At 67.4% G+C, this 55,808-nt stretch carries 55 protein-coding genes (1 of these 55 running past the window's edge); 26 read left to right on the top strand and 29 right to left on the bottom strand.

The window, feature by feature from the left end; genetic code table 11:
* From PSK12I2_RS0113805 to pilG, 6 genes are all read right to left on the bottom strand, one after another.
* Positions 1-3,637 (bottom strand): Hpt domain-containing protein (locus PSK12I2_RS0113805; protein ID WP_027598873.1); only part of this gene is annotated, 3,637 nt, incomplete at its 3' end.
* A gap of 11 nt (positions 3,638-3,648) precedes the next feature.
* Positions 3,649-4,497: a protein-glutamate O-methyltransferase CheR gene (locus tag PSK12I2_RS0113810; protein ID WP_084222099.1), complete on the bottom strand. Its 849-nt coding sequence runs from the start codon at positions 4,495-4,497 to the stop codon at positions 3,649-3,651.
* A 61-nt stretch (positions 4,498-4,558) separates the two neighbouring features.
* Entirely contained in the window at positions 4,559-6,589 is a 2,031-nt protein-coding gene (locus PSK12I2_RS0113815) for a methyl-accepting chemotaxis protein (protein WP_027598875.1), read from the bottom strand.
* A 161-nt stretch (positions 6,590-6,750) separates the two neighbouring features.
* Complete coding sequence (locus PSK12I2_RS0113820; RefSeq protein ID WP_007161681.1) at positions 6,751-7,287, bottom strand: chemotaxis protein CheW; 537 nt, start codon at positions 7,285-7,287, stop codon at positions 6,751-6,753.
* Between the two features lie 49 nt (positions 7,288-7,336).
* A complete protein-coding gene (gene pilH, locus PSK12I2_RS0113825) occupies positions 7,337-7,702 on the bottom strand; it encodes a twitching motility response regulator PilH (RefSeq protein ID WP_007161680.1) in 366 nt (121 codons plus the stop codon).
* Positions 7,703-7,742: 40 nt separating this feature from the next.
* The gene (gene pilG, locus PSK12I2_RS0113830; protein ID WP_007161679.1) at positions 7,743-8,150 is read right to left on the bottom strand and encodes a twitching motility response regulator PilG; all 408 of its coding nucleotides are present in this window, start codon (positions 8,148-8,150) and stop codon (positions 7,743-7,745) included.
* A 220-nt stretch (positions 8,151-8,370) separates the two neighbouring features.
* Between pilG and gshB the strand changes: the two genes are divergently transcribed.
* The 7 genes from gshB to PSK12I2_RS0113865 all read left to right on the top strand — a co-directional run bounded on the left by gshB (position 8,371) and on the right by PSK12I2_RS0113865 (position 14,177).
* Positions 8,371-9,321: a glutathione synthase gene (gshB, locus tag PSK12I2_RS0113835; protein WP_027598876.1), complete on the top strand. Its 951-nt coding sequence runs from the start codon at positions 8,371-8,373 to the stop codon at positions 9,319-9,321.
* A gap of 103 nt (positions 9,322-9,424) precedes the next feature.
* The gene (locus PSK12I2_RS0113840; RefSeq protein WP_027598877.1) at positions 9,425-10,303 is read left to right on the top strand and encodes an energy transducer TonB; all 879 of its coding nucleotides are present in this window, start codon (positions 9,425-9,427) and stop codon (positions 10,301-10,303) included.
* 55 nt (positions 10,304-10,358) lie between these two features.
* Positions 10,359-10,928: a YqgE/AlgH family protein gene (locus PSK12I2_RS0113845; protein WP_027598878.1), complete on the top strand. Its 570-nt coding sequence runs from the start codon at positions 10,359-10,361 to the stop codon at positions 10,926-10,928.
* The gene (gene ruvX / locus PSK12I2_RS0113850) at positions 10,925-11,377 is read left to right on the top strand and encodes a Holliday junction resolvase RuvX (RefSeq protein ID WP_027598879.1); all 453 of its coding nucleotides are present in this window, start codon (positions 10,925-10,927) and stop codon (positions 11,375-11,377) included. The genes PSK12I2_RS0113845 and ruvX overlap by 4 nt, the downstream gene beginning before the upstream one ends.
* Before the next feature lie 2 nt (positions 11,378-11,379).
* Positions 11,380-11,889 (top strand): bifunctional pyr operon transcriptional regulator/uracil phosphoribosyltransferase PyrR, encoded by a 510-nt coding sequence (pyrR, locus tag PSK12I2_RS0113855; RefSeq protein ID WP_027598880.1) that lies wholly within the window; start codon positions 11,380-11,382, stop codon positions 11,887-11,889.
* A gap of 15 nt (positions 11,890-11,904) precedes the next feature.
* On the top strand, positions 11,905-12,903 hold the full coding sequence (locus PSK12I2_RS0113860) for an aspartate carbamoyltransferase catalytic subunit (RefSeq protein WP_007161673.1): 999 nt from the start codon (positions 11,905-11,907) through the stop codon (positions 12,901-12,903).
* Entirely contained in the window at positions 12,900-14,177 is a 1,278-nt protein-coding gene (locus PSK12I2_RS0113865) for a dihydroorotase (RefSeq protein WP_027598881.1), read from the top strand. The genes PSK12I2_RS0113860 and PSK12I2_RS0113865 overlap by 4 nt, the downstream gene beginning before the upstream one ends.
* A 50-nt stretch (positions 14,178-14,227) precedes the next feature.
* Here the strand turns inward: PSK12I2_RS0113865 and PSK12I2_RS0113870 are convergent, their stop codons facing one another.
* On the bottom strand, positions 14,228-14,632 hold the full coding sequence (locus tag PSK12I2_RS0113870; protein WP_007161671.1) for a TM2 domain-containing protein: 405 nt from the start codon (positions 14,630-14,632) through the stop codon (positions 14,228-14,230).
* A gap of 281 nt (positions 14,633-14,913) precedes the next feature.
* Here PSK12I2_RS0113870 and PSK12I2_RS23965 point away from each other — a divergent pair, with 281 nt between their 5' ends.
* The 3 genes from PSK12I2_RS23965 to PSK12I2_RS0113885 all read left to right on the top strand — a co-directional run bounded on the left by PSK12I2_RS23965 (position 14,914) and on the right by PSK12I2_RS0113885 (position 18,414).
* Positions 14,914-15,621, top strand: coding sequence for a C40 family peptidase (locus PSK12I2_RS23965; protein WP_037007725.1), 708 nt, complete (start codon positions 14,914-14,916; stop codon positions 15,619-15,621).
* Between the two features lie 132 nt (positions 15,622-15,753).
* The gene (locus PSK12I2_RS0113880) at positions 15,754-16,965 is read left to right on the top strand and encodes a putative DNA modification/repair radical SAM protein (RefSeq protein WP_027598882.1); all 1,212 of its coding nucleotides are present in this window, start codon (positions 15,754-15,756) and stop codon (positions 16,963-16,965) included.
* Complete coding sequence (locus tag PSK12I2_RS0113885) at positions 16,966-18,414, top strand: UdgX family uracil-DNA binding protein (RefSeq protein ID WP_027598883.1); 1,449 nt, start codon at positions 16,966-16,968, stop codon at positions 18,412-18,414.
* Here the strand turns inward: PSK12I2_RS0113885 and PSK12I2_RS0113890 are convergent.
* Positions 18,411-19,553: a PilT/PilU family type 4a pilus ATPase gene (locus tag PSK12I2_RS0113890; protein WP_007161667.1), complete on the bottom strand. Its 1,143-nt coding sequence runs from the start codon at positions 19,551-19,553 to the stop codon at positions 18,411-18,413. The two genes, PSK12I2_RS0113885 and PSK12I2_RS0113890, sit on opposite strands and share 4 nt — an antisense overlap.
* Complete coding sequence (pilT, locus tag PSK12I2_RS0113895) at positions 19,553-20,587, bottom strand: type IV pilus twitching motility protein PilT (RefSeq protein WP_007161666.1); 1,035 nt, start codon at positions 20,585-20,587, stop codon at positions 19,553-19,555. The genes PSK12I2_RS0113890 and pilT overlap by 1 nt, the downstream gene beginning before the upstream one ends.
* Before the next feature lie 126 nt (positions 20,588-20,713).
* Here pilT and PSK12I2_RS0113900 point away from each other — a divergent pair, with 126 nt between their 5' ends.
* The 9 genes from PSK12I2_RS0113900 to PSK12I2_RS0113940 all read left to right on the top strand — a co-directional run bounded on the left by PSK12I2_RS0113900 (position 20,714) and on the right by PSK12I2_RS0113940 (position 28,956).
* Positions 20,714-21,409 (top strand): YggS family pyridoxal phosphate-dependent enzyme, encoded by a 696-nt coding sequence (locus PSK12I2_RS0113900; RefSeq protein WP_027598884.1) that lies wholly within the window; start codon positions 20,714-20,716, stop codon positions 21,407-21,409.
* 9 nt (positions 21,410-21,418) lie between these two features.
* A complete protein-coding gene (gene proC, locus PSK12I2_RS0113905; RefSeq protein WP_027598885.1) occupies positions 21,419-22,237 on the top strand; it encodes a pyrroline-5-carboxylate reductase in 819 nt (272 codons plus the stop codon).
* A gap of 9 nt (positions 22,238-22,246) precedes the next feature.
* Entirely contained in the window at positions 22,247-22,840 is a 594-nt protein-coding gene (locus PSK12I2_RS0113910; RefSeq protein ID WP_007161663.1) for a YggT family protein, read from the top strand.
* 117 nt (positions 22,841-22,957) lie between these two features.
* A complete protein-coding gene (locus PSK12I2_RS0113915) occupies positions 22,958-24,916 on the top strand; it encodes a dynamin family protein (RefSeq protein WP_027598886.1) in 1,959 nt (652 codons plus the stop codon).
* A gap of 108 nt (positions 24,917-25,024) precedes the next feature.
* Positions 25,025-26,164, top strand: a complete 1,140-nt coding sequence (locus tag PSK12I2_RS0113920; protein ID WP_027598887.1) for a homoserine O-acetyltransferase — start codon at positions 25,025-25,027, stop codon at positions 26,162-26,164.
* Between the two features lie 5 nt (positions 26,165-26,169).
* Positions 26,170-26,790 carry a methionine biosynthesis protein MetW gene (metW, locus tag PSK12I2_RS0113925; RefSeq protein WP_007161660.1) on the top strand — a complete coding sequence of 207 codons (621 nt, stop codon included), beginning with the start codon at positions 26,170-26,172 and terminating at the stop codon, positions 26,788-26,790.
* An 83-nt stretch (positions 26,791-26,873) separates the two neighbouring features.
* On the top strand, positions 26,874-27,467 hold the full coding sequence (rdgB, locus tag PSK12I2_RS0113930; protein WP_027598888.1) for an RdgB/HAM1 family non-canonical purine NTP pyrophosphatase: 594 nt from the start codon (positions 26,874-26,876) through the stop codon (positions 27,465-27,467).
* Positions 27,464-28,615 carry a radical SAM family heme chaperone HemW gene (gene hemW, locus PSK12I2_RS0113935; RefSeq protein ID WP_027598889.1) on the top strand — a complete coding sequence of 384 codons (1,152 nt, stop codon included), beginning with the start codon at positions 27,464-27,466 and terminating at the stop codon, positions 28,613-28,615. Before rdgB ends, hemW begins: the two co-directional genes overlap by 4 nt.
* Before the next feature lie 14 nt (positions 28,616-28,629).
* Positions 28,630-28,956 (top strand): DUF3392 family protein, encoded by a 327-nt coding sequence (locus PSK12I2_RS0113940; RefSeq protein ID WP_007161657.1) that lies wholly within the window; start codon positions 28,630-28,632, stop codon positions 28,954-28,956.
* On the opposite strand, the gene PSK12I2_RS0113945 is transcribed toward PSK12I2_RS0113940, so the two are convergent.
* From PSK12I2_RS0113945 to PSK12I2_RS0113965, 5 genes are all read right to left on the bottom strand, one after another.
* Positions 28,953-30,686 carry a bifunctional diguanylate cyclase/phosphodiesterase gene (locus PSK12I2_RS0113945; protein ID WP_027598890.1) on the bottom strand — a complete coding sequence of 578 codons (1,734 nt, stop codon included), beginning with the start codon at positions 30,684-30,686 and terminating at the stop codon, positions 28,953-28,955. The genes PSK12I2_RS0113940 and PSK12I2_RS0113945 overlap by 4 nt on opposite strands.
* A gap of 169 nt (positions 30,687-30,855) precedes the next feature.
* The gene (gene trmB / locus PSK12I2_RS0113950; RefSeq protein WP_027598891.1) at positions 30,856-31,566 is read right to left on the bottom strand and encodes a tRNA (guanosine(46)-N7)-methyltransferase TrmB; all 711 of its coding nucleotides are present in this window, start codon (positions 31,564-31,566) and stop codon (positions 30,856-30,858) included.
* 68 nt (positions 31,567-31,634) lie between these two features.
* A complete protein-coding gene (locus PSK12I2_RS0113955) occupies positions 31,635-32,417 on the bottom strand; it encodes a thiazole synthase (protein ID WP_007161654.1) in 783 nt (260 codons plus the stop codon).
* 19 nt (positions 32,418-32,436) lie between these two features.
* Entirely contained in the window at positions 32,437-32,637 is a 201-nt protein-coding gene (gene thiS / locus PSK12I2_RS0113960) for a sulfur carrier protein ThiS (protein WP_007161653.1), read from the bottom strand.
* Positions 32,638-32,730: 93 nt separating this feature from the next.
* Entirely contained in the window at positions 32,731-33,108 is a 378-nt protein-coding gene (locus PSK12I2_RS0113965) for a DUF423 domain-containing protein (protein ID WP_027598892.1), read from the bottom strand.
* A 68-nt stretch (positions 33,109-33,176) separates the two neighbouring features.
* Here PSK12I2_RS0113965 and mtgA point away from each other — a divergent pair, with 68 nt between their 5' ends.
* On the top strand, positions 33,177-33,878 hold the full coding sequence (gene mtgA, locus PSK12I2_RS0113970) for a monofunctional biosynthetic peptidoglycan transglycosylase (protein ID WP_007161651.1): 702 nt from the start codon (positions 33,177-33,179) through the stop codon (positions 33,876-33,878).
* Positions 33,879-34,326: 448 nt separating this feature from the next.
* Here the strand turns inward: mtgA and rpoH are convergent, their stop codons facing one another.
* The 4 genes from rpoH to ftsY form a co-directional block, all read right to left on the bottom strand.
* Positions 34,327-35,181: an RNA polymerase sigma factor RpoH gene (rpoH, locus tag PSK12I2_RS0113980; RefSeq protein WP_007161649.1), complete on the bottom strand. Its 855-nt coding sequence runs from the start codon at positions 35,179-35,181 to the stop codon at positions 34,327-34,329.
* Between the two features lie 161 nt (positions 35,182-35,342).
* Entirely contained in the window at positions 35,343-36,353 is a 1,011-nt protein-coding gene (gene ftsX, locus PSK12I2_RS0113985; RefSeq protein WP_027598893.1) for a permease-like cell division protein FtsX, read from the bottom strand.
* On the bottom strand, positions 36,350-37,024 hold the full coding sequence (gene ftsE / locus PSK12I2_RS0113990) for a cell division ATP-binding protein FtsE (protein WP_007161647.1): 675 nt from the start codon (positions 37,022-37,024) through the stop codon (positions 36,350-36,352). Before ftsE ends, ftsX begins: the two co-directional genes overlap by 4 nt.
* Positions 37,021-38,463 carry a signal recognition particle-docking protein FtsY gene (gene ftsY / locus PSK12I2_RS0113995; RefSeq protein WP_027598894.1) on the bottom strand — a complete coding sequence of 481 codons (1,443 nt, stop codon included), beginning with the start codon at positions 38,461-38,463 and terminating at the stop codon, positions 37,021-37,023. The genes ftsE and ftsY overlap by 4 nt, the downstream gene beginning before the upstream one ends.
* Before the next feature lie 202 nt (positions 38,464-38,665).
* Here ftsY and PSK12I2_RS0114000 point away from each other — a divergent pair, with 202 nt between their 5' ends.
* From PSK12I2_RS0114000 to PSK12I2_RS0114025, 6 genes are all read left to right on the top strand, one after another.
* On the top strand, positions 38,666-40,027 hold the full coding sequence (locus PSK12I2_RS0114000; protein ID WP_027598895.1) for a pitrilysin family protein: 1,362 nt from the start codon (positions 38,666-38,668) through the stop codon (positions 40,025-40,027).
* Positions 40,024-41,463 (top strand): pitrilysin family protein, encoded by a 1,440-nt coding sequence (locus PSK12I2_RS0114005; RefSeq protein ID WP_027598896.1) that lies wholly within the window; start codon positions 40,024-40,026, stop codon positions 41,461-41,463. Before PSK12I2_RS0114000 ends, PSK12I2_RS0114005 begins: the two co-directional genes overlap by 4 nt.
* A gap of 1 nt (position 41,464) precedes the next feature.
* A complete protein-coding gene (gene rsmD, locus PSK12I2_RS0114010; protein WP_027598897.1) occupies positions 41,465-42,034 on the top strand; it encodes a 16S rRNA (guanine(966)-N(2))-methyltransferase RsmD in 570 nt (189 codons plus the stop codon).
* On the top strand, positions 42,031-43,035 hold the full coding sequence (locus tag PSK12I2_RS0114015; RefSeq protein ID WP_027598898.1) for a hydrolase: 1,005 nt from the start codon (positions 42,031-42,033) through the stop codon (positions 43,033-43,035). Before rsmD ends, PSK12I2_RS0114015 begins: the two co-directional genes overlap by 4 nt.
* Before the next feature lie 100 nt (positions 43,036-43,135).
* Entirely contained in the window at positions 43,136-43,621 is a 486-nt protein-coding gene (coaD, locus tag PSK12I2_RS0114020; RefSeq protein WP_007161641.1) for a pantetheine-phosphate adenylyltransferase, read from the top strand.
* Positions 43,622-43,720: 99 nt separating this feature from the next.
* The gene (locus tag PSK12I2_RS0114025) at positions 43,721-43,972 is read left to right on the top strand and encodes a YfhL family 4Fe-4S dicluster ferredoxin (RefSeq protein WP_007161640.1); all 252 of its coding nucleotides are present in this window, start codon (positions 43,721-43,723) and stop codon (positions 43,970-43,972) included.
* 23 nt (positions 43,973-43,995) lie between these two features.
* On the opposite strand, the gene PSK12I2_RS0114030 is transcribed toward PSK12I2_RS0114025, so the two are convergent.
* From PSK12I2_RS0114030 to gltB, 11 genes are all read right to left on the bottom strand, one after another.
* Positions 43,996-44,352 carry a hypothetical protein gene (locus PSK12I2_RS0114030; protein WP_027598899.1) on the bottom strand — a complete coding sequence of 119 codons (357 nt, stop codon included), beginning with the start codon at positions 44,350-44,352 and terminating at the stop codon, positions 43,996-43,998.
* An 85-nt stretch (positions 44,353-44,437) separates the two neighbouring features.
* Positions 44,438-45,250, bottom strand: a complete 813-nt coding sequence (lgt, locus tag PSK12I2_RS0114035; RefSeq protein ID WP_027598900.1) for a prolipoprotein diacylglyceryl transferase — start codon at positions 45,248-45,250, stop codon at positions 44,438-44,440.
* 19 nt (positions 45,251-45,269) lie between these two features.
* Positions 45,270-46,052 (bottom strand): sulfite exporter TauE/SafE family protein, encoded by a 783-nt coding sequence (locus PSK12I2_RS0114040; protein WP_027598901.1) that lies wholly within the window; start codon positions 46,050-46,052, stop codon positions 45,270-45,272.
* Between the two features lie 76 nt (positions 46,053-46,128).
* On the bottom strand, positions 46,129-48,408 hold the full coding sequence (gene ptsP / locus PSK12I2_RS0114045; RefSeq protein ID WP_007161636.1) for a phosphoenolpyruvate--protein phosphotransferase: 2,280 nt from the start codon (positions 48,406-48,408) through the stop codon (positions 46,129-46,131).
* A gap of 111 nt (positions 48,409-48,519) precedes the next feature.
* On the bottom strand, positions 48,520-48,993 hold the full coding sequence (locus PSK12I2_RS0114050) for an RNA pyrophosphohydrolase (protein ID WP_007161635.1): 474 nt from the start codon (positions 48,991-48,993) through the stop codon (positions 48,520-48,522).
* Positions 48,994-49,184: 191 nt separating this feature from the next.
* Positions 49,185-50,726 carry an MFS transporter gene (locus PSK12I2_RS0114055; RefSeq protein WP_171991261.1) on the bottom strand — a complete coding sequence of 514 codons (1,542 nt, stop codon included), beginning with the start codon at positions 50,724-50,726 and terminating at the stop codon, positions 49,185-49,187.
* A gap of 92 nt (positions 50,727-50,818) precedes the next feature.
* The gene (locus PSK12I2_RS0114060) at positions 50,819-51,832 is read right to left on the bottom strand and encodes an Ldh family oxidoreductase (protein WP_027598903.1); all 1,014 of its coding nucleotides are present in this window, start codon (positions 51,830-51,832) and stop codon (positions 50,819-50,821) included.
* Between the two features lie 92 nt (positions 51,833-51,924).
* Positions 51,925-52,992, bottom strand: a complete 1,068-nt coding sequence (gene hemE, locus PSK12I2_RS0114065; protein WP_027598904.1) for a uroporphyrinogen decarboxylase — start codon at positions 52,990-52,992, stop codon at positions 51,925-51,927.
* 96 nt (positions 52,993-53,088) lie between these two features.
* Entirely contained in the window at positions 53,089-53,529 is a 441-nt protein-coding gene (gene cynS / locus PSK12I2_RS0114070) for a cyanase (RefSeq protein ID WP_027598905.1), read from the bottom strand.
* A gap of 190 nt (positions 53,530-53,719) precedes the next feature.
* Positions 53,720-55,138, bottom strand: coding sequence for an FAD-dependent oxidoreductase (locus tag PSK12I2_RS0114075; RefSeq protein WP_027598906.1), 1,419 nt, complete (start codon positions 55,136-55,138; stop codon positions 53,720-53,722).
* A 91-nt stretch (positions 55,139-55,229) separates the two neighbouring features.
* Positions 55,230-55,808 carry the 3' end of a glutamate synthase large subunit gene (gltB, locus tag PSK12I2_RS0114080; protein ID WP_027598907.1) on the bottom strand. The gene runs 3,870 nt beyond the window's last position, so 579 of the gene's 4,449 nt are visible here — the last part of the coding sequence; its start codon lies beyond the right edge, outside the window — the gene reads right to left on this strand; the stop codon is at positions 55,230-55,232.

The following is a 55,808-nucleotide window of genomic DNA, read 5'->3' on the forward strand; positions in this document are numbered from 1 at the left end:
CGGCTTCGGCTTCGGCTTCGGCTTCGGCTTCGGCTTCGGCTTCGGCTTCGGCTTCGGCTTCGGCTTCGGCTTCGGCTTCGGCTTCGGCGGGCAGTTCGACGTCCAGCGCCAGCTCAGGTGCCACCGGCGTGGCCGTTGCCGGATCGAAGAGCTCTTCGGGTTCGGGCTCGGCCAGCAGGCTGGTGTCCGCCATGGGCAACCCGGCGAGAATGCCGGCCAGCAGGCCGCGCAGGCCCTGGATGCGTTCCTCGCTGGGCGTCGCCCGCATGCCACCGGCCAGCTGATTGAGCATGCTGATCAGGGCTTCCTGGGCCTCTTCCGCCTCGCGGAAGAAGGCCGCATCGGCGGGCAGCGAACCGCTCGCCGCGGCGGCATAGACCACCTGCAGGGCTTCGGCCAGTTGCTCGACATCGGCCAACCCGACCCGGGCGGCCCCGTCGGCAAAGGTGTTCAGGCGTTCGGCCAGCAGATCCGGGCAGGCAGCCAGATCACCATCGGTGCGCCAGGCATGCAGGCGCTCGTCGGCTTCCAGCAGCAGATCCATGGCCGGCATCAGGAAATCGGTCAGGCGCAGGACGTCACGCTGCTCTGGCAGCGGCGCCGCGGGGATCGGCAGCTGGGGATTCAGCTCCTCCAGCAGCCCTTCGCAGCGCGCGATAACTTCCGCCGCACCCGCCAGCGGGGTCGCCAGCGACCCTTCGTCGAGTTCGGCCAGTCGCTGCTCCAGCAACTCGGCGCCCTGGGCGAGCAAGCCGCACTCGGGTTCGGCGAAGGCGACATGGGCGAGCTTGTATTCCTTGGCCAGCCGCTCCAGCGCCGACGCCAGTTCGGCCATCGGCGAACTGCCCGCCATATGGGCACTGCCCTTGAGGGTGTGCAGGGCGCGCAGGAGATTGTCGGAGACCGGCTGGGCACTGCCGGCGTCGGCCGACTCGAGGAAACGGCGCACGGTTTCCAAGTGCGCCTGGGCTTCGGTGCGGAAGATATCCAGCAGCTGGGTATCGGCCTCGGCGGCGGCAGGTGCAGGAATCGCGGATTCGACGAGTTCTGCCACGGGCAACGCAGCTGCCGCGGACGGGGCCGCGCTACCGGCCGGCGCTCGCTCGGGCAGGGCTTCGTTGCGGGCCAGCGCGTGGGCCGCGTGGGCCAGCCAGTCGACGTCGTCACGTTGCCGTTGACGATCCTCGGCGTATTCCGCGACCAGCTCCGGCAGCAGCGCGCAGGTCTGCTCGACCACCGTCTGCACGGCAGCGCTGTGCGCGACGCTGTGATCCAGCCGGCGATTGAACAGATTCTCCAGCGCCCAGGCCAGTTCGCCGATGACCAGCGCCTGGACCATGCGGCCACTGCCCTTGAGGGTGTGGAAGTTGCGCCGCAATTCACTCAGCGCGGTGCGCTGCTCGGGCTCGGCCTGCCAGGTCGGCAGCCAGCGCTCCAGTTCGGCCTGGACCTCGCCGGCCTCTTCGATAAAGACCTCGCGCAGCTCCTCCTCGACCGGCTCGGCATCGGCCGTGGGCGGCAGCAGCGCCTGCGGCACCTGCGCCGCCGGAGGATTGATGGGGTTGACCGGCGTCGCCAGCACCTCGGCGATCGCCTCGGCATCGGGGGTCGGCGGCGGCAGGCTGTCCAGCTCGATGCCGGCCAGCAACTCCTCGGGCTCTGCACCCTCCGGCTCGGCCTCGGCCTGCGGCGCTTCATCGCTCACCGCGGCCGCGTCCTGCTCGTCGGCCTGGGTCGCGGAGGTTGGAGGCTCCTGCGCTGCGGCAGGCTCGAATTCGATCAGGAATTCTTCGTCGGCGTCCGCAGGCTCCTCGACCGGCAGGGCGGTAGCTTCCAGCGCCTCTTCGGCCACCGGCTCCGCCGGCGATGGCAATTCTTCGGGCAGCTCCTGAGCCGGCGGCTTGACCTCGCCGGAGGCCAGGGGCGCGGCCGCCGCCTCGCCTTCGCCGGCCGCCCTGGGCGGATAGCCGAGAGCGATGAGGCTTTCGTCGGCGATGTCGAGAATCATGTCGTGGGGCGTGGACGGGTCTTCCGCCAGGCGCTCCAGGTAGTACTCGACGCTGGTGATGGCGTCGGCCAGGGTGTCCAGACTCTGCCAGTCGGGCACGGCCTGCTTGCCCAGCAGCTGCTGGCAGATGTAGTCGTTGGCCGCCTGGACCTGGGCCGCGGCCCGTTCCAGCGGAATCATCGCCAGGCCGCCACGGACCTGGGTCAGCAGCAGGGGCACCGACTCCAGGTGGACATGGTTCCACTGGGAGGCGATGAACTCGATAATGGCGTCCTTGGATTGCTCCAGGCCGTTGCGCGCCTCGCGCACCACCACCCGATGCAGCTGATCGATGTCGGTGGTGGGCAGCCGGCTCTCCTCGGCATCGCCGACCTCGTTGCCACTGACCATGCCGGCCAGGGTGGCTTCGACATAGAGCAGCGCCCCGGCGATATCCATGAGGGCGGCGTCGCTGGCTTCGCGCACGCCCTCGGCCAGTTCGGCCACGGCTTCGTGCTGTTCCAGCACCACCTTGCGCGGCTGCCCGAAGCCCAGCACCGCCAGGGTATCGGCGATCTGCTTGAGCGGCGCCAGGAGGCCGCGCAGGCTGGCAGGCTGCTGGCGATCGCTGCGCACGAACAGGTCCAGGCTGTCCTTGATCTGTACCAGTTCTTCGCACAGCGCGGTCACCACCGAGCGCATGGCTTCGCGATCCGGGCCGACGATGCGCGAACGCTCGAAGCCCACCAGCTCGGCATCCGGCAGGGCCTCGTCGAGACGATAGTGCGCCTTGAGCGCGGCGATGCGCGGACTCTGCACCGGCGCCTTGGCCAGGTAGAACAGCAGATTCTTCAGCAGATCGGCCGGCGCCGGCTGGTTGAGGGTGGTCACCCCATCGCTGATGAGTCGCTTGAGTTCACGATCCAGTTGCCGGAGCAGACCGCGGATCGAGCTGCTGTTGTCCAGCTCACCGGACTGCAACAGCTCGGTCAGACCCGCCGCCACCGGCCAGAGGGCGCCAAAGGGCGAGCCGGCGCAGAGCTGATCCAGCCGCTCGAAGACCCGCAGCAGATAATCCAGGTGCAACTGGACGTCGCGGTCGCGGAACAGTCCGACCTGGGCGCCCTGCAGCGCCTGGCGCAGCTTGCGCAGGCGTGGCAGCCAGTCCAGCGCCGCGCGGTCGGCCAGTTCGGCATCGCTCAGCGACAGCGGCGTGGCGGACAGATCCGGCGAGAACAGGCTGGTTTCCGAGAGCAGCTTTTCCCCGCGCGCCGAGCGCAGGTCGTTGAGCAGCGGCAGGATGGCAAGTGGCAGATCGCGGCGGGCCTCGAGAACCCGGTCCAGATAGGGCGGCACCTGCAGGATGGCCTGCATCAGGACTTCCAGCGCCTCGTCCGAGCTGTTCACCCGCTCTTCGTGAAGGGCCTGCAGCAGCAGCTCCATCTCTTCGGCGAGCAGCGCGGCGCCATAGAACTCCACCATCTGCAGCGTGCCGTAGACCTGGTGCACATAGGTCCGGCAGAAACCCAGGCGGCTACGGTCGTGCGGGTTGTCGACGAACGCCTCGAGCGCCTTGCGGGCCTGCTGCAAGGTTTCGGCGATCTCTCCCTTGACCCACTCGAGGGCTACGTAGTCGTGTCGATCGATCATCTCGGCTCCTGTCATGCCGGGGGGCTTACCTGGCGGATGAACGCCAGGACTTCGGGATGATCGACGGGTACCAGTTGCGGGTGGCTCCAATTGCTCACCTCACCGACACCCAGGACCAAGAGCCCACCCGGTGCAAGCCGCTGGACCAACTGGTTGAGCAGGTCTCGACGCAGCCAGCGGCGGAAATAAATCAGCAAGTTCTGACAAAAAATGACATTGAGCCCCTGCAAGGGGGCCTGCCCCAGTTCCAGCACATTGAGTCGGGCGAAGCACAGTCGCTCCGCCAGGCCCGCGGTGACCTCGAAACTGCCGTCCGCATGGGTGCGGAAATAGCGCTCGCGCAGGCTGGCCGGCACCCCAGCCAGCCGCTGCAGGCTGTAGGTCCCCTGCCGCGCCTGGCGCAGGGCTTCGCTGCTGATGTCGGTACCGGTCAGGGCGAACGTCAGGGGGCGTGGCTGCCGGGCCAGGGCTTCGGCGGTACTGATGGCCATCGAAAACGCTTCCTCTCCACTGGCGCACCCTAGACTCCACAGGGTCAGACCGTTGCCCTCGGTGGTCCGGGCGAATTCACTCACATAGGCTTCCAGCAGCGCGAAGGACGGTGGATGGCGGAAGAAGCGGGTGGCCTGGATGGTCAGCCGATCGAGCAGCCGGACCCATTCGATGCGCCCGCCGATACCCGCGCAGACGACCTGGTAGTAGCTGTCGTAATCCGCGATCTCCAGTTCGCGCATGCGCGCGGCCAGCTGGATCTGCAGAAAGCTGCGCTGGCGATCGTCCAGTACCATGCCGGCGCGCATCTCGAGCAGCTGTCGCCAACGCTCGAAGTCCGCATCCGGCAGCTCGGGAGCACGGCGCAACGCCCAACTCGACTCCCTCACCCCGTCTCCCCCTCGTCACACCGCGATGCGGCCGCTGCGGTCAGCCCAGCGGCTGCTCGTTCGGCAGATTGAAGCCCGAGACCGAACGCCGCATCTCGCTGGCCAGCTTGGCCAGCTCGCCGATGCTGCGCGCGGTGGCGGTGGTGCCGGCCGAGGTCTGCGAGGTGATCTCCTGAATCACGTTCATGGTGCTGGAGATGTGGCTGGCGGACGAAGACTGCTGGCGCGCGGCATTGGAGATGTTCTGGATCAGCCCGGCGAGGCTCTGCGATACCTTCTCGATCTCTTCCAGGGCCACACCGGCGTCCTGGGCCAGGGCGGCCCCGCGCACCACTTCCGAGGTGGTCTGCTCCATGGAGATGACCGCTTCGTTGGTGTCGGTCTGGATCGCCTTGACCAGGGCCTCGATCTGCTTGGTGGCGCCGGAGGAACGTTCGGCGAGGCGCTGGACCTCGTCGGCGACCACGGCGAAGCCGCGGCCGGCGTCACCGGCCATGGAGGCCTGGATGGCGGCGTTCAGGGCCAGGATGTTGGTCTGGTCGGCGATGTCGTTGATCAGGCCGACGATGTCGCCGATCTCCTGGGACGACTCGCCCAGGCGCTTGATCCGCTTGGCGGTGTCCTGGATCTGCTCGCGAATGCTGTCCATGCCGATGATGGTGTTGTGCACCACCTGGTTGCCCTTGTTGGCGATGGCCACGGAGCGCTCCGCCACCGCGGTGGATTCGGAGGCGTTGGTGGATACCTGGTCGATGGACACGGCCATCTCGTTGATCGCCGCGGAGGCCCCGGCGATTTCCTGGGCCTGGTGTTCCGAGGCCTCGGCCAGCACGGTGGCGGTGTCCTGGGATTCCTGGGCGGCGGCGGCCACCTGGACGGCGGTCTGGTTGATGGTTTCCACCAGTTCGCGCAGCTGGTCGATGGAGTAGTTGATGGAGTCGGCGATGGCGCCGGTGAAGTCTTCGGTCACCGTGGCCTGGACGGTCAGGTCACCGTCGGCGAGGTCGGCGATCTCGTCCAGCAGACGCAGAATGGCGGTTTGGTTGCGCTGGTTCTTCTCGTCGGTCTCGGCCAGGCGGCGGCGGGTGTCGCGCACCAGGATGTAGCCGATGCAGAGGATGGCGCCGAGGGCGATGAACACCAGCAGGTAGCTGCCCACGGTGTTGATCTTGCGGCTCTGGGCCAGCGACGCGTAGCCGGCGCTCAGGTCCGAGGCGGAACCGAGCAGCGCCTGGGAACCACGGTAGATCAGGCCCACGGCGGAACGGATCTGCAGCAGTTCGGGCGAGGTCGCGAGGATCTCGTCGACGTTGCCGGAGACGAATTCGAACAGCTTGTTGGCTTCGTTGAGGCGGCCGACCGCCTCGGGATCGGTGATCTTGGCGATGCCCATGGAGGCATTGCCTTCGCGCATGGCCTTGAGCACCCGGCCGAACAGACTGGCGTCGCGGCCGAAGCTGTCGGCGGCCTGCACGGCGGCTTCGTCGCCGGTGAGGATCTTGTTGATGGCGCCGAGGATCCGCTCGGCGAGCAGCGCCTGCCGCTGGGCCACCACCACCTGACTGGCGGGCGCGCCGCGCTCGATCAGGATGTCGACGATCTCTTCGTTCTCGACCTGCAGCTGGGGGATGGTGTCGGCCAGGGCGCCGGACAGCTGGTGCAGGGACAGTACGGTCTGCTCGCTGCCGAGCATGGTGTCGACCTGCTTGCGCTGGGCCTCCCACTGGGACTCCAGGGTGTCCAGACGCGGACGGAGGATCGCCGGCGACGCCGGCAGACCCGTCTGCGGATCGCCGCTGCGCAGGATGTTCAGGCGGCGCTCGAATTCGGCACGGGCTTGGCGCAGGTCCTTGAAGGCGTCGGCCTTGCCGGTCGCGGCCTCACTGGCGCTCTTGGCCAGCTGCTGCGAGAGGATGCGCAGCTCGGTGGCCTGGCCCTGATACTGGTTATCGTAGTTGGTCTGGGTGCCCAGGTACGCGAAGTTGGCGAACAGCAGCACGATCGCGACGATCAGCACCACGAACATGCCCGCGACCCACGCGTTGAGTTTCCCGGTATTGAGTTTGTTCATCAGCGGCCCCCGCCTGGACCTTGGTTCCTTTAGTTCTATCCTTGTCGGACGCCGGACCGGTTTGCTTGAAGCCGGTGCTCGTCGCCCTACCCCCACCCGTCGGCGACGGCTCCTGCCATCCCGACCCCGATCCGCCTTGCAGCGTCCGGACCTCCGACCCGCTAGGCCGCGACGTCCATGAACTCGGGATGCTCGACCAAGGCGCGCGGGCTGCAGACCAGCCAGGGCACGTCGCGTTGGAAGACACCTTCCAGAAAGAAGTGAAGGCCCGCCGGCACGCTGTCGGCGTGCTCGCGATAGGCCTCAATGTCGAAATGCTGCATCCCCAGGACTTCGTCAACCGCCAACCCGACGAAGAGGTCGCCATGGTCGACGATCAGGATGCGCCGCTGTTTGCGCAGGGCCTGGATCTTCACGCCGAGGAATTGCCCCAGGTCGGCGATCGGCAGCAGGCGACCACGCACGTTGGCCACGCCCTTGAGCCACGGCTTGACGCCGGGCAGCGCGGTGAAGCGCGGCTCCGGCAGGATCTCGCTGACCTCGCCCATGGGAATCACGAAGCGCAATTCACCGAGGCGAAAGCCGATACCGCTCCAGCTGCGCTGGTTTTCCTGCTGCGCCGGCAGGCCGGCCGCCCGCTCGCGGCAGCGCAGATCGATCAGGCGCAAGAGTTCGTAGGGCGTGGTGGCGTCGCTCATAGGATTCCCTGCCCAGTGGGGCGCTGCCGCGAGAAACGGACGAAAGACCTCAGCCTTGCAGGACACCCGCCAGGGTGCGCAGCAGGGTGTCTTCGTCGATGGGCTTGGTGAGGTAGTCCTTGGCGCCCTGGCGCTTGCCCCAGACCTTGTCGGTTTCCTGGTCCTTGGTGGTGACGATGACCACCGGGATGTGGCTGGTCTCGGCATCCTTGGTCAGCTGCCGGGTGGCCTGGAAGCCATTGAGGCCGGGCATGACGATATCCATCAGCACCGCGTCCGGCTTCTCCTGGCGGGCCAGGGCGACGCCGTCGGCACCGTTCTCGGCCTTGAGCACCTGATGCCCATGCTTTTCCAGCATGGCGGTGAGCTTGTACATCTCGGTGGGAGAGTCGTCGACGATCAGAATTCGAGCCATGAAAATTTCCTACTAGATTGAATCGCCCGCCTCAGGACACTCAGGACGCTTGTTCGAGCGGAGTGAAACTGGGGACGTGGGTCTTGATCGCACCGATCAGCTCTTCTTTGCTGAAGGGTTTGGTGAGGTACTGGTCAGAGCCGACGATGCGGCCCTTGGCCTTGTCGAAGAGCCCGTCACGGGAGGACAACATGATGACGGGCGTCGCGCGGAAGGCGCTGTTGTTCTTGATCAGCGCGCAGGTCTGATAGCCATCCAGTCGCGGCATCATGATGTCCACGAAGATGATGTGGGGGTGACTATCGGCGATCTTGGCGAGCGCATCGAATCCATCGATGGCGGTGATGACCTCGCAGCCAACTTTCTTGAGCAGGGTCTCGGCGGTCCGACGAATCGTCTTCGAGTCGTCGATCACCATGACCTTCAGCCCTTCCGAATACTGTTCCATGTTCAAGCTACCAGCTCATCGTCGATGAAACGTGAATGATGTCGATCCGGGCACTTTGGCGGCGCCTCTTTGTAGCACACAATACCGTGACGTACCACGCAGATCCCCTGGTGGCGGACCACCGGCCCGCCCGCCACGACGATCGCGCAAGCATTGGCACTGGAGGGGATCGAAGGGCTATTCTGACGCCTTGCCCACGTACAACCGAGGTCTAGCGTCAATGAGTATCCGCCTGGGGATCGTCATGGATCCCATCGAACGCATCTCCTATAAGAAGGATAGCTCCATGGCCATGCTGTGGGCGGCCAAGGCGCGCGGCTGGACCCTGCACTATTTCGAGATGCAGGATCTGTACCAGGTCGACGGCGAGGCCCGTGGTCGCGGTCGACAGCTGGACGTGTTCCAGGATCCGGAGCGCTGGTTCGCCTTTGGCGAGGACGTCGACCTGCCCCTGCGCGAGCTGGACGTGATCCTGATGCGCAAGGATCCGCCCTTCGACAACGAATTCGTCTATGCCACCTACCTGCTGGAGCAGGCCGAGCGTGGCGGCACCCTGGTGGTGAATCGCCCGGCCAGCCTGCGCGACTGCAACGAGAAGTTCTTTGCCACCCTGTTTCCCGAGCTGGCGCCGCCGACCCTGGTCAGCCGCCGCGCCGACATCATCCGCGAATTCGCCCGCACCCATGGCGACGTCATCCTCAAGCCGCTGGACGGCATGGGCGGCAGCTCCGTGTTCCGCCACCGCGAAGGCGATCCCAATCTCTCGGTGATCCTCGAGACCCTGACCGCCCACGGCACTCAGCAGATCATCGCCCAGCGCTACCTGCCAGGCATCAAGGACGGCGACAAGCGCATCCTGATGATCGACGGTCAACCCGTGGACTATTGCCTGGCGCGCATTCCGGCCCAGGGCGAGACCCGCGGCAACCTGGCCGCCGGTGGCCGGGGCGTCGCCCAGCCGCTGTCGGCGCGGGATCGCGAAATCGCCGCCACGGTGGGCCCGGAACTGCGCAAGCGCGGCCTGCTCTTTGTCGGTCTGGACGTGATCGGCGAACACCTCACCGAGATCAACGTCACCAGTCCGACCTGCATCCGCGAGATCGATGCGGCCTATGACACCCGCATCGCCGAGCGCCTCATGGAGGTGATCGCGCAGCAACGCGCGGGCTGAGGCGAGGGTCCGTGCCGCCGGTGGCGGCATGGACAACCGCGGACACAATCCGCAGACTGGCGCCAGCCCTGCCGCGCGTCCTCTGCCCTTGCCGACCCAGTCAATGCCCAGCACCGCCTCCTCCCCCGCCAGCCAGGTTCGTCCCGCCGACCGCCTGGGCTTCACGCTGCTCATCGCGACCCTGCTGCACGTCGTGCTGATTCTCGGCGTCGGCTTTTCGCTGCCCGAGCCCACCCAGATCAGCCGCACCCTGGAGGTGACGCTGGCCAGCTTCAAGAGCGACGAGGCGCCCAAGCAGGCCGACTTCCTCGCCCAGGAGAACCAGCAGGGCAGCGGCACCCTGGACAAGGCGGCGGCCCCGAGCACCCCGGTGCAGGCGCCCTTCCACGACAGCGAGATCCGCCAGGCCGCGCCCCCAGCCCGCCCGCCCGCAGCGGATCGCGCCCAGGCACCCAAGGCGGCGGTGACCACCCGCGCCGCGCGGCCGACCAAGGCCGAACCCAGTCGCATGACGCCCGAACGGGAGCAGCGCGATGCGCCGAGTCCCGAGTCCGACAGCCAGGCCGCCGAACTCGCCAGTCTGGAGGCCCAGCTCGCCGAAGAGCGCCAGCAATACGCCAAGCGGCCGAAGATCTGGCGGATCAACGCCGCCTCGACGCAAAAGGACAAGGGCGCCCGCTACAAGGAAGAATGGCGGCGCAAGATCGAGCGCATCGGCAATCTCAACTACCCCGAACAGGCCAAGCGCGACCGCCTCTACGGCAGCCTGCGCCTGCTGGTGTCCATCAACAAGGACGGCTCGCTCTACGAGGTCCAGGTGCTGGAGTCCTCGGGGCGCCAGGTACTCGATCAGGCGGCGCTGCGCATCGTCCGGCTGGCGGCGCCCTTCGCCCCCTTCAGCGGCGACCTGGCCGACATCGACCGCCTGGAGATCATCCGCACCTGGCGCTTCGAGCGTGGCGACCGCCTGTCCAGTCAATAGCCCGGGACGCCGTTGGACTTGAAGCCGGACCGCGCAACCGGGAAACTTGCCGGTCATGAAGCCGACCTCCAGCACCACCCTACAGCACCAGCTCCTGATCGCCATGCCGCAGATGGACGATCCCAATTTCGCCGAGACGGTGATCTACCTCGTCGACCATGGCCCGGACGGCGCCATGGGCCTGGTGATCAACCGGCCCAATGGCCTGCACCTGGACGACCTGCTCGAACAGCTGCGTCCGGACATACCGGCCACCCCGGAAGACACCCGAGTGGCGCTCTATGCCGGCGGTCCGGTGCAGACCGATCGCGGCTTCGTCCTGCATGACGCCGGCCCGGTGTTCCAGAACACCCTGGAACTCGAAGAACTGAGCCTGACCACCTCGCCGGACGTGCTCTTCGCCCTCTCCGACGGCACCGGTCCGAGCCGCCACCTGATCACCCTGGGCTACAGCGGCTGGGGGCCCGGCCAACTGGAGGAAGAACTCGCCGCCAATCTCTGGCTCACCACCCCGGCCACCAGCGCCCTGCTGTTCGAGACACCGAGCGAGCAGCGCCTCGGCGCGGCCGCCGCCCTGCTGGGGGTCGACCTGCGCCTACTGTCGCGCCAGGCGGGCCACGCATGAGCGCGCCCAGCGGGCTCTACCTGGGCTTCGACTACGGCACCCGGCAGATCGGCGTCGCCGTCGGCCAGGCCGTGACCGGTCAGGCCCGCGAACTGCTCACCCTCAAGGCGCAGAACGGCGTACCCGACTGGCAGCAGATCCAGCGGCTGCTGGACGAGTGGCGGCCCACCGCCCTGGTGGTCGGCCTGCCGCTGAACATGGACGGCACCCCCAGCGAGATGAGCGAGCGCGCCGAACGCTTCGCCCGCCGCCTGCACGGCCGCTACGGCCTGCCCGTGCATACCCATGACGAGCGCCTCACCACCTATGCCGCCAAGGGCGAGCGCCTGCAGGGCGGTCAGCGCGACGGCTATCGCGAGCGCCCGGTGGATGCCCTTGCCGCCGCCCTTCTCCTGGAAGGCTGGCTGACCCAACAACTGGAACGGGCCGCGCGCCCGCAATCGGAGTAGCCATGCACCTGCCCTCTCCCGCCGAGCTCCTGCCGCGGCTGGCCGCCGACCTGCGCCTGTCGCTGGATCGTCGTGGCATCACCGACCCCGGCTTCGTCGGCATCCACACCGGCGGCCTCTGGGTCGCCGAGGCCCTGCTGGCCGAACTCGGCCTTGACACCCCGCTGGGCAGCCTGGACGTCTCCTTCTACCGTGACGACTTCACCCAGAAGGGCCTGCACCCCCAGGTGCGCCCCTCGGCCCTGCCGTTCGAGATCGACGGGCGCCACCTGGTGCTGGTGGACGACGTGCTGATGAGCGGCCGCACCGTGCGCGCGGCGCTCAACGAACTCTTCGACTATGGCCGTCCCGCCAGTGTGACCCTGGTCTGCCTGCTGGACGTCAATGCCCGCGAATTACCGATCCAGCCTGACGTGGTGGGCGCCACCCTGACCCTGGCCCCCACCCAGCGCGTCAAGCTGACCGGCCCCTCGCCGCTCGCCCTCGAATACCGCGACGTCCCCGCCGCCTGACCTGGATCTGCCGCCATGACCGACGCTACGCGTTCGCTGCAACTCAACGCCCAGGGCCAATTGCGCCACTTCCTGTCACTCGACGACCTGCCCGCCGAACTCCTCACCGAATTGCTCGACACCGCCGATTCCTTTCTCGAGGTCGGTGCCCGGGCGGTGAAAAAGGTGCCGTTGCTGCGCGGCAAGACCGTGTGCAACGTCTTCTTCGAAAATTCGACGCGCACCCGCACCACCTTCGAACTGGCGGCCAAGCGGCTGTCGGCGGACGTCATCACCCTCAACGTCTCCACCTCCTCCACCAGCAAGGGCGAGACGCTGTTCGACACCCTGCGCAACCTGGAAGCCATGGCCGCCGACATGTTCGTGGTGCGCCACGCCGATTCCGGCGCCGCCCACTTCATCGCCGAGCACGTCTGCCCCGATGTGGCCATCATCAACGGTGGCGACGGCCGCCATGCGCACCCCACCCAGGGCATGCTCGACATGCTGACCATTCGCCGCCACAAGGGCGATTTCGCCAACCTGTCGGTGGCCATCGTCGGCGACATCCTGCATTCGCGGGTCGCCCGCTCCGACATGCTGGCGCTGCGCACCCTGGGTTGCCGCGACATCCGCGTGATCGCCCCGCGCACCCTGCTGCCGGTCGGCCTCGAAGAACTCTATGGCGTACGCACCTTCACCGACCTGGCCGAGGGCCTGGACGGCGTGGACGTGGTGATCATGCTGCGCCTGCAACGCGAGCGCATGCAGGGCGGCCTCCTGCCCAGCGAAGGCGAGTACTACCGGCTGTTCGGCCTGACCCGCCAGCGCCTGGCGCGCGCCAAGCCCGATGCCATCGTCATGCACCCCGGGCCGATCAACCGGGGCGTCGAAATCGAATCCGCGGTCGCCGATGGCGAGCAGTCGGTCATCCTCAACCAGGTCACCTACGGCATCGCGGTCCGCATGGCGGTTTTGTCGATGACCATGAGCGGGCAGACGGCCCAGCGTCAGCTACAGGAGAATGCGCAGTGAGCCTGAGCATCCGCAATGCCCGGGTGATCGACCCGGCCACCGGTCTCGACCAGATCGGCGACGTCCATGTCGACCAGGGTCGCATCCTCGCCCTCGGCGAGGCGCCTCAGGGCTTCCAGGCCGACGAGCAGCTGGACGCCAGCGGCCTGATCCTGGCGCCCGGCCTGGTCGATCTGGATGTCGCCCTGTGCGAACCGGGCCTGACCCGCAAGGGCAACGTCGACAGCGAGACCCGCGCCGCCGCGGCCGGTGGCGTCACCAGCCTGTGCTGCCCGCCCACCACCCGCCCGGTGCTGGACACCACGGCGGTGGCCGAACTCATCCTCGACCGGGCGCGCACCGCCGATCATGCCCGCGTCCATCCCATCGGCGCCCTGACCAAGGGCCTGGGCGGGGAACAGCTGGCCGAACTGATGGCCCTGCGCGACGCCGGTTGCGTGGCCTTCACCAATGGCCTGCAGCCCTTCGAGAATCTGCGGGTGCAGCGGCGCGCGCTGGAATACGCCGCCACCTTCGACCTCACCGTGGTCTTTACCGCCCTGGACGCCGATCTGGCCCACGGCGGCCTGGCCCACGAAGGACCCACCGCCAGCTTCCTGGGGCTCACCGGCATCCCGGAGACCGCGGAGACCATCGCCCTGTCGCGTGACCTGCTGCTGGTGGAACAGAGTGGCGTGCGCGCCCACTTCGGGCAGCTGACCAGTGCCCGCGCGGTGGAGATGATCGCCGCCGCCCAGGCGCGCGGTCTGCCGGTGACCGCCGATGTGGCGCTCTACCAGCTGCTGCTCACCGACGAGGCCCTGCAGGGCTTTTCCAGTCTCTATCACGTCAAGCCGCCGCTGCGCACCGCGCGCGATCGCGACGCCCTGCGCGCCGGGGTACGGGACGGGGTGATCGGCGCCATCTCCAGCCATCACCAGCCCCACGAGGCGGACGCCAAGCTGGCGCCCTTCGCCGCCACCGAGCCGGGCATCAGCAGCGTCGAATTGCTGCTGCCCCTGGCCCTGACCCTGGTGGACGATGGCCTGCTGGATCTGCCGGCCCTGCTGGCCCGCCTCACCAGCGGCCCGGCCCAGGCCCTGCGCCTCGCGGCGGGCCGCCTGGCCAAGGGCCTGCCGGCGGACCTGGTGCTGTTCGCCCAGCAGCCGACCGCCCAGGCCGCCACGCCCTGGCTGTCCCGTGGGCGCAACTGCCCCTTCCAGGGCCTCACCCTGGGGGGACGCATCGAACGCACCCTGGTGGGTGGCCGCACCACCTACCGCCGTGACGCCTGAATAGAAGAAGGGGCTCCATGGAGCCCCTTCTTCTTGCCATCCAGCCGACGCTAGCGCACCAGCCGCCGGCGATTCTCTTCGGAGATCTGCGAATTGAGCGTCCAGAAGTCGTAGAGCACGCCCAGCAGGAAGAAACCCGCCGTAAAGAAATAGAGGATGGCGGTGATCCACTTGCCCAGGTAGAGGCGGTGCACGCCGAAGATGCCGAGAAAGGTCAGCAGGATCCAGCCCAGGCTGTAGTTGAGCGAGCCGGACTGGAAGCGCAGGTCCGCCTCGCGATCCATGGCCGGGATCAGGAAGAGGTCGATCAGCCAGCCGATGCCCAGCAGGCCCAGGGTGCAGAACCAGATCGTGCCGGTAACCGGCTTGCCATAGTAGAAGCGGTGGGCGCCGAGAAAGCCGAAGATCCACAGCAGATAGCCCATGACCTTGCTGTGGGTGTCCTGATACCGCATGCCTACTACCTCGCGACTGAAGGAAAAGACCCGCCTTACCTACACCCTTACCTTCACCGTGACTTTATGTCGAAAACTGGATGAATGCCCAGGGAGTCTCACTGGCTGGCGCTCAAGGGACCTCACTTTCCGCTAAAAATTACATAATTTCTTGATGAGAGGTGCACAAAATATCCACAGGGTTGGTATAGAATCCCTCGCTTCGATCTTCAGACACCCCTACGACAATGCGTCTATTTCTTCTGACATGGCTCTCCGCCTGTCTTGTACTGCCCGCGGCAGTGCAAGCGAAAGAGAACTCTGCAGCGCGCACTGCCGCTCCGGTCCACAAGGTCGCAGCCCGGCATGTCACCGCCGCCTCAGCTCCCAAGACCGCCCGGCACGCCGCCGCTGCTCCCGCGCCCAAGGCCGCCGCTCGCCACGTCGCCAGCGTCGACCGTGCCCAGGCAGCCTCCGCGGCCCGCGCCAAGCGCGCCGCCCGTGCGACCAGCGCCCTGCACCGCAAACAGGCTACCGCCCAGGCCGCCACCCGCAACGTCGGCGCCCAGGTGGCGACCCGCGCCATGGACCTGGTCGGCACGCCCTATCGCTTCGGCGGTACCAATCCGCAGAACGGTCTGGATTGCAGCGGCCTGGTCAACTACGTCTATCGCGACGTGCACAACGTCAAGCTGCCGCGTACTTCCCGGGAACTGGCCCAGCTCAAGGGACCCAAGGTCGCCCGTGGCGATCTCAAGGCCGGCGACCTGGTGTTCTTCAAGACCGGTCAGCGCAGCGGTATCGATCACGTCGCCATCTACCTGGGCAACGATAGATTCGTCCATGCCCCGCGCAGTGGCGAGAGCGTGCGCGTCGATCACCTGAGCAAGCCCTACTGGACCAAGCGCTTCGCCTCGGCCAAGCGCGTGCTGCAGCAGCCCACCACCCTGGCGGCGGAAACCGATCCCGTCGCGGACAAGCCGCGTACCAAGCGTACCCGCAAGTCCTGATCCCTCCCCCTCGCTCCGCCGGGCACTACCGCCCGGCGGAGTGTCGCTCCACTCGGCGCCGCCCGGCGCAAAGCCATTGAACGACGCTCCGCTTCCTGGATACTGTATGCAATCACAGTCCAGGAGATCTCGATGGAGCTCGCCGACAAGCTGATCATTCTTGCCGATGCCGCCAAGTACGACGTGTCCTGCGCCAGCAGCGGCGCGCCCAAACGCAGCTCGAAGGGCAAGGACGGCCTGGGCTCGACCGATGGCATGGGCATCTGCCATAGCTTCACCCCCGATGGGCGCTGCGTGGCGCTGCTCAAGGTGCTGCTGACCAACTTCTGCCAGTACGACTGCCAGTACTGCGTCAATCGCCGCAGCAGCAACGTGCCGCGGGCGCGCTTCACGCCCGAGGAAGTGGTGCAGCTCACCCTCGACTTCTATCGACGCAATGTCATCAGCGGACTGTTCCTCAGCTCCGGCATCATCCGCTCCTCCAACTACACCATGGAGCAGATGACCCGGGTCGCCCAGCTGTTGCGCGAGCAGCACCAGTTCCGCGGATACATCCACCTCAAGACCATTCCCGACGCCGATCCCGAGATCATCGCCCAGGCGGGTCTCTATGCCGACCGCCTGTCGGTCAACATCGAGCTGCCCACCGAGAGCAGCCTGATCAAGCTGGCGCCGGAAAAGAACGGCAGCAGCATCCGCAAGACCATGGGCAACATCCGCCTGGGCCTGGAAGAAGCCGAGGCCGAAGTCAAGGCGCCGCGCTTCGCGCCAGCGGGCCAGAGCACCCAGATGATCGTGGGCGCCGATGCCACCGACGACCGCACCATCCTCGACACCGCCCAGACGCTGTACGGCGCCTATCGCCTCAAGCGGGTCTACTATTCGGCCTTCAGCCCCATCCCGGAAAGCCCGGGCACGGTGCCGCTGCAACCGCCGCCGCTGCTGCGCGAGCATCGCCTGTACCAGGCCGACTTCCTCATGCGCGGCTATGGCTTCCAGGCGGAAGAGTTGCCCACCGAAGACGGCCAGTTGCCACTGGACGTCGATCCCAAGCTGGCCTGGGCGCTGCACAATCGCGCCATCTTCCCGCTGGATCTCAATCGCGCCGACCAGGCGCTGATCGCCCGGGTACCCGGCATCGGCGTGCTCTCGGCCAAGCGGCTGGTGGAGCTCAGACGCGAGCGGCGCATCCGCTACGCCGACCTGATCCGCCTGAAATGCAGCGTGGAAAAGGCGCGCCCTTTCATCGTCACCCAGGACTATCGCCCGCAACCGCGCCTGGCCGAGTCCCTGGACCTGCGCCGGCAACTCGCCGAACCGCCCGCCCAGCTCGCCCTGCTCTAGATGCAGAGAGTCGATTTCGACGGTACCTTCGCCGGCTGGCGCAAGGAGGCGCGGCAGCTGCTGCAGGCCGGTATCCCGCCGGCCCAGGTGAGCTGGCAGGAGAGTCGCGGCCTGGGCGATCTGTTCGACGAACCGGCCGAAGTCGTGGCGCCCCCGCCCAGCGGCGCCATACGCATCCCGCCGCAACTGGCTGAAGCCCTGACCTACGCCGCCTGCTTTCGCAGCGACGATCGCTGGGCGCTGCTTTACCAGGTGCTCTGGCGCGTCGCCCGCGGCGAACGGGCAGCCATGCTGGCCGGTGACGAGGACGGCAGCGAATTGCAGCGCCGGGTCAAGGCGATCCGCCGCGAGATCCATCATGTGCATGCCTTCCTGCGTTTTCGGCCGCGCGCGGAAAGCGCCGGTCCGCCGGCCTGGGTGGCCTGGCACCAGCCGGCCCACGACGTCCTGGCCCTGGCGGCGCCGCACTTCTGCGACCGCATGGGCAACAGCAGCTGGCTGATCGCGACCCCCGAAGCCGCCGCGCTCTGGGACGGTCAGGCGCTGCAACTGGTGGAGCCCTGCCCCGCCGAGCTGCAACGCCTGGCCCGGCAGACGCCGGAAGACGACGACCGCAACGCCGGTGACGAACTCTGGCGCGCCTACTACCGCAGCACCTTCAATCCGGCGCGGGCCAATCCGCGCACCCTGAGGGGCAACATGCCGGCGCGTTTCTGGAAGGATCTGCCGGAAGGGCCGCTGATCCCGGCGCTGCTCAGCGAGGCGCGGGCCGGCGCCCAGCGCCTGGCCCAGGCCGAGGCCGTGGGTCGCCAGAGCGGTCGCGAGGTGCTGATCGCGGCAGAACGCGCCCAGCCCGAACGCCCGCTGCCCACCACCCTCGACGAGTGCCGTCGCTGCGAACTCTGGGAAAAGGCCACCCAGCCGGTGGCCGGCGAAGGCCCGCGCACCGCGCGCATCCTGCTGTTGGGCGAACAGCCCGGCGATCAGGAGGACCTGGCGGGCCGGCCCTTCGTCGGCCCGGCCGGCCAGGTGCTGATGGCGGCGCTGGCCGAAGCCGGCCTCGAGCGCAGCGAGGTGTTCCTCACCAATGCGGTCAAGCACTTCAAGTGGATTCCCCAGGGCAGGAGACGCAAGCACGTCACCCCGGGACCGGAGATCGCTCCCTGTCGCTACTGGCTGGAGCAGGAATTGCGCGACATCCAGCCGACGGTCGTGGTGGCCCTGGGCTCGACCGCCCTGGAAGCCCTGCTCAAGCGCAAGCCAAGGGGTCTGGCGCAATTCATGGGACGGCCCCTGCGACTGGACGAGCGCTGGATCATCGCCACCTATCACCCCTCCTACATCCTGCGCACCCCGGATGCCGAACAGCAGGACCAAGCGCGCCAGGCCCTGGTCGCCGCCCTGCGCGAGGCCAGGGCCCTGGCAGCCGGCAGCACAGCCGAAGGCTAGCGGAAGCGCTTGGGCGGCTCGTCGCCCATGTCCACCGAGAGGTTGCGGGTGATCTGATTGAGGTGATCGGCATCCGTTTCCGAACCCAGCTTGATCATCAGGCGCAGGTCGTTGGCGGAATCGGCGTGGGCCAGGGCGGCCTCGTAGGTGATCTCGCCATCGCGATAGAGCCCGTAGAGCGACTGGTCGAAGGTCTGCATGCCCAGCTCGCCGGACTTCTTCATCAGCGCCTTGAGTTCGTGCACCTCGCCCTTGCGAATCAGGTCGGCGACCAGCGGGGTGTTGAGCAGCACCTCGATGACCGCGCGGCGGCCCTGGCCATCGATGGTGGGCACCAGTTGCTGGGCGACGATGCCCTTGAGGTTGAGCGAGAGGTCCATCCAGGTCTGGCTGTGCCGATCGGCCGGGAAGAAGTGGATGATGCGGTCCAGCGCCTGGTTGGCGTTGTTGGCGTGCAGGGTGGCCAGGCACAGGTGGCCGGTCTCGGCGAAGGCCAGGGCGTGCTCCATGGTGTCCCGGCTGCGGATCTCGCCGATCATGATGACGTCCGGCGCCTGGCGCAGGGTGTTCTTCAGCGCCACCTCGAAGGACTCGGTATCGATGCCCACCTCACGCTGGGTGACGATGCAGCCCTGGTGCTGGTGGATGTACTCGATGGGGTCCTCGATGGAGATGATGTGCCCCGCCGAATTCTTGTTGCGGTGGCCGATCATGGCCGCCAGCGAGGTGGACTTGCCGGTGCCGGTGGCGCCGACGAAGATCACCAGGCCGCGCTTGGTCATGGCCAGCTTCTTGATGATCTCCGGCAGGCGCAGCTGCTCGACGGTGGGGATATTGACCTCGATGCGGCGCAGCACCATGCCCACCAGGTTGCGCTGGTAGAAGGCGCTGACCCGGAAGCGGCCGATGCCGCGGGCGCTGATGGCGAAGTTGCACTCGCGCTTCTGCTGGAATTCCTGCCGCTGCTCGTCGTTCATCACCCCCAGCACCAGGGCCCGGCACTGCTCGGGCGTGAGCGAGTCCTTGGTGACCGGCGTCATGCGCCCGTTGATCTTCATCGAAGGGGGCACGCCGGTGGTGATGAAGAGGTCGGACGCCCCCTTGTCCACCATCAGCTGCAGGAACCTGTCGAAATCCATCAGAAGTTCTCCGGCGTCTTGGCCTTCTCGCGGGCCGCGTCGCGGCTGATCAGGCCCTTGGCCAGGAGCGCCTTGAGGCACATGTCCAGGGTCTGCATGCCCAGGCCGCCACCGGTCTGGATCGAGGAATACATCTGCGCCACCTTGTCCTCGCGGATCAGGTTACGGATGGCCGGCGTGCCGATCATGATCTCGTGGGCCGCTACCCGGCCGCCGCCGACCTTCTTGAGCAGGGTCTGGGAAACCACCGCCTGCAGGGATTCGGACAACATGGAACGCACCATCGACTTCTCTTCCGCCGGAAAGACGTCCACCACCCGATCGATGGTCTTGGCCGCCGAGGTGGTGTGCAGGGTGCCGAACACCAGGTGCCCGGTCTCGGCCGCGGTCAGCGCCAGGCGGATGGTCTCCAGGTCACGCAGCTCGCCCACCAGGATGATGTCCGGGTCTTCGCGCAGCGCCGAGCGCAGGGCCTCGGAGAAGCCCAGGGTGTCGCGGTGCACCTCGCGCTGGTTGACCAGGCACTTCTTGGATTCGTGGACGAATTCGATGGGATCCTCGATGGTGAGGATGTGGTGGTACTTGGTGTTGTTGAGGTAGTCGAGCATGGCCGCCAGGGTGGTGGACTTGCCCGAGCCAGTCGGCCCGGTCACCAGCACCAGGCCGCGCGGGACGTCGGTGATCTTCTTGAACACCTCGCCCATGCCGAGCTCTTCCATGCTCAGCACCTTGGACGGAATGGTCCGGAACACCGCGCCGGCACCGCGATTCTGGTTGAAGGCGTTGACCCGGAAGCGCGCCACACCCGGCACCTCGAAGGAGAAGTCGGTCTCCAGGAATTCCTCGAAGTCCTTGCGCTGCTTGTCGTTCATGATGTCGTAGATCAGCGCGTGCACCTGCTTGTGCTCGAAGGCCGGCAGGTTGATGCGGCGCACGTCGCCATCGACGCGGATCATCGGCGGCAGGCCGGCGGACAGGTGCAGGTCGGAGGCGCCTTGCCGCGCGGAAAAGGCCAGCAATTCGGTGATATCCATGGGACTCCCAGATGTCGAGCAAGCAGGTAGAATGCCGCGCAGCACTGGCGGTCTGACCTGGTCACCGCCACTCACTCATCCGGTACGCCGAGGCCTGCCGGATGCGCCGACGCAAGCAGGGGCTGAATGTCCACGATAGCCGAGAATAGCGCAACCGTACTCGAACGCATCGCCGCCGCCAGCCGGACGGCAGGCCGCGATCCCGCGACTGTCGGCCTCCTGGCGGTGAGCAAGACCAAGCCCGCCGCCGCCTTGCGCGAGGCCGCCGTCGCCGGGCTGCGCGACTTTGGCGAGAACTATCTGCAGGAGGCGCTGGACAAGCAGCCGGCGCTGGCTGACCTGCCCCTGGTGTGGCATTTCATCGGTCCCATCCAGTCCAACAAGACCCGCGCCATCGCCAGCCATTTCGACTGGGTGCATTCGGTGGATCGCCTGAAGATCGCCCAGCGCCTGGCCGAGCAGCGCCCGCCCGAGCGCGGCCCACTGAACATCTGCCTGCAGGTCAACGTCAGTGGCGAAGCGAGCAAGTCAGGCTGCCACCCCGACGAGCTGCCGGCCCTGGCCGCCGCGGTCAGCCGGTTGCCCAACCTGCGCCTGCGTGGCCTGATGGCCATCCCCGAACCCACCGACGACCCGGCCAGCCAGCGCGCCGCCTTCGCCCGGCTGCGCACCCTGAGCGAAGCCCTGAACCTGGGCCTGGACACCCTGTCCATGGGCATGAGCCAGGATCTGGAAGCCGCCATCGCCGAGGGCGCCACCTGGGTCCGCGTCGGTACCGCCCTCTTTGGCGCCCGCGACTACGGCGCCGCCTCTTCAACCTAGGAAGTCTCGATGAACGACACCCGCATCGCCTTCATCGGCGCCGGCAACATGGCCGGCGCCATCATCGGCGGCCTGCTCGCCCAGGGCGTGCCGGCCCGGCAGCTGAGCGCCAGCAATCGCAATCCGGCCAAGCGCGAAGCCCTGGCCCGGGAGCACGGCATCCGCGTCGAGGCCAGCAACAGCGCCGTGCTCGCCGACGCCGACGTGGTGGTGCTGGGGGTGAAGCCCCAGGTCATGGGCGAGGTCTGCCAGGAACTGGCCCCCCATCTGCGTCCGGACCAGCTGATCGTCTCGGTCGCCGCCGGCATCACCTGCGCCAGCCTGACCCGTTGGCTGGGCCCGCGCGCGCTGGTGCGCTGCATGCCGAACGTGCCCTCGCAGCTGCGCCTGGGCGCCAGCGGCCTGTTCGCCAATGACCAGGTCAGCGCCGAGCAGCGCGCCCGTGCCCAGGAGATCCTCGCCGCGGTCGGCCTGGCCCTGTGGGTCGAGGAAGAACGGCAGCTGGACGCGGTCACCGCCGTCTCCGGCAGCGGCCCGGCCTATTTCTTCCTGCTGATGGAAGCCATGACCCAGGCCGGCACCAAGCTCGGCCTGCCGGCCGAGGTCGCCCAGCAGCTGACCCTGCACACCGCCCGCGGCGCCGCCGCCATGGCCTGCCAAGGTGACCGCAGCCCCGAACAATTGCGTCGTTCGGTGATGTCCCCCAAGGGCACCACCGAGCGCGCCATCGAAACCTTCCAAGCCGGGGCCTTCGAGGACCTGGTGGAAGAAGCCCTCACCGCCGCGGCCGACCGGGCTGCGGAACTGGCCCAGTTGCCGGATCGATAAGGAGTATCCATGTCCGCTCTCGCGCAAGCTCTCGTCTACGTCATCCAGACCCTCGGCAGTCTCTATCTGCTGATCATCCTGCTGCGCTTCATCCTGCAGCTGGTCCGGGCCGACTTCTACAATCCGCTGTCGCAATTCACCGTGCGCGCCACCCAGCCGCTGCTCAAGCCGGTGCGACGCATCATTCCCGGCTTCGGCGGCGTCGATCTGGCGGCCCTGGTGCTGGCCGTGCTGGTCCAGCTGGCGCTGATGATGGTCGTGGTGGTGCTGCTCGGCGCCAGCATCGGCGGCCTGTTCCCCGCCCTGCTGATCTGGGCCCTGCTCGGCGTGGCCTCGCTGTTCCTCAAGGTGTTCTTCTTTGCCCTGATCGTCAGCGTCATCCTCTCCTGGGTCGCGCCCCAGACCCACAATCCGGCCGCCGAACTGGTCAACCAGATCTGCGAGCCGCTGCTGGCACCCTTCCGCCGCATCCTGCCGAGCCTGGGCGGGCTGGATCTGTCGCCGATCTTCGCCTTCATCGTGATCAACCTGCTGGACCGCTTCGTCATCGGCCAGCTGGCCGCGGCCACCGGCATGCCGCAGATTCTCGCGCCCTTCCTCTGACGCACCACTCGCGCACCCGCCACGACCGCCCGCCGCGTCGTGGCGGAGGCGCCATTGACGTCCTCTGGACGCTGGGGCACCGTCCAGCCTTTGCTGTTCAGGTCAAGGAAGTCCCCTATGGAACGCCTGTTCCGCCACGTCGATGCCTATGCCGCGTGGAAAGCCGAACTCGACACCCAATTGGGCCGCTACCGCGACTGGTTGCAGCGTAATCGTCTGGCCTCCCCGGCCCTGGACGCCGCCCTGGCGACCTGCCAGAGCGAATTGCAGGCCGACGGCATCACCCTGGCCTTCGCCGGCGAGTTCTCCCGCGGCAAGACCGAACTGATCAACGCCCTCTTCTTTGCCGACTACGGCCAGCGCATGCTGCCGTCCCAGGCCGGGCGCACCACCATGTGCCCCACCGAGATCTTCTTCGACGCCGGGGCCGACGGTCCCTATCTGCAGCTGCTGCCCATCGACAGCCGCCTGGACGAACGCAGCCTGACCGCCTGGCGCAAGGCGCCCGAGGCCTGGCAGCGCTTCGCCCTGGACGACCGCCACGCGGACGCCATGGCCGCCCTGCTGGCCAAGGTCACCGAGACCCGCGAGGTGGAAACCGCCGTCGCCGTGCAACTGGGCTTCGATCCCGAGCAACTGGAACAACTCGACAGCGACGGCCTGGTCAGCATCCCGGCCTGGCGCCATGCGCTGATCAGCATCGATCATCCGCTGCTGCGCCAGGGCCTGCGCATCCTCGACACCCCCGGCCTCAACGCCCTGGGCGCCGAACCCGAGCTGACCCTGTCGCTGCTGCCCCACGCCCAGGCCGTGCTCTTTCTCATCGGTGCCGACACCGGCGTAACCGCCTCGGACCTCGCGCTCTGGGAGCAGTGCGTCAAGCCGTCCCTGGGCGATGCCCCGGAGCGACTGTTCGCGGTGATGAACAAGATCGACAGCCTCTGGGACGACCTCGGCGGCGTCGCCCATGTCGCCCAGTCGCTGGAAAACGTCCGCCAGGCCAGCGCCCGGCAACTGGCGCTACCGGCCGAGCACATCCTGCCGCTGTCGGCCAAGCAGGCCTTGCTGGGCAAGGTCCGCGGCGATCTGGAACTGCTCGCGCGCAGCCAGCTGGACAGCCTCGAACAGTTGCTCGCCGAACGCATCGTCGGCGCCCGCGAGCGCCTGCTGCAGCAGCGCATCGTGCAGCAGGCCAGTGGTCTGCTGGGTGCCAGCCGGACCCTGATCGAGCAGCGCCTGGAAGCCATTCGCGCCCAGTACGCGCAACTGGCCGACGAGGAATTGCCCGGTGCCGGCCTGGAATTGCAGACCGCGCGCACCCGCCAGGAATACGACCTCTATCACCGCCGCCTGCTGGATCTGCGCACCACCCAGAACATGCTGGCCGGGCAGCGCAAGCTGCTGACCGACCTGGTCGCGCCGGAACGCCTGGACGCCCATCTGGACACCGCGCGCCGGGAATTCCGCACCAGCCTGACCACCGTCGGCATCAACCAGTCCATCGCCCGCTTCTTCCGTGTGGTCGAGCATGACCTGCTGGCCCTGGACAACGAGGCCGACCGGGCCAACAAGGTGCTCGGCGCGGTCTACCAGCGGCACAATGTGGAGAATCCGCTGCACCCCCTGGAAGCGCCGCGGCTGCGCATCCGCCCCTATGTCCGCGAGCTGCGCCAGCTGCAACTCAAGACCGAGGAGGTCCAGCGCCAGGTCAAGACCCTGCTCACCGAGCAGAGCGCCCTGGCCCGCCGCTTCTTCGCCACCGTGGCCCAGGAGGTCCAGGCCCTGCAGGAAGGCGCCCATGCCCAGGTGCTGCGCTGGAACGACGGCGCCCTGACCCCGCTGGTGCAGCACACCCGCGAGCAGAAGCAGCTGCTGGAAACCAGCATGCTGGCGCTCAAGCAGCTCACCCAGCAGAACCTCAACAGCCAGGAACAGGTGCGGCGCCTGCAGGTGCACGAGGACGTCCTGCACCGGCAGCTCAGCGAGGTCAGCGACATGCTCAAGCAGATCAGCCGGCCGGCCCCTTCCCAGCGCCACGACAACGTGGTCACCCTGCCGCTGGCGCGGGTCGGCTAGCCCCATCCGCCACCCGAGGCGCGGCCCCTGACCGACGCGCCACGGCTGCCCTTGCCGCTCCTGGCGACGCTCTTTAGACTGGCGAGCCCCGCCCCGGACGAGCCGTCAATGCCCAGCGTCATTCCCGAAGATTCCGTCGGCCTGGTCACCCCCGAGCTGCTGCACTTCAACGAGCCCCTGGCCCTGGCCTGTGGCCGCACCCTGCCGGCCTACGACCTGATGGTCGAGACCTATGGCGAACTCAACGCCAGCCGCAGCAACGCCGTGCTGATCTGCCACGCGCTCTCCGGCCATCACCACGCGGCCGGCTATCACAGCCTGGACGACCGCAAGCCGGGCTGGTGGGACAGCTGCATCGGTCCGGGCAAGCCCATCGACACCCGCAAGTTCTTTGTCGTCGCCCTCAACAACCTCGGCGGCTGCAACGGCTCCACCGGTCCCAGCAGTCCCAATCCCGACACCGGCCGCGCCTATGGCGCGGACTTCCCGGTGCTGACCGTGGAAGACTGGGTCAACAGCCAGGCGCGGCTGGCCGATCGCCTGGGCATCGCGCAGTGGGCGGCGGTGATCGGCGGCAGCCTGGGTGGCATGCAGGCGCTGCAGTGGACCATCAGCTATCCCGAGCGCATCCGCCACTGCCTGGCCATCGCCTCGGCACCCAAGCTGTCGGCGGAAAATATCGCCTTCAACGAGGTGGCGCGCCAGGCCATCCTCTCGGACCCGGACTTCCATGCCGGGCACTTCCAGGAAAAGGGCGTGATCCCCAAGCGCGGCCTGATGCTGGCGCGCATGGTCGGCCACATCACCTACCTGTCCGATGAGGCCATGGGCGAGAAATTCGGTCGCGAACTCAAGACCGATCAGCTCAACTACGACTTCCACAGCGTCGAATTCCAGGTGGAGAGCTACCTGCGCTACCAAGGCGAGGAATTCTCCGGCCGCTTCGACGCCAACACCTACCTGCTGATGACCAAGGCGCTGGACTACTTCGATCCGGCCCACGCCCATGGCGGCGACCTGGCCAAGACCCTGACCGGGGTGCAGGCGCGCTTCCTGATCGTCTCCTTCACCACCGACTGGCGCTTCTCGCCGGCGCGCTCCAAGGAGATCGTCAACGCCCTGATGGCCGCGCGCAAGGACGTCAGCTACCTGGAGGTCGACGCCCCCCAGGGTCACGACGCCTTCCTCATCCCCATCCCGCGCTATCTGCAGGCCTTCTCCCACTACATGACCCGCATCGAGGTATAGCTGCCGTGCGCGCCGATCTGGACATCATTCAGGAATGGATCCCCGCCGGCAGCCGGGTCCTCGACCTCGGTTGCGGCACCGGCGAGTTGCTCGCCTGGCTGCGCGATCACAAGCAGGTCACCGGCTACGGCCTGGAGATCGACCCGGACAAGATCGCCGAATGCCTGCTCAAGGACGTCAACGTCATCGAGCAGGATCTCGACGGCGGCCTGGCCAACTTCGCCAGCGACAGTTTCGACGTGGTGGTCATGACCCAGTCGCTGCAGGCCATGCAGTACCCCGATCGCATCCTCCAGGAGATGCTCAGGGTCGGTCGCCAGTGCATCATCACCTTTCCCAACTTCGGTCACTGGCGCTGCCGGCTGTACCTGGGCGGCCGGGGGCGGATGCCGGTCTCCGACTTCCTGCCCTACACCTGGTACAACACGCCGAACATCCACTTCTGCACCTTCGAGGACTTCGAGCGCCTCTGCCGCGAACAGCGCGCCCAGGTGCTGGATCGCCTCGCCGTGGACCGCCTGCACCGCCACGGCTGGGCCAGCAAGCTGTGGCCCAACCTGCTCGGCGAGATCGGCATCTACCGGGTCAGCGCGCCGCGCCTGCAGGAGCATCGCGTCGCGATATGACGTAAGGCACGGGGGGCGCATCCAGCCCGGGCACGGCTTCGCGTACAATACGCCGCCCTTCTCAACGCGACGCGGAGTCTCCCATGTCCGACCTTACCGAACTGGTGCTCGCCAGCCACAACGCCGGCAAGCTCAAGGAACTCCAGGCCATGCTCGGCGACCGGGTGCGGGTGCGCTCGGTGGGTGAATTCAGCCAGGTGGAGCCCGAGGAAACCGGGCTGTCCTTTGTCGAGAACGCCATCCTCAAGGCACGCAACGCGGCGCGGCTGTCCGGTCTGCCGGCCCTGGCCGACGATTCGGGCCTGGCGGTGGACGCCCTCGGCGGCGCCCCCGGCATCTATTCCGCGCGCTACGCCGACGGCCAGGGCGATGCCGCCAACAACGCCAAGCTGCTCGAGGCCTTGAAAGCGGTACCCGACGCCGAACGCACCGGCCAATTCGTCTGCGTGCTGGCGCTGGTGCGTCACGCCGACGATCCGCTGCCGATCCTCTGCGAAGGCCTCTGGCCCGGGCGCATCCTGCATGCCGCCCAGGGCGAGCATGGCTTCGGCTACGATCCGCTGTTCCAGCCCGATGGCGAAGCGGTCTCCGCAGCCGAACTGGCGCCGGCGGAAAAGAACCAGCGCAGCCATCGCGCCCGCGCCATGGCCCAGCTCAAGCAACGGCTCGGCCTGTGACCCAGGTGTTCGCCCTGCCGCCACTGGCGCTCTACGTCCACATCCCCTGGTGCGTGCGCAAGTGCCCCTATTGCGACTTCAACTCCCACGCGGCCGGTCCGACCCTGCCGGAAGCGGAGTACGTCGACGCCTTGCTGGCGGATCTGGACAGGGACCTGGTGCACGTCCATGGCCGCCCGCTGACCTCGATCTTCTTTGGCGGCGGCACGCCCAGTCTGTTTTCCGCCGAGGCCCTGGGGCACCTGCTGGACGGCGTGGCCCGGCGCCTGAGCTTCGCGCCGGACATCGAGATCACCCTGGAAGCCAACCCCGGCACCTTCGAGCAGGCCAAGTTCGTCGCCTATCGCGGCCTGGGCATCAATCGGCTGTCGATCGGCATCCAGAGTTTCCAGGACGCCAAGCTCAAGGCCCTGGGGCGTATCCACGGGCGCGAGGAAGCCATCCGCGCCGCCGACCGGGCGCGCGCCGCCGGTTTCGACAACTTCAACCTGGACCTCATGCACGGCCTGCCCGAGCAAAGCGTGGCCGATGCCCTCGGTGATCTGGAGCAGGCCATCGCCCTGGCGCCCACGCACCTGTCCTGGTACCAGCTGACCATGGAGCCCAACACGGTGTTCTGGAGCCAGCCGCCGGAGCTGCCCGAAGACGACACCCTCTGGGACATCCAGGAAGCCGGCCAGGCGCGGCTGGCGGCCGCCGGCTACGGGCAATACGAGACCTCCGCCTATGCCCAGCCCGGGCGCCAGGCGCGGCACAATCTCAACTACTGGGGCTTCGGCGACTTCCTCGGCATCGGTGCCGGCGCCCACGCCAAGCTCAGCGCCCCGGACGGTACCCTGCTGCGCACCTGGAAGACCCGCCTGCCCAAGGACTACCTGGATCCGGCCAAGGCCTTCCAGGCCGGCGCGAAAGCTCTGGAACCGGCCGATCTGCCCTTCGATTTCATGATGAACGCCCTGCGCCTGGTCGACGGGGTGCCCGCCGCCTGGTATCCGCAGCGGACCGGTCAGTCGCTGGACAGCCTGGCGCCGGCGCTGGCCGCGGCGCGCCGCGCCGGCCTGCTGGCCGAGGACGAAGAGCGCCTGCGCCCCACCGCCCGCGGCCAGCTGTTCCTGAACGACCTCTTGCAATCCTTTCTACCTGACTGACGAGGAGCTCTGCCTTGGACTTCGTACTCGACCATATCGCCGACCTCTCCCGCTGGAGTCGCAGTCACCTGGACGAGGTGGCCCTGGCGGTCACCGCCACCCTGCTGGTGCTGTTCGGCAGCCAGGTCAACGCCTTCATCCAGGCGCGCCTGGGCAGCCTGCCGACCGCCGTTCGGGTCCCGGCCTTCGCCCTGGCCTGCCTGGCCATCTATGGCGCCGCCATGACCTTCCTGACCCCCTGGGTGGTCAAGGGCCTGGCGCAGTTCAACAACTACGCCCTGGCCCCGGTGCTGCTGATCGGCGTCTGTCTGCTGGGCGTGCTGGCCGAGCGGCGCGGCTAGCGGTCGGCGGCGCGGATAGCGTCCAGCAGGCACTCCAGGGATTGCGGGCGCCCCAGCAGGAAGCCCTGGAAGGTGTCCACGCCCAGGTCCTTGAGCAATTCGAACTGGGCCTGGGTTTCCACCCCTTCGGCGACGATCTGCATGTCCAGTGCGCGGCACAGGCTGACGATGCCGGCCAGCAACTGCCGGGATCTGTCGTCGGCGTCCACCGCCAGCAGAAAGCTGCGGTCGATCTTGATGGTGTCGAAGGGCAAGCGGTGCAGATAGCCCAGCGACGAATAGCCGGTGCCGAAGTCATCCATCGCCACCCGAAAGCCCTGCTCGCGCAACAGGGCCAGGCGCCGCTCCGGGGTGCCCTTCTGCAGGAACACCGACTCGGTCACCTCCAGCTCCAGGGCCCTGGGCGCGATAGCGAATTCGGCGCAGGCCGCCGCCAGGACTTCGACCAGTTCATCATCGGCCACCTGCAGCGGCGAGATGTTGACCGCCACCGGGATCTGCAGGCCGGCGTCCTGCAGGGCCCGGGCGCAACCGGCCGCGCGGCGGATGGCCAGGCGCCCGAGGGCCGAGGCCATGCCGTTCTGCTCGGCCAGGGCGACGAAGACATTGGGCGGCACGGCGCCGACGCCCGGACAATTCCAGCGCGCCAGCAACTCGGCGCTGATCATGCGCTGACGGGCATCGAACTTGGGCTGCAGCACAAAGGTGATCAGCTCGGCCTCGATGGCGCCATGCAGATGGGCCAGCAGGGTCACCTTGCTGCGCGCCTCGCTGGTCAGCTGCGGATCGTAGCAGCGCACCCGGCTCTTGCCGGCCGCCTTGGCCGCGTACATGGCGGCATCGGCGTTGCGCAACAGGGTCTCCACATCCAGCCCCTCTTCGGGCGCCAGACTCAGGCCGATGCTGGCCGATACGCGGATATCGTGGCCGGCGATGCATTGCTGGCGACCCACCGCCTGCACCAGCTGCTCGGCCACCTGGCGGGCCTGGTCACGATCGCTCACGTCCAGCAGCGCAACGAATTCATCGCCACCCCAGCGCGCCAGTACCTCGCCGGCGCCCAGCACCTGGCGCAACTCCCGCACCAGGGCACAGAGCAACTCGTCACCGGCCGCATGGCCCAGGGAGTCGTTGACCTCCTTGAAGCCATCGACATCGATGAACAGCACCGCCAGGTTGCCGGTCTCCTCCAGCTTCTGCAGGCGCGTCTCGAAAGCCTGGTAGAAGGAGGTCCGGTTGGGCAGCTGGGTCAGGGCATCGCTCAGGGCCATGCGTTCCAGGGCCTGCTCGGCGCGCTTGCGCTCGGTGATGTCCCTCAGGCTGGCGACCACATAGCCTTCGCGATCCGCCTCGCCGGCGAAGCGACTCAGGCTGATCTCCACCGGCGTGACGCGCTTGGCGGAGACGTGGAACTGGGCTTCGCACAGGGCATAGCCGTCGCGCTCGAAGGTGCGGATAGCCGCCTCGGGCAACTTGATGTAGTGCGACAGGTACTGGCCGCTGACACTGCGCTCCGCGCTGAGCATCAGGGCGCGCAGGGCGTCATTGGCTTCGATGATCTGACCGCTTTCGGTCAGCACGGCCATGGCGTCGCGGCAGAGGGCGAAGGCCGAGGCGATGAGGTGCAGCGAGCGTTCGGTGCGCTGCCGGGCGCTGCGTTCGACTTCGAGCCAACGCCGTACGGCGTGCAATTCGGCCGCCGGCGAGTCGGGGCGTACCAGGTCCGTCATCGGATCCGGCCTGCACGAAGGGCGGCGCGGAGCCGGTTGGCTTTCTCGGGAAGGGCTGACATCCAGATGTCTCTGTGAATTCGACTGCAACCGCCATCACAGCAGGGCAATTGGCCATCATGCCAATTGCCCTTCGGCAGCTCAAGCTCGATTCGTCAGAGATACACGGTCAGCTCTGGCGTTCGAACTTGAGATCCCAGACCCCATGCCCCAGGCGTTCGCCACGGCGCTCGAACTTGGTGATGGGTCTTTCCTCGGGGCGCGGCACATAGCCCGAGGCGTCGCCGAGATTACGGTAACCCGGGGCGGCGTTCATGATCTCGAGCATGTGTTCGGCATAGGCCTGCCAATCGGTGGCCATGTGCAGCACCCCGCCGACCTTGAGCTTCTGCCTGACCAGCTCGGCGAAGGCCGGCTGGACGATCCGCCGCTTGTGGTGGCGGCTCTTGTGCCAGGGATCGGGAAAGAACAGCAGCACCCGGTCCAGGCTGGCATCGGCCACGCACTGGCGCAGCACCTCCAGGGCATCGCAGCTGTAGACCCGCAGATTGGTCAGTCCCTGGGTCATGGCACCGTTGAGCAGCGCGCCCACGCCCGGGCGATGCACCTCGACGCCGATGAAATCCTGCTCCGGCGCGGCAGCGGCCATTTCCAGGGTGGAATGGCCCATGCCGAAGCCGATCTCGAAGGTGCGCGGCGCCTGGCGCCCGAACACCTGGTCGAAGTCCCGCAGGCCGTCGGTCAGCTCCAGACCGAAGCGCGGCCAACCCTGGTCGAGACCGCGTTGCTGGCCTTCGGTCATGCGGCCGGCGCGCATCACGAAGCTCTTGATGGTGCGCCGGGGGCGGTCGGGGGTCTGGTCGTCTTGATGATCGGTCATGGCGTTATCGATAGTGGGAAAAAGAGACGCCCGGCAGAGGCCGGGCGCGTGACGGAGGGCGCCAGGTCCTAGTTGACCAGGCCATCCAGCGGCGAAGACGCCGTGGCATAGAGCTTGCGCGGCATGCGCCCGGCCAGATAGGCCAGGCGACCGGCGACGATGGCGTGCTTCATGGCTTCGGCCATCAGCACCGGCTCGCGGGCATGGGCGATGGCGCTGTTCATCAGCACCGCTTCGCAGCCCAGCTCCATGGCGATGGTGGCGTCGGAGGCGGTACCCACCCCGGCATCCACCAGCACCGGCACCTTGGCCTCTTCGAGGATGATGCGCAGGTTGTAGGGGTTGCAGATGCCCAGACCCGAGCCGATCAGACCGGCCAGCGGCATGACGGCGATGCAGCCGATGGCTTCCAGCTGGCGGGCGACGATGGGGTCGTCGCTGGTGTAGACCATGACGTCGAAGCCGTCGGCGACCAGGGTTTCGGCGGCCTTGAGGGTCTCGATGACATTGGGGAACAGGGTCTTCTGGTCGGCCAGGACTTCCAGCTTGACCAGGTTGTGGCCATCGAGCAGCTCGCGCGCCAGGCGGCAGGTGCGCACCGCTTCCACCGCGTCATAGCAGCCGGCGGTGTTGGGCAGGATGGTGTAGCGCTCGGGCGAGATCACGTCGAGCAGATTGGGCTCGCCGGGCGTCTGGCCGATGTTGGTGCGGCGCACCGCCACGGTGACGATCTCGGCGCCGGAGGCCTCGATGGCCACGCGGGTCTCTTCGAGGTCGCGATACTTGCCGGTACCGACCAGCAGGCGCGAGGCATAGGTACGCCCGGCCAGGGTGAAGGGAGTGTCTTTCATCTGGATTCCTCTTTCGCGGCTAGCCGCCGCCGATGGCGTGGACCACTTCCAGCCGGTCGCCGTCCGCCAGGGCGGTGGTGGCGTGCTGGCTGCGCGGCACGATGTCGAGGTTGCGTTCCACCGCCACTCGCCGTCCGGTCAGGTCGAGACGCACGAGCAGGTCGGCGACGGTGGCACCGTCCGGCAATTCAAGGGATTCGCCGTTCAACAGGATCTGCATGGCAAAGGCATCGTCACGGGGTGAGCCGGCATTCTACGCCGGTCGGGCGTTCATTGCAGCGGCGCCGGGCCGGGAACGACGGCCAGTGCGCGCTCAGAGGCTGCTCAGACGCCAGGCGAGGATGGCCAGGCAGGCCCAGCCGGCTAGAAAGCACAGGCCGCCGAAGGGAGTGATGATGCCCAGCCGCGAGAAGCCGGTCAGCGTCAGCAGATAGAGGCTGCCGGAAAACAGCAGGATGCCGGCGATGAAGAAGCTACCGGCCCAGGCCACCAGGCGCCCCTGGAAGTGCAGCGACAGCAGGGCGACGCCAAACAGCGCCAGGGCATGGATGAGCTGATAGAGCACGCCGGTCTGGAACACCGCGAGGTAGTCGGCGGTGAGCCGGCCCTTGAGTCCGTGGGCGGCGAAGGCGCCGAGTCCGACACCGGTGAAGCCGGCCAGGGCCGCGAACAGCAGGAAGAAACGCAACATGGGTTTTACCGGGCGATGGGAGAGAAGCGCTGGTTATAATGGCCCGCTAACCGCCAAAGACCAAGCCGATGCTGCTCACCCTCCTCCGCCGTCTCCTGCGTATCGCCCTCTGGTTCGCCGCCCTCAGCGCCGCCCTGGTGCTGATCCTGCGCTGGGTCCCGCCGCCGGGCAGCATGCTGATGGTGGAGCGCAAGGTCGAATCCTGGATCGACGGCAAGCCCATCGATCTGCAGCGCGACTGGCGGCCCTGGAAGGAACTGCCGGACGATCTCAAGATGGCGGTGATCGCCGGTGAAGACCAGCACTTCGCCGAGCACTGGGGCTTCGACATGGCGGCGATCCGCCAGGCCTTCAGCCACAATGAAGCCGGCGGCTCCCTGCGCGGCGCCAGTACCATCAGCCAGCAGACCGCCAAGAATCTCTTTCTCTGGAGCGGCCGCAGCTATCTACGCAAGGCCTTCGAAGCCTGGTTCACCGTGCTGCTGGAAACCTTCTGGTCCAAGCAGCGCATTCTCGAGGTCTATCTCAACAGCGTGGAATGGGACGACGGCGTGTTCGGCGCCGAGGCCGCGGCCCGCCACCATTTCGGCATAGGCGCGCCCTATCTCTCCGACCGCCAGGCCAGCCTCCTGGCCGCGGTGCTGCCCAATCCTCGCGAATGGAGCCCGAGCCGCCCCAGCGCCTACGTCGCCGAACGCGCCGCCTGGATCCGCCAGCAGGAACGCCAGCTGGGCGGCAGCGACTACCTGCGGCGAATGACCGGGCAGTAGGGTGGAAAACGGCGCAGCCTTTTCAACGGGGATACCCGACGCACTGCCTACAGGACGCTAACGCTAACGCGTGGAAAACACTGCGCGGTTTTCCACCCTACCCGCGTTCGATCGCGGCCATGGGCCGCTCCTACGGACTACCGGCATTTCTAGCAGCGGCCGCATGGAGAGCACCTATGTCGCCGAACCTGCCGCCTGGGTTCGCCAGTTGGGCAGCAGCAACTATCTGCAGCGGATGACCGGGCAGTAGCGTGGAAAACGCTGCACTGTTTCCCACCCTGCCGACTCAATCGCAGCCATGGGCCGCTCCTACAGAATATCCGGCTGCTGCAGGAGCGGCCCATGGCCGCGATAGCGCTGGACCGGCCTGTACTTTGGGTCACAACAGGCGACTTCGCAGGCAAAAAAAACCGCACCCCAAGGTGCGGTTCTTCGAGCAGAGCCCGGATCAGGCGGCGATGTTGCCCTTGAGCTTGTTCATCGCGTTCTTCTCCAGCTGACGGATACGTTCCGCCGAGACGTTGTACTTGGCCGCCAGCTCATGCAGCGTCGCCTTTTCTTCGGCCAGCCAGCGCTGGTAGAGGATGTCGCGGCTGCGGTCGTCCAGGCGCTCCAGGGCCTCGTGCAGATTGGCCGTGGAGCTGTCGGTCCAGTCGGCTTCCTCCAGCTGACGCGCCGGATCGTAACGGCTGTCTTCCAGGTACTGGGCCGGCGACTGATAGGCCGCGTCGTCATCGGCATCGCTGGCCGGGTCGAAGGCCATGTCATGGCCGGTCAACCGGCTTTCCATCTCGCGCACTTCCCGGGGCTCGACACCCAGGGTTTCGGCCACGCGATGGACCTCGTCGTTGTTCAGCCAGGCCAGTCGCTTCTTCTGGCTGCGCAGGTTGAAGAACAGCTTGCGCTGCGCCTTGGTCGTGGCGACCTTGACGATCCGCCAGTTGCGCAGGATGAATTCGTGGATTTCGGCCTTGATCCAGTGCACGGCAAAGGACACCAGGCGTACGCCCATTTCGGGATTGAAGCGCTTCACGGCCTTCATCAGGCCGACGTTGCCTTCCTGGATCAGGTCGGCCTGGGCCAGACCATAGCCGGAATAGCTCTTGGCGATATGCACCACGAAACGCAGATGCGCGAGCACCAACTGCCGGGCGGCCTCGACGTCTTCCTTGTAGAAGAGGCGCTCGGCCAGTTCACGCTCCCGCTCCGGAGTGAGCAGCGGAATGCTGTTCACCGAATGCACATAGGCTTCCAGGCTGGCGCCGGGAACCAATGTAGGAACAGGTTGCAACGAAGTGGTCATGCGAATCCTCCGATTCACTAAGCACTGGGCAGTCTAACACTGATTTTTTTGACAGCGCCAGACTAGCCGAGGTTCCCTTAACCCCAGCTGAAAACTACCGTGAAAGCCGTGTGCCATCAGGGGTTTAGACCGTTTCCGGAGGTGTCGGAAACGGCCGTTCGTCAGCGCGGGGCGAGTTCGCGCAAATGACGGGCAACCGCCAGCCAGGCGCCGATGTAGCCGAGCAGCACCGCGCCGATCAGCAGTTGCAGCCCGTCCTCGAGGGCGACGCTGCCCAGGGCGAAATTGCTGCCGTAGAGGCCGGCCAGATCCAGCACCGCGGCGTTCAGCCAGTTCAGGCCGAACACCAGCAGGGCCCAGGCGGCGATGCCGGCGCCCAGGCCGAACAGCGCGCCCATGTAGAGGAAGGGCCGGCGCACGTAGCCGTCGGTGCCGCCCACCAGCTTGACCACCTCGATCTCGGTGCGGCGATTCTCGATGGCCAGGCGGATGGTATTGCCGATCACCAGCAGCAGGGCAATCACCAGCACCACGGTCAGGCCGAAGACGAAGCGCTCGCCGAGCTTGAGGATGGCAGTGAGGCGCTCGACCCATTGCATGTCCAGCTGCACCTGCTGCACGCCGTTCATCTCGGCCAGCTGGCTGCGCAGCATGTCGAGGCGACTCTTGTCGATTTCCTTGGGGGTCACGGCGATGACGCCGGGCAGCGGATTCTGCGGCAATTCGCGCAGCGCCTCACCGAGGCCGGCGTCCTGTTGCAATTCCTTCAGGGCGTCGTCCGGGCTGATCCAGCGTGCCTCGGCCACATCGGGCAGGACCTTGATCTGGCTCATCAGCACCTCGGCCTGGTCCTGACCGGTGCGCAGGTCGAGGAACACCGAGATCTGCGCCGCGCGCTGCCAGGAGCCGCCCAGGCGCTCGACATTCTTCAGCAGCAGCGACACGCCCATGGGCAGCGCCAGGGCGATGCCCATCACCAGGCAGGTGAGGAAGGTGCCTATGGGTTGCTGCACCATGCGCCTGAGGCTGTCCCTCAGACCGGTGCGGTGGGCTTCGAGGTAGGCATGCAGCGGGCTGCGCCAGTCGCTCTTGGGTTTCTTCGGGGCCTGGCGCTGCGGACGCTGGGGCTTGCCGCCCTGTTCCTGGCCACGGGGCAGTTCGGTGGCGCTCATGGCTGGCTCTCCTCTTCGTCGCCGATCAGGCGGCCGCGCTGCAGGGTCAGCATGCGATGGTGCAGCCGGGCGATGAGGGCATGGTCGTGACTGGCGATCAGCACCGTGGTGCCGAGGCTGTTGATGTCCTCGAAGACGCCCATGATCTCCGAGGCCAGGCGCGGATCGAGGTTGCCGGTGGGTTCGTCGGCGAGCAGCAGGGCCGGCCGATGCACCACGGCGCGGGCGATGCCGACCCGCTGCTGCTGGCCGGTGGAGAGCTCGGCCGGATAGTCGTCGAGCTTGTCCTTGAGGCTGACCCGCTCCAGCGCCGCGGCCACGCGCTTGGCGATCTCGGGCTTGGACAGGCCGAGGATCTGCAGCGGCAGGGCGACGTTGTCGAACACGGTGCGGTCATAGAGCAGCTGGTGGTTCTGGAAGACCACGCCGATCTGCCGGCGCAGGAAGGGAATCTGCGCATTGGTAATGCGCGAGATGTCCTGGCCGGCCAGGGTCAGCTTGCCGCCGGTGGGCCTTTCCATGGCCAGGATCAGCCGCATCAGGGTGCTCTTGCCGGCGCCGGAATGCCCGGTGACGAAGAGGATCTCGCCGCGTTCGGCACGGAAGCTCAGTTCCTGCAGGCCGACGTGACCGTTGGGATAGCGCTTGGAGACGCGGTCGAACTGGATCATGAGACGCCCCGCTCCGCGAACAGGGCCTGGACGAAGGGCCGCGCCTCGAAGGGCCGCAGGTCGTCGATACTCTCGCCGACGCCGACATAGCGGATCGGCAGGGCGCTCTGCTTGGCCAGGGCGAAGATCACCCCGCCCTTGGCGGTGCCGTCGAGCTTGGTCAGCGCCAGGCCGGTCAGGGGCACCGCGTTGTGGAATTGCTTGGCCTGGTTGAGGGCGTTCTGGCCGGTACCGGCGTCCAGCACCAGCAGGGTCTCGTGGGGCGCCGCCTCGTCCAGCTTGCCGATCACCCGGCGCACCTTGCGCAGCTCTTCCATGAGGTTGTCCTTGGTGTGCAGCCGGCCGGCAGTGTCAGCGATCAGCACATCGATGCCGCGGGCCTTGGCCGCCTGGACGGCGTCGAAGATCACCGAGGCGGAATCGGCGCCGGTGTGCTGGGCGATCACCGGGATGCGGTTGCGCTCGCCCCAGACCTGCAGCTGCTCGACCGCTGCGGCACGGAAGGTGTCGCCGGCCGCCAGCATGACCTTCTTGCCTTCGTTCTGCAGCCGCTTGGCCAGCTTGCCGATGGTGGTGGTCTTGCCGGCGCCGTTCACGCCGACAACCAGGATGACATAGGGCTTGTGCGAGGTATCGATCACCAGGGGCTGTTCCACCGGCAGCAGCATCTCGGTGAGCTCCTGCTGCAGCGCCTGATAGAGCGCCTCGCTGTCGGCCAGCTGCTTGCGCGCCACCTTCTGGGTCAGGTTGCGCATGATGACGCCGGTGGCCTCGACGCCGACGTCGGCGGTCAGCAGGCGGGTCTCCAGCTCTTCGAGCAGGTCGTCGTCGATGGCCTTCTTGCCGAGGAACAGACTGGCCATACCTTCGCCGAGACTGGCGCTGGTCTTGGACAGGCCCTGGCGCAGGCGGGCGAAGAAGCCCAGCTTGGCCGGTTCGGCCGGGGTGGCGGCGACAGCGGGTGGAGCGGGTTCGGGTTCGGGCGCAACCACCTCGGGCTCAGGACGGACCGGGGCGACGGGCGCAACGGGTACGACCGGGGCGGGAGCAGGCTCAGGCACCGGCATAACCGGAGGCAGCGGCGCGACCGGCACAGCCACTGGTTCGGGCTCGGGCGCCCTAGCCGGCTCGACCTCGACCGGAGGCACGATGGGATCGGCCACCAGCGGCTCGACCAGCGCCGTGAGCGCCACCGGCGACGGCGCCTCCTCTTCGGCGACCGGCACCGGGGTCAGCGAGGGAATCGCCTCCGGCGGTTCGGGCACCGGCTCCGGGTGCTGCACCGGCTCGCTGGCCAGCGGCTCGGGCAGGCGCTCCTCGGCTTCAGGCGCGGGGGCTTCGGCAGGCGTCTCTACGGGTTCGGCAGTCTTCTTGCGGAACCAGCCGAACAGGCCTTTCTTCTCCGTGGGGGGAGACTTCTTGTCGTCGGATCCAAACATGCGGGGCTCTGTATCGAACGGACGAACCGGCTGCGGGAGCTCCGCCAGGCGGGGCTCGACCGTCAGGCATGGCCGTCGGGAAAAGGGATGCGTATCCTAGCAGCCTGCCGGGCGGAAGACCTCCCCGTCGGCGAAAAACGCGCGACCGTCCCCAGGACGCAGCCGCTTCGTCCCCTACCGCGCTACAAGGCCTGCTCTCGCGATGCCCGCCTCCCGCTCCCGTCGGACCGCCCTGGTCGTCCTGCTCAGCCTGCTCCCCGCCTTCGCCCTGGCCACGGCCAGCCGGCAGAACACCGAGGAATTCACCCTCGACAACGGCCTCAAGCTGGTGGTCCGCGAAGATCACCGGGCGCCGGTCGCCGTGGTGCAACTCTGGTACCGCGTGGGTTCGAGCCTGGAGGAACCCGGGGCGACCGGCCTGTCCCATGCCCTGGAACACCTGATGTTCAAGGGCAGCCGCAAGCTCGGTGCCGGCGAGGCCTCGCACCTGCTGCGCGACCTGGGCGCCGAGGAAAACGCCTTCACCACCGACGACTACACCGTCTATTACCAGCTGCTCGCCCGCGATCGCCTGCCCGTGGCCCTGGAGCTGGAAGCCGATCGCATGCAGCACCTGCGCCTGGAACCGGACGAAGTCAGCCGCGAGCTGGAAGTCATCAAGGAAGAACGCCGGCTGCGCACCGATGACCGGCCCGAGGCGCTGTCCTTCGAGCGCTTCAAGGCCGCCGCCTACCCGGCCAGCGGCTACCGCAACCCCACCATCGGCTGGCCCCAGGATCTGCAGCGCCTCGGTGTGGACGACCTGCGTCGCTGGTATCAGACCTGGTACGCACCCAACAACGCCACCCTGGTGGTGGTCGGCGATGTCGAACCCCAGGCAATCCGCGCCGAGGTGCAGCGCTGGTTCGGCGGCATTCCCCGCAGCGACCTGCCCGCGCCGCGGCGACCGCTGGAATTGCCGGCGCCGGGCGAGCGGCGCCTGGCCCTGCAGGCCCGCGAACTGCCCAGCCTGCTGATGGGCTTCAACGTGCCCAGCCTGGCCACCGCTGCCCAGCCGCGCGATGCCTATGCGCTGCAATTGCTGGCCGCCCTGCTCAGCGGCGGTTCGGGGGCGCGCCTGCCCAGCCGTCTCGAACGCGGCGCGGAAGTGGCCAGCAGCGTGCGCGCCGCCTATGGCGCCTACACCCGTGGTGACAGCCTCTTCCTGCTCAGCGGCACCCCCAACACCCCGCGCGGCAAGACCCTCGATCAGCTGGAAGCGGCCTTCTGGGCGCAACTGGAGCTGCTCAAGCGCGAGCCGCCCAGCACCGAGGAGCTGGCCCGGGTCCGCGCCCTACTGGTGGCCGGGCTGGTCTATGGCCGCGACTCCATCACCGCCCAGGCCAGCAGCATCGGCCAGCTGGAAAGCGTCGGCCTCGGCTGGCGCCAGGGGGATCGGCTGCTCGACGAACTGGGCCGGGTCACCCCCGACGACCTGCGCCGGGTGGCCCGCACCTACTTCACCCGCGAGCGCCTGACCCTGGCCCAGCTCGAGCCCGCAGCCACCGCGGAGAATCGTCCATGAAGCCGCTGCTCTGGCTGTCGCTGTGCCTGCTCGCGGGCTGCCAGTCCCCTACCCCGGTCGGCGATCTGGCGCGCGCCTATCCGGCTGTAGACAGTCTCAAGACGCTCAAGGACGCGCCGCCCCTGGGGCGCCAGCTGGACATCCAGCGCTGGCGCACCGCCGAGGGCGCCCAGGTGCTGTTCGTGCCGGCGCCGGAATTGCCGATGTTCGACGTGCGCCTGATCTTTGCCGCCGGCAGCAGCCAGGATGGCGCCACCCCGGGCCTGGCCATGCTGACCAACGGCCTGCTCAACGAAGGCACCCCGGGACGCGATGCCGGCGCCATCGCCGATGGTTTCGAGCGCCTGGGCGCCGACTTCAGCAACGGCGCCTATCGTGACCAGGCGGTGGCCGGCCTGCGCACCCTCGCCGATCCGGCCCACAGCGAACCGGCCCTGGCGCTGCTGGCCGACGTGGTAGGTCACCCGACCTTTCCCGCCGAGGCCATCCAGCGCATCCGCGACCAGCTGCTGACGCTGATCGCCGCCAGCCGTCGCGAACCGGCGAACCTGGCGGGTGAGGCGCTGCAGGAACGTCTCTACGGCAACCACCCCTATGCCCATTCGCCGCGGGGCACGGCCGCTGGCCTGGCCCGCCTGGACGCGGCCAGCCTCCGGGCCTTCCATGCCCGCGCCTATGCCGCCGGCAATGCCGTAATCGCCCTTACCGGCGATCTGGATCGGACCCGCGCCGAGCAGATCGCCGCCCAGCTGTCGCGCGCCCTGCCCCGCGGTCCGGCCCTGCCGCCGCTGCCCGTGCCGGCTCCCGCCGCGCCGGCGCGGGTGCAACTGGAGGTCCCGGCCCAGCAGACCCGCCTGCTGCTCGGTCAGCTCGGCATCACCCGCCGCGATCCCGACTATGCCGCCCTCTTCGTCGGCAACCAGATCCTCGGCGGTGGCGGTTTCGGCAGTCGCCTGATGACCGAATTGCGCGAACGCCGCGGCCTCACCTACGGTGTCAGCTCGGGCTTCACCCCCATGCGTCAGCCGGGTCCCTTCACCATCGGCCTGCAGACCCGCGCCGAACTGAGCGATGCCACCCTGGCGCTGGTCCGCGACCTGCTGCGCGACTACCTGGTCCAAGGTCCCACCCAGGCCGAACTGGACCGCGCCAAGCGACAGATCGAAGGCAGCTTCCCGCTGGCCAACGCTAGCAACGGCGCCATCGTCGCCCAGCTGGGCAACATCGGTTTCTACGACCTGCCCAGCAGCTACCTGGACGACTTCCTCCAGCAGGTCCGCCGCCTGACGGTGGAACAGGTGCATGCCGCCCTGCAGCGCCACCTCGATCCCGAGCGCTTCGTCGTGGTCAGCGCCGGCCCGCGGGTCGCCCAGCAGCCGCTGCCGCCCCCCCGCCCTCTTCCCAACCTGCCGCCCAGCGGCGTTCCGGAGCACTAGCATGGCCCAGAAGACCGCCAACCAACTGCGCATCATCGGTGGCGACTGGCGCAGCCGGCGCTTCGTCTTTCCCGATGCCCTGGGCCTGAGGCCCACCCCGGACCGGGTCCGCGAGACCCTGTTCAACTGGCTGGCCGCCGTCACCCCGGGCGCGCGAGTGCTGGACCCCTTCGCCGGCAGCGGCGCGCTGCTGCTGGAAGCCCTCTCCCGCGGCGCCGGCCAGGCGCTGGCCTTCGACCTCAATGCCCAGGCCGCCACTGCCCTGCGCGGCCATCTGCAGACCCTTGGCTGCGCCCAGGCCGAGGTGCGTCAGACCGACGCCCTGCAGGCCCTGGCCAAGCCGGCGGAAGCGCCCTTCGACCTGGTGTTTCTCGATCCGCCCTTTGGCAAAAACCTGCTGGAACCGGCCTGCGCGGCCCTGGAAGCCCAGGGCTGGCTGGCACCGGACGCCTGGATCTACACCGAGAGCGAGACCCAGCCCTCGCGCCTGACGCTGCCCGCGACCTGGCAGCTGCACCGCGAGAAGAAGACCGGCAACGTCCACTACGCCCTCTGGCACCGCCAGGCGTGACCAGCACGCCCTTCAAGCCGGCGCGCTGGCTGCCCGGCCCGCACCTGCAGACCCTCTGGGGCTCACTGTGGCGCCGCCTGCCGCCCATCACCCGGCCGCGGGAACGACTGTGGCTGGAGGACGGCGACTTCCTCGATCTGGACTGGTACCACGCTGAGGATCCGCGAGCGCCGCTGGTCTTGATCGCCCACGGCCTGACCGGCAGCTCCGGCTCCCACTATGTGCTCGGCCTGCAATTCGCCCTGGCCGCCCGCGGCTGGGCCAGCGTCGGCCTCAACTGGCGCGGCTGCTCCGGCGAACCCAACCGCCTGCCACGTGGCTATCACTCCGGCGTCAGCGAAGACCTGGCCGCGGTGGTGCGCCACCTGCAAACCAGTCGTCCGGACGCGCCACTGTATGGCGTGGGCTTTTCCTTGGGCGGCAACGTGCTGCTCAAGTACCTGGGCGAGCGGGGCGAGCACAGCGGCCTGCAGGCGGCCGCTGCGGTCTCGGTACCCTTTCGCCTGGACCTCTGCGCCGATCGCATTGGCATCGGCTTCTCGCGCATCTACCAGCGGCACTTCATCCGCGAACTGGCGCGCTATGTGCGCGACAAGCAGGCGCTGTTCGACCGCGACCTTCACCCCGAACAGCACGAGATCCTCGCGCGCCTGGGGCCGCCCGAAGGACTCAAGACCTTCTGGGACTTCGACGATCGCTACACCGCGCCCCTGCACGGCTTTCGCGATGCCCAGGACTACTACCGCCAGGCCTCCAGCCGCTACTACCTGGGGGATATCCGCATCCCCACGCTGCTGATCCAGGCCGAGGACGACCCCTTCATCGGCACCGACGCCCTGCCCGCCCGCGCCGAACTGGCGCCCGACACCCTGTTCGAGCGCCTGCCCCATGGCGGCCACGTGGGTTTCGTCGGCGGCCCCTTCCACGATCCGGACTACTACCTGGAAAGACGCATCCCCGACTGGCTGGTCAGCCAGCGGGCAGCGCCACCCGGCCGATAAACGCCCACGGGTCGGTGATCCCGGCGGCTGTCGCCTTGGCCTCACTCCGCCCCCTGAGCTACCATCCAAGCCCCAACAGCTTCGCCCCCAGGACAGCGTCATGAACCGAGTGCTATACCCCGGCACCTTCGACCCCATCACCAAGGGCCATGGCGACCTGGTGGAGCGCGCCTCGCGGCTGTTCGACGAAGTCGTGGTGGCGGTGGCGGCCAGCCCCAAGAAGAATCCGCTGTTTCCGCTGGAGCGCCGGGTCGAGCTGGCCAAGGCGGTGACCGCGCACCTGCCCAACGTCGAGGTGATCGGCTTCAGCTGCCTGCTGGCCACCCTGGTGGAGCAGCAGAAGGCGACCATCATCCTGCGCGGCCTGCGCGCGGTGTCGGATTTCGAATTCGAATTCCAGCTGGCCAACATGAACCGGGTGCTGGCGCCCCAGGCGGAAAGCATGTTCCTGACCCCGTCGGAACACTACTCCTACCTGTCTTCCACCCTGGTGCGGGAGATCGCGGCGCTCGGCGGCGACGTGACCAAGTTCGTCCATCCCACCGTGCATCAGGCGCTGCTGGAGCGTTTTGCCCCGGCCAGCTGATTAACCCCAAGGACTGTCGGGTGCAGCCGGCGCGCGGATGGGGCAAAATGCGCGCCTGACTTTTGGATCGCTGCGCGTTCGCGCAGCGTGGAGCCGACGATGTCCCTCATCATTACCGACGATTGCATCAACTGCGACGTGTGCGAGCCCGAGTGCCCGAACGGCGCCATCTCCCAGGGTGCGGAGATCTACGTGATCGATCCGAACCTGTGCACCGAGTGCGTGGGCCACTACGACGAACCCCAGTGCCAGCAGGTCTGCCCGGTGGACTGCATCCCCCTCGACGAGAACCATGTCGAGACCAAGGAGCAGCTGCACGACAAGTATCTGAAGATCAGCGGCCAGGCCTGAGCGGCCAGGCCCGGCGCCAGGGCCTATTCGGTACGCCCGTACCCGCTCTGGGTACAGCCCAGGCAGCGCACGAAGGCCGCCTTGCCCGGCTCGACCACCAGCGCCTTGCCGGCCTTGCCGATGTTACCGCCGGCGGCGGTGAATGGCAGACTGACCACGAAAGCCCCCGCACCGATCACGGTCGCGGCGATCAGCAGCGGCCGCGCGATCAGCAGGTCGCCGATCATGGAAAAGGCAGCGGGTGCCTGGGCTTCACCGAACGCCTGGTCGGCGGTCTGATATTCGGTGACTTCACCCTGAGCCTGCTGCGCCTGCGCCGGCAAGACCTGCATCGTCAGGGCCAGCGCCAGCACGGCAGCCAGGCTACGGAACGGATTCATACGGCTGATCCCTTGCGCGGTTGTGATGGTGGTCCCTGAACTATAACAGCCCGCCCGCACTTGTCATGCGGGCGGGCCTCAGACGTCATTTGGCTCGGACGACCGGCTGCGGCGCGCGGCGATGGGCATAGACCATCAGCGCGATGCCGCCGAGCACCATGGGCACGCAGAGCACCTGCCCCATGGTCAGCCAGCCCCAGGCCAGATAGCCGAGCTGGGCGTCGGGCACCCGCACGAATTCGACGATGAAGCGGAAGATGCCGTAGCAGAGCACGAACAGGCCGGACACGGCCATGGTCGGCCGCGGCTTGCGCGAGTAGAGCCAGAGGATCACGAACAGCGCCACCCCTTCCAGGGCGAACTGATAGAGCTGCGAGGGATGGCGCGGCAGCTGGGCCGGATCGCTGTAGGGCGGAAAGATCATCGCCCAGGGCACGTCGGTGGGCTTGCCCCAGAGTTCGGCGTTGATGAAGTTGCCGATGCGGCCGGCACCGAGACCGATGGGGACCAGCGGCGCAATGAAGTCCATCAGTTCGAAGAAGCCCTTGTTGTGGCGCTTGCCGAACCACCAGACCGCCAGGATCACCCCGAGCAGGCCGCCGTGGAAGGACATGCCGCCCTTCCAGACCTCGAAGATCAGCGTTGGATTGGCGATGTATTCCGCCAGGTTGTAGAACAGCACGTAGCCGAGTCGCCCGCCGGCGATGACCCCCAGCGCCACCCAGAACACCAGATCGGACAGGGTCTCGCTGGTCCAGCGCGGATCGAAGCGATTGAGTCGCCGCTTGGCCAGCCACCAGGCGCCACCGATCCCCACCAGGTACATGAGGCCGTACCAGTGGATCTTCAGCGGCCCCAGCGACAGGGCCACCGGGTCTATTTGCGGATACGGCAGCATGGTGCCTCCTTGAAAGGGATCAGAGTAAGAAGTTGAGACCGACGCCGAACAGCAACAGGGCAAACAGGCGCTTGAGCAGCCGGGGCGACAGGCGATGGGCCAGCCGCGCACCGAAACGGGCCGAGAACATGCTGGTCAGGGCGATACCCAGCAAGGCCGGCAGATAGACATAGCCCAGACTCCAGGCGGGCAGGCCCGGCTCCTGCCAGCCGACCAGGATGAAGGACAGCGCCCCGGACAGGGCGATGGGCAGGCCGCAGGCCGCCGAGGTGGCCACCGCCTGCTGCATGCTCAGGCTGCGCCAGATCAGGAAGGGTACGGTGAGCGAGCCGCCGCCGATGCCGAAGATGGCCGAGGCCCAGCCGATCACCACCCCGGCCACCGTCAGCGCCGGCTTGCCGGGTTCGCCGGCCTGGGCCTTGGGGCGCAGGTCCAGCGCCAGCTGGATGGCGATGAGGATGGCGAAGGTGCCGATGATCTTCTGCAGCAGCGGGCCGTGGATGGCGGCGGCGGTCAGGGCGCCCAGGGCGCTGCCGAAAACGATGCCCAGGGCCATCCAGGCGAACAGTCGCCAGCGCACGGCGCCGAGTCGGTGGTGGGCCCAGACGGAATTGAGCGAGGTGAAGACGATGGTGGCCAACGAGGTACCCACCGCCAGGTGGGTGAGGATGCCCGGATCGAGGCCCTGGGCGGTAAAGCTGTAGACCAGCACCGGCACGATGATCAGGCCGCCGCCGACCCCGAACAGACCGGCCAGCAGCCCGGCGCAGACGCCGAGCACCAGGAAGAGCAAGAGATCCATCATCACCTCGGGCGCAGGAGGCGGCATGGTACGCCGCTGCCTGCCCGGCGGGAAGCGGCCTTCCCGCCGGGCACGCTCAGCTCTGGACGCTGGCAGCCGGGTTGATCACCCGACCCAGTCCGAGATTGCGCAAGGCCAGATGCAGGGCGCTGTGGATGACCTGGGGGTTGTCGATCTGGCGCATCTGCTGCACCAGCTCGCGGGCCTTTTCCAGGGTGACCTGGCGCAGCAGCCACTTCACCTTGGGCAGGTTGGTGGCGTTCATCGACAGGGTGTCGAAGCCCATGCCCATGAGCAGCACCGCCGCCGCCGGATCCCCGGCCATCTCGCCGCAGATGCTAACCGGCACCCCTTCGGCGTGGGCACCATCGACCACCTGTTGCAGCGCCTGCAGCACCGCCGGGTGGAAGTAGTCGTAGAGATCGGCCACCCGCGGGTTGTTGCGATCCACCGCCAGCAGGTACTGGGTCAGGTCGTTGGAGCCCACCGAGATGAAATCCACCTGGCGCGCCAGATCGCGGGCCTGGTAGACCGCCGAGGGCACCTCGACCATGACCCCCACCGGCGGCATGGGGATGTCGACGCCTTCGTCACGCACCTCGCACCAGGCGCGGTGCAGGAGATGCTGGGACTCCTCCACCTCGTGCACGCCGGAAATCATCGGCAGCATGATGCGCAGGTTGTTCAGGCCTTCGCTGGCCTTGAGCATGGCGCGGGTCTGCACCAGGAAGATTTCCGGATGATCCAGGGTGACGCGGATGCCGCGCCAGCCCAGGAAGGGGTTGTCTTCCTTGATCGGGAAATAGGACAGCGCCTTGTCGCCGCCGACGTCCAGGGTGCGCATGGTCACCGGCGCCGGATGGAAGGCGGCCAGCTGCTCGCGATAGATGGAGAGCTGTTCCTTCTCGCTGGGAAAGCGCTCGTTGACCATGAAGGGCACTTCGGTGCGATACAGCCCGACCCCTTCGGCGCCGCGCTGCTGGGCGCGGGCCACGTCGGCCATCAGGCCGGTGTTGACCCACAGCGGCATGCGGTGACCGTCGAGGGTCTCGCAGGGCAGGCTGCGCAGGGCGTCTAGGCCCTGGGTCAGCTGGCGCTCCTCTTCCACCACGTCGCCATACTGCTTGATCAGCGTCGGCGACGGATTGGTGAAGATCTCGCCGTGGTAGCCGTCGACGATGAGGTCGATGCCGTCCACCTTGGAATACGGCAGGTCCACCGCGCCCATCACGGTCGGCACGCCCATGGCGCGTGCCAGGATGGCGACGTGGGAGTTGCCCGAGCCGAGTACCGAGATCAGGCCGACCAGGCGCCCCTCGGGCACCTCGCCGAGCATGGCCGGCGAGAGCTCCTCGCTGACCAGAATGGTGTTTTCCGGATAGATCAGGCAGGCCTGGTGGGCCTGCTGCAGATAGGCCAGCAAGCGGCGCCCGAGGTCACGCACGTCGGCGGCGCGCTCGCGCAGATAGGCGTCGTCCATCAGTTCGAAGCGCTGGACGTGCTCCATCACCACCTGGCGCAGGGCGCCCTGGGCCCACTGGCCGCTCTTGATGATGGTGGTCACCTCGTTACCGAGGGCGGCGTCGTCGAGCATCATCAGATAGACGTCGAACAGTGCCTGCTCTTCCTTGCGCAACTGGGTGGACAGCCGCTTGGACAGCGCCTTCATGTCCGCCCGTACGCCTTCGAGCGCCGAGCGGAACAGTTGCAGCTCGGCGTCGATGTCGGTCACGGTCTTGTCCGGGACCACTTCCAGATCGGCGGGCGGCAGGACCACCACTGCCTTGCCGACGCCGACCCCGGGCGAACCGGGGATGCCGACGAAACGGGCCTCCTGGATGCCGCGGCCCTGCCGGTCCAGACCACGGATGGTCCCGGTGGCCTCGGCATGGGCGATCACCCCGGCGAGCTGGGCGCTCATGGTGACCAGGAAGGCTTCCTCGCCTTCGTCGAACTGACGGCGTTCCTTCTGCTGCACCACCAGCACGCCCATGACCCGGCGGTGGTGGATGATGGGTGCACCGAGGAAAGACGCATAGCGCTCCTCACCGGTCTCGGCAAAATAGCGAAAGCGCGGGTGACTGGCGGCGTCTTCGAGATTGAGCGGCTCTTCGCGGGTGCCGACCAGGCCGACCAGGCCCTCGTTGGGGGCCATGCTGACCCGGCCGATGGACCTCTTGTTGAGGCCTTCGGTGGCCATGAGCACGAAACGGTTGGTGTCGGGATCCAGCAGATAGACGGAGCAGACCTGCGACTGCATGGCCGCGCGGACACGCTGCACGATGATGGACAGTGCCGACCCCAGATCCTTGGCGGCATTGACCTCCTGGACGATCTTGCGCAGAACTGCAAGCATCTAGCGCCTCCGCAGCCGACGTCCGGCGGAGCCGCCGGCGTGCATCACGTGTCGTTCATCCTGCATGACCACAGCTTCTCCTCACCTCTTTCGCACCGGCCGAACCGGTAATCAGGCCAGCAAGCGGGGTGCCAACTCCTTGAGCGCCCGCCGATAGACCTCTCGCTTGAAGGTCACCACCTGGCCCAGCGGATACCAGTAGCTTACCCAGCGCCAGCCATCGAATTCCGGCTTGCCGGTCACATCCATCCGCACCCGCTGCTCTTCCGCGGTCAGCCGCAGCAGAAACCACTTCTGCTTCTGGCCGATGCACAGCGGACGGCTGTGGGTACGCACCATGCGCTGCGGCAGACGGTAGCGCAACCAGCCCCGGGTACAGGCCAGGATACGGACGTCATCGGGGCTCAGCCCCACTTCTTCGTTCAGCTCCCGGTACAGCGCCTCTTCGGGCGTTTCCCGGTCGTCTATCCCACCCTGGGGGAATTGCCAGGCATCCTGATTGATGCGGCGGGCCCACAGTACCTGGCCGGCATCGTTGGCGAGAATGATGCCGACGTTGGGGCGAAAACCATCAGCGTCGATCACGGCTGCCACCCTTGAAAAATGTCGTTGCCCGCATTGTTCCACAAAGCCCGACAGCCCAGCAATGCAAGCTCCGGACCGACTGGGGCGCGGCCGACCGGCGCAGGCGTCCGGCACCTGCCGCCGCCTGCAAAAGCCCGCATTATGGTGGTCGCTAGCTGAACGTCGGCTTAAGGGCCGGCAAACGTCGCGCCCTAGCGAAAATGCCGTTGCACGGCCATGTAGAGGGCCAGTGCCAGACCGATCCAGCCGACCAGCCAGAAATAGTCGAGATAGCCCAGCACCTGGCTCTGGCGGGTGACCAGACTGGAGATCTGCGCCAGGGCGCTGTCGGCACCGGTGGCCAGCCGATAACGCTCGCCATAGGCCTGGTAGGTCTGGGCATAGGGAGTGACCGCGGCGCTGAGCACCGAGGCATGGAAGGCGTCGCGCCACTGCAGGAAGACGTTGGACAGCACGATGCCCATGGGCATGACCAGTTGCTGGGTCATGTTCTTGATCTGGTAGGCCTGGCTGAAATAGGCCGGCTCGACGCGCATGAAGGTGTACATGATGATCACCGCGAAGGTGCCGATCAGGTAGGTGCCATGCATCATCAGCCCAGGCACCAGCTGCTGGTAGAGGGGCACGTCGGCGTGCTGCCGCACCATCCAGAAGCCGTAGCCGGCCAGCAGCAGGTAACCCGCTACCAGGTACTTGCGAAAGCCGCCCCAGGGAAAGCGCTCGCGCAGCCGCACCGAGGTGATCATCAGCAGCGGCGCCAGGCCGCACAGCCAGCCCAGCGCCATGACGCCCCCGGCGGTATAGACCGGCAGTTGCAGGCCGTTGACCACGTACTGGGGGATGATGAAGTTGTAGGCGCCGAGCAGGAAGTAGTTGAGCATCATGAACAGCATGCCGGCGAGAAAGCCCGGGGTGATGGCGTGCTTGAAGTCCAGGGTCGGCCGCGCCAGGCCGCGCTCGTAGTAGACATAGAGTCCGAGGATGGCCGCTCCCACCAGCAGTTCCACGGCCAGCCACGGACCATCGCTGAAGAAGTCGAAGGCCAGGCGCTGGGTGGTGGTGGTCAGCAGCAGACTGCCCACCGTCAGCAGCACCATGGACAGCAGCGACGGCGCCCCGGAATTCTGCAGCGGATGGGAGCGCCGCGGCAGCGACAGCCAGACGCAGACGGCCACCAGCGCGCAGGCCAGCGCCGGCACCATGAAGATGGCGCGCCACTGGTGACCTTCCAGCAGCTCCGCGGTGGTGAAGGAGGCCAGCGCACCACCCAGGGGCACGCCCGAGGCGAAGGCGCGAATCCCGGTCGGCAGCTGGGGGCCGGAAAAATACATCTGCACCAGCACCCGCGCCCCGGCAAAGAAGGTGGCGGCACCGGCCCCCATCAGCGCCCGCCCGACGATGAAGGTCGGCAGATCGGTGGCCACCAGGCAGCACACCTGGCCGACCAGGTGGATGCCGACGGCGGCGAAGATCAGGTTGCGATAGCCCAGGCGCTGGGCGAACCACTGGTGCGGGGCGCTGGTGACGATGACCGCGGCGCTGTAGCAGGCGGTGGCCAGGGTGTAGCTGCGCTGGTCGATACCCAGGCCGCCATAGACATAGCGGTTGGCCAGGGCGATGGAAAGATTGTCGAGAAAGTACACCAGCACCATCAGGGTGATGCTCAGCAGCAACAGGCCGCGATGATGGGGGCGATCGGTGTCGTCGGCGTACATGAAGACCCAGGCTGGCACTAAGGGGGCCAGTCGTGGACCCTGCGTCCGGGGCGGGGTTCAGAGACTGCGTTGGCGCAGCCTCTTCGAAGTGATGCGGATCGCGTCCTGGCTCAGCCGGGCAGCAGCGCCCGGACGTCGGCCAGAAGTTCGTCGGGCACCTCCAACCAGCCACGGGTGGTATTGCGTTCTCGTGCCTGGTAACGACGCTGCGACGGCAGGCGGGCGCCCTGGGCTTCGATGCCGGCGAACAGCTGCTCAGCGCGCTGCTGGTAGTCGGCTACCGCGGTGCCGAGAAAGCGCTGGGGATCGAAGGCCAGGATGAGTTCGCCGTGATAGGGCAGCCCGCCGGCACCGGCGTCGACCGCGGAAGACTCCGGACTGGTGAGATCGCCGATCAGCGGACCGGCGAGCAATTCGATCATGGCCGACAGCGCCGAGCCCTTGTGACCGCCAAAGGTGAGCATGGCGCCCTCTTCCAGCACGGTGCGGGCATCGTTGCTGGGCGCGCCCTCGGCATCCACTCCCCAGCCCTCGGGCAGGGCCTTGCCTGCGCGACGATGCAATTCGATTTCGCCGCGGGCCACGGCGCTGGTGGCGAAATCGAAGACGAAGGGCGGACCCTCGGGCCGCGGCCAGCCGAAGGCCAGGGGATTGGTACCGAACAGCGGGCGACGACCACCGGCCGGGGCGACATAGGCCTGGGTCGGATTGCAGGCCAGGGCCACCAGGCCCCTGGCGGTAAGGGCTTCCATCTCCACCCAGAGCGCCGAGAAGTGCACGCAGTTGTTGATAGCCAGGGCTGCCAGGCCACAGTTGCGCGCCTTGGCGTCGAGCAGGGGCAGCCCCGTCTCGAAGGCCAGCGGGGAGAAGCCGCCACCCGCATCGACCCGGACGATGGCCGGAGCCACGTCCTCTACCGTCGGCTCGGCATCGGGCACCACCTTGCCGGCCTTGAGCGTCTTGACGATGCCCAGCAGCCGATAGATGCCGTGGGAGGCGCAGTCGTCACGCTGGCCGGCGACCATCATGGCGGCGATGGCCGCGCCCTGCGGCTGACTGAAACCTTGGGCCGCGAGCACCTCTTCGGCCAGGTGCTGCAGGTCTTCCGGGGTCATCTGGGCCATGGCGGCGCTCCGTTGGGAAAACCCCGACTATGCCGCAACCGGCCACGACCCGCTCGCTCGACTTGGGATCGGTCGTGCCGATCCCGGCACAATCAGCCCTGGTGGTAGCGCCCCGACAACTCGTGCACGGCTTCGATGAAGGCACCGGCATGGGCCGGATCTACCTCGGGGGTGATGCCGTGGCCGAGGTTGAAGACGTGGCCGCTGCCCTGACCATAGCTTTCCAGGATGCGCCCCACCTCGGCGCGGATGGCCGCCGGCTTGGCGTAGAGCACGCTGGGGTCCATGTTGCCCTGCAGGGCAACCTTGCTGCCGACCCGCCGACGGGCTTCGCCGAGGTCGCAGGTCCAGTCCAGACCCAGGGCCTCGGCACCGCTGTCGGCCAGGCTTTCCAGCCAGAGACCGCCATTCTTGGTGAAGAGGATCACCGGCACCCGGCGTCCTTCATGTTCGCGGATCAGCCCGGCGACGATCTTGCGCATGTAGGCCAGGGAAAATTCCTGGTAGGCCGCGGCGGACAGGTTGCCTCCCCAGGTATCGAAGATCTGCACCGCCTGGGCACCGGCGCGGATCTGGCCGTTGAGGTAGGCGGTGACCGCCTGGGCCAGCTTGTCCAGCAGCAGGTGCAGGGCCTCGGGGGTGTCGTAGAGCATGGCCTTGGCCTTGCGGAAATCCTTGCTGGAGCCGCCTTCGATCATGTAGGTGGCCAGGGTCCAGGGGCTGCCGGAAAAGCCGATCAGGGGTACCCGCCCGTCCAGCGCCGTGCGGATGGTGCGCACGGCGTCCATGACGTAGCCCAGGTCGGATTCGGCATCGGGTATCGGCAGCGCCTCGATGTCGGCCGGGGTGTCGATCACCTTGCGAAAGCGCGGACCCTCGCCGGTCTCGAAGTAGAGGCCCTGCCCCATGGCGTCGGGGATGGTGAGGATGTCGGAAAAGAGGATGGCGGCATCCAGCGGATAGCGCTCCAGCGGCTGCAGGGTCACCTCGCAGGCGAATTGCGGGTTCTTGCACAGACTCATGAAGTCCCCGGCACGCGCCCGGCTGGCGCGGTACTCGGGCAGATAGCGTCCGGCCTGGCGCATCATCCACACCGGGGTGACATCCACCGGCTGCTTGAGCAGGGCACGCAGGAAACGGTCGTTCTTCAGGGCAGTCATGGCGACATCCGGCAGCAAAAGTGCCGGCATTGTCGCAAAGCGGCTGGCAAAAGGCACGGCACCGGGGCGTGCCTTTTGTCTATCGCACCGATCGGCTTACCAGCTCTTGTAGGGCAGGAACTTGCCGTTGAGCACGATCTGCACCCGGTCGCCCTTGGGATCGGCCACCCGCGAGATGTCCATGCTGAAGTCGATGGCACTCATGATGCCGTCGCCGAACTCTTCATGGATCAGGGTTTTGATGGTATCGCCGTAGACATTGATCATCTCGTAGAAACGATAGATCAGCGGATCGGTGGGCACGGCCTTGTCCCACTGCTTGTGCGGACAGGCTTGCAGCGCCAGGGACACCTCGCTCGGCAATTCCAGCACCTGGCACAGGCGTTCCGCCACCGCCGGCGCCATGCTGTTCATGCCCAGGCAGGCAGAGGTGGTCCAGACCGGCGACATTTCCAGGCTGGCGGCGATCGCCGCCCAGCTCAGGCCCAGGCGCTGCTTGGCGGCGAGAATGGCGGCGGTCATTTCGGGCTTGTTCATGGCAGTACCTCGCAGAAGAGAACCGGGATCTTTGCAGACCCTGTGCCAGACGCAGAAAGCGCTCTGGCAAGGTCTCCGCAGCGCCCTGCCCGCCTCCCGCTGCACCAGAAAGCAGCCCTGTCACCGCATGGCGCCCAAGAAAAAAGCCGACCGGCTTGGCGCCGGTCGGCTCCTGTCCACCCGCAGTGGCTTAGACGCCCAGGTAGTCGAGGATGCCCTCGGCGGCGTTGCGACCTTCGAAGATGGCGGTCACCACCAGGTCGGAGCCGCGCACCATGTCGCCACCAGCAAAGATCTTCGGGTTGCTGGTCTGGTGCTTGAACTCGTGCAGCCCCGGCGCGACCACGCGGCCCTGGCTGTCGAGGTCGATGCCGAATTGCTCGAACCAGGGCGCCGGGCTCGGCCGGAAACCGAAGGCGATGACCACCGCATCGGCCGGCAGGATCTCCTCGGAACCGGGGATCGGCTCGGGACTGCGACGACCGCGGGCATCGGGCTCGCCCAGGCGGGTCTCCACCACCTTGACGCCTTCCACCCGGTCTTCGCCGATGATGGCGATGGGCTGGCGGTTGAAGAGGAACTTCACGCCCTCTTCCTTGGCGTTCTTCACTTCCTTGCGCGAGCCCGGCATGTTGGCGGCGTCGCGACGGTAGGCACAGGTCACGCTCTTGGCGCCCTGGCGAATGGAGGTGCGGTTGCAGTCCATGGCGGTGTCACCACCCCCCAGGACCACCACGCGCTTGCCCTTCATGTCGACGAAGTCGGCCGCATCCTTTTCGAAGCCCAGGTTGCGATTGACGTTGGCCACCAGGAAATCCAGGGCATCGTGCACGCCGGGCAGGTCTTCGCCGGGGAAGCCGCCCTTCATGTAGGTGTAGGTACCCATGCCCAGGAAGACCGCATCGAATTCCTCGAGCAGCTGGTCCATGGTCACGTCCTTGCCCACCTCGGTGTTAAGGCGGAACTCCACGCCCATCCCGCCGAAGACCTCGCGACGACGGCTGAGCACGGTCTTTTCCAGCTTGAACTCGGGAATGCCGAAGGTCAGCAGGCCGCCGATCTCGGGGTGCTTGTCGAACACCACCGGGGTCACGCCATTGCGCACCAGGATGTCGGCACAACCCAGGCCGGCCGGACCGGCACCGATGACGGCGACGCGCTTGCCGGTCGGCTTGACCTTGGACATGTCCGGGCGCCAGCCCATGGCGAAGGCGGTGTCGGTGATGTACTTCTCCACCGAACCGATGGTCACCGCGCCGAAGCCGTCGTTGAGGGTACAGGCACCCTCACAGAGGCGATCCTGCGGGCAGACCCGGCCACAGACCTCGGGCAGGGTGTTGGTCTGGTGCGACAGCTCCGCCGCCGCCAGGATGTTGCCTTCGGATACCAGCTTGAGCCAGTTGGGAATGAAGTTGTGCACCGGGCACTTCCATTCGCAATAGGGGTTGCCGCAACCCAGGCAGCGGTGCGCCTGCTCGGCAGCCTGCTGCGGCTTGAAGGGATCGTGGATCTCGACGAATTCCTTCTTGCGCTGGCGCAGCAGCTTTTTCTTCGGATCCTTGCGACCGACCTCGATGAACTGGAAGTCGTTGTTCAGACGTTCAGCCATTTCCAAACCTCTTGAAGCGACGCCCTTTTCTGCCGGGCGCCACGAGCTATCACGGTGAAACCGGCGCCCTGGGGAGCCGGCATCGAAGTCGTTATTCCGGACGGGCGCGGGTGCTGACCAGCAGCGACGCCAGGCTTGCGGCCTTGGGCTTCACCAGCCAGAACTTGCGCAGGTAGTCGTCCAGGTTTTCATGGAGATGGCTGCCCCAGGCACTGCCGGTCTCGCGCACGTATTCGGCCAGCACCCCTTCCAGGTGGCTGCGATAGGCTTCCATGGCTTCGCTGTTGATGCGCTGGATTTCCACCAGCTCGTGGTTGACCCGGTCATAGAAGCCGTTATCCAGGTCCAGCACATAGGCGAAGCCGCCGGTCATGCCCGAGCCGAAGTTGTAGCCGGTCTTGCCCAGGACGCAGACGAAGCCGCCGGTCATGTATTCGCAGCAGTGGTCGCCAGTGCCTTCCACCACGGTGTGGGCCCCGGAGTTGCGCACCCCGAAGCGCTCACCGGCGGTGCCGGCGGCGAACAGCTTGCCACCAGTGGCGCCATAGAGGCAGGTGTTGCCGATGATGGCCGATTCCTGGCTCTTGAAGCCCGCGCCCTGCGGCGGGGTGATGACCAGCTTGCCGCCGGTCATGCCCTTGCCCACGTAGTCGTTGGCGTCGCCTTCCAG

It is taken from the genome of Pseudomonas sp. MOIL14HWK12:I2, from assembly GCF_000510745.1.
Classification (GTDB): domain Bacteria; phylum Pseudomonadota; class Gammaproteobacteria; order Pseudomonadales; family Pseudomonadaceae; genus Chryseomonas; species Chryseomonas oryzihabitans.

What these genes read in the sequence shown, in the direction of transcription:
- ftsE (WP_007161647.1), bottom strand. Translation starts at nt 37,024, where the DNA reads ATGATCCAGTTCGACCGCGTCTCCAAGCGCTATCCCAACGGTCACGTC.
- PSK12I2_RS0113965 (WP_027598892.1), bottom strand. Translation starts at nt 33,108, where the DNA reads ATGTTGCGTTTCTTCCTGCTGTTCGCGGCCCTGGCCGGCTTCACCGGT.
- ftsX (WP_027598893.1), bottom strand. Translation starts at nt 36,353, where the DNA reads ATGAGCGCCACCGAACTGCCCCGTGGCCAGGAACAGGGCGGCAAGCCC.
- pilH (WP_007161680.1), bottom strand. Translation starts at nt 7,702, where the DNA reads ATGGCTCGAATTCTGATCGTCGACGACTCTCCCACCGAGATGTACAAG.
- PSK12I2_RS0113920 (WP_027598887.1), top strand. Translation starts at nt 25,025, where the DNA reads ATGCCCAGCGTCATTCCCGAAGATTCCGTCGGCCTGGTCACCCCCGAG.
- PSK12I2_RS0113860 (WP_007161673.1), top strand. Translation starts at nt 11,905, where the DNA reads ATGACCGACGCTACGCGTTCGCTGCAACTCAACGCCCAGGGCCAATTG.
- PSK12I2_RS0113885 (WP_027598883.1), top strand. Translation starts at nt 16,966, where the DNA reads ATGCAGAGAGTCGATTTCGACGGTACCTTCGCCGGCTGGCGCAAGGAG.
- PSK12I2_RS0114040 (WP_027598901.1), bottom strand. Translation starts at nt 46,052, where the DNA reads ATGGATCTCTTGCTCTTCCTGGTGCTCGGCGTCTGCGCCGGGCTGCTG.
- PSK12I2_RS0114030 (WP_027598899.1), bottom strand. Translation starts at nt 44,352, where the DNA reads ATGAATCCGTTCCGTAGCCTGGCTGCCGTGCTGGCGCTGGCCCTGACG.
- PSK12I2_RS0113955 (WP_007161654.1), bottom strand. Translation starts at nt 32,417, where the DNA reads ATGAAAGACACTCCCTTCACCCTGGCCGGGCGTACCTATGCCTCGCGC.
- PSK12I2_RS0113815 (WP_027598875.1), bottom strand. Translation starts at nt 6,589, where the DNA reads ATGAACAAACTCAATACCGGGAAACTCAACGCGTGGGTCGCGGGCATG.
- thiS (WP_007161653.1), bottom strand. Translation starts at nt 32,637, where the DNA reads ATGCAGATCCTGTTGAACGGCGAATCCCTTGAATTGCCGGACGGTGCC.
- hemE (WP_027598904.1), bottom strand. Translation starts at nt 52,992, where the DNA reads ATGACTGCCCTGAAGAACGACCGTTTCCTGCGTGCCCTGCTCAAGCAG.
- proC (WP_027598885.1), top strand. Translation starts at nt 21,419, where the DNA reads ATGAACGACACCCGCATCGCCTTCATCGGCGCCGGCAACATGGCCGGC.
- rpoH (WP_007161649.1), bottom strand. Translation starts at nt 35,181, where the DNA reads ATGACCACTTCGTTGCAACCTGTTCCTACATTGGTTCCCGGCGCCAGC.
- PSK12I2_RS0114060 (WP_027598903.1), bottom strand. Translation starts at nt 51,832, where the DNA reads ATGGCCCAGATGACCCCGGAAGACCTGCAGCACCTGGCCGAAGAGGTG.
- PSK12I2_RS0113880 (WP_027598882.1), top strand. Translation starts at nt 15,754, where the DNA reads ATGGAGCTCGCCGACAAGCTGATCATTCTTGCCGATGCCGCCAAGTAC.
- PSK12I2_RS0113890 (WP_007161667.1), bottom strand. Translation starts at nt 19,553, where the DNA reads ATGGATTTCGACAGGTTCCTGCAGCTGATGGTGGACAAGGGGGCGTCC.
- PSK12I2_RS0113945 (WP_027598890.1), bottom strand. Translation starts at nt 30,686, where the DNA reads ATGACGGACCTGGTACGCCCCGACTCGCCGGCGGCCGAATTGCACGCC.
- pilG (WP_007161679.1), bottom strand. Translation starts at nt 8,150, where the DNA reads ATGGAACAGTATTCGGAAGGGCTGAAGGTCATGGTGATCGACGACTCG.
- PSK12I2_RS0114000 (WP_027598895.1), top strand. Translation starts at nt 38,666, where the DNA reads ATGCCCGCCTCCCGCTCCCGTCGGACCGCCCTGGTCGTCCTGCTCAGC.
- coaD (WP_007161641.1), top strand. Translation starts at nt 43,136, where the DNA reads ATGAACCGAGTGCTATACCCCGGCACCTTCGACCCCATCACCAAGGGC.
- gshB (WP_027598876.1), top strand. Translation starts at nt 8,371, where the DNA reads ATGAGTATCCGCCTGGGGATCGTCATGGATCCCATCGAACGCATCTCC.
- PSK12I2_RS0113910 (WP_007161663.1), top strand. Translation starts at nt 22,247, where the DNA reads ATGTCCGCTCTCGCGCAAGCTCTCGTCTACGTCATCCAGACCCTCGGC.
- ftsY (WP_027598894.1), bottom strand. Translation starts at nt 38,463, where the DNA reads ATGTTTGGATCCGACGACAAGAAGTCTCCCCCCACGGAGAAGAAAGGC.
- PSK12I2_RS0113900 (WP_027598884.1), top strand. Translation starts at nt 20,714, where the DNA reads ATGTCCACGATAGCCGAGAATAGCGCAACCGTACTCGAACGCATCGCC.
- rsmD (WP_027598897.1), top strand. Translation starts at nt 41,465, where the DNA reads ATGGCCCAGAAGACCGCCAACCAACTGCGCATCATCGGTGGCGACTGG.
- ruvX (WP_027598879.1), top strand. Translation starts at nt 10,925, where the DNA reads ATGAGCGCGCCCAGCGGGCTCTACCTGGGCTTCGACTACGGCACCCGG.
- trmB (WP_027598891.1), bottom strand. Translation starts at nt 31,566, where the DNA reads ATGACCGATCATCAAGACGACCAGACCCCCGACCGCCCCCGGCGCACC.
- cynS (WP_027598905.1), bottom strand. Translation starts at nt 53,529, where the DNA reads ATGAACAAGCCCGAAATGACCGCCGCCATTCTCGCCGCCAAGCAGCGC.
- pilT (WP_007161666.1), bottom strand. Translation starts at nt 20,587, where the DNA reads ATGGATATCACCGAATTGCTGGCCTTTTCCGCGCGGCAAGGCGCCTCC.
- rdgB (WP_027598888.1), top strand. Translation starts at nt 26,874, where the DNA reads ATGTCCGACCTTACCGAACTGGTGCTCGCCAGCCACAACGCCGGCAAG.
- PSK12I2_RS0113845 (WP_027598878.1), top strand. Translation starts at nt 10,359, where the DNA reads ATGAAGCCGACCTCCAGCACCACCCTACAGCACCAGCTCCTGATCGCC.
- mtgA (WP_007161651.1), top strand. Translation starts at nt 33,177, where the DNA reads ATGCTGCTCACCCTCCTCCGCCGTCTCCTGCGTATCGCCCTCTGGTTC.
- PSK12I2_RS0113870 (WP_007161671.1), bottom strand. Translation starts at nt 14,632, where the DNA reads ATGCGGTATCAGGACACCCACAGCAAGGTCATGGGCTATCTGCTGTGG.
- ptsP (WP_007161636.1), bottom strand. Translation starts at nt 48,408, where the DNA reads ATGCTTGCAGTTCTGCGCAAGATCGTCCAGGAGGTCAATGCCGCCAAG.
- lgt (WP_027598900.1), bottom strand. Translation starts at nt 45,250, where the DNA reads ATGCTGCCGTATCCGCAAATAGACCCGGTGGCCCTGTCGCTGGGGCCG.
- PSK12I2_RS0113840 (WP_027598877.1), top strand. Translation starts at nt 9,425, where the DNA reads ATGCCCAGCACCGCCTCCTCCCCCGCCAGCCAGGTTCGTCCCGCCGAC.
- PSK12I2_RS0114025 (WP_007161640.1), top strand. Translation starts at nt 43,721, where the DNA reads ATGTCCCTCATCATTACCGACGATTGCATCAACTGCGACGTGTGCGAG.
- PSK12I2_RS0114005 (WP_027598896.1), top strand. Translation starts at nt 40,024, where the DNA reads ATGAAGCCGCTGCTCTGGCTGTCGCTGTGCCTGCTCGCGGGCTGCCAG.
- PSK12I2_RS0113915 (WP_027598886.1), top strand. Translation starts at nt 22,958, where the DNA reads ATGGAACGCCTGTTCCGCCACGTCGATGCCTATGCCGCGTGGAAAGCC.
- PSK12I2_RS0114075 (WP_027598906.1), bottom strand. Translation starts at nt 55,138, where the DNA reads ATGGCTGAACGTCTGAACAACGACTTCCAGTTCATCGAGGTCGGTCGC.
- pyrR (WP_027598880.1), top strand. Translation starts at nt 11,380, where the DNA reads ATGCACCTGCCCTCTCCCGCCGAGCTCCTGCCGCGGCTGGCCGCCGAC.
- PSK12I2_RS0113820 (WP_007161681.1), bottom strand. Translation starts at nt 7,287, where the DNA reads ATGAGCGACGCCACCACGCCCTACGAACTCTTGCGCCTGATCGATCTG.